General features: G+C 61.7%; 50 protein-coding genes (2 of these 50 running past the window's edge). 38 read left to right on the forward strand and 12 right to left on the reverse strand.

Annotated elements, in window-relative coordinates:
* The 5 genes in view from JF539_RS18230 to JF539_RS18250 are tightly spaced (at most 18 nt apart) and all read left to right on the forward strand, a layout consistent with a single transcriptional unit that may run on beyond the window.
* A protein-coding gene (locus tag JF539_RS18230; RefSeq protein WP_207142150.1) for a DUF2218 domain-containing protein crosses the window boundary here: on the forward strand, window positions 1–412 show its 3' portion. It extends 590 nt beyond the left edge of the window; the window shows 412 of its 1,002 coding nt (coding positions 591–1,002); its start codon lies off the left edge, out of view; the stop codon is at window positions 410–412.
* 18 nt (window positions 413–430) lie between these two features.
* On the forward strand, window positions 431–1,423 hold the full coding sequence (locus tag JF539_RS18235; protein WP_207142151.1) for an iron-siderophore ABC transporter substrate-binding protein: 993 nt from the start codon (window positions 431–433) through the stop codon (window positions 1,421–1,423).
* Window positions 1,420–2,448: a FecCD family ABC transporter permease gene (locus tag JF539_RS18240; RefSeq protein WP_207142152.1), complete on the forward strand. Its 1,029-nt coding sequence runs from the start codon at window positions 1,420–1,422 to the stop codon at window positions 2,446–2,448. The genes JF539_RS18235 and JF539_RS18240 overlap by 4 nt, the downstream gene beginning before the upstream one ends.
* A complete protein-coding gene (locus JF539_RS18245; RefSeq protein ID WP_207142153.1) occupies window positions 2,445–3,422 on the forward strand; it encodes a FecCD family ABC transporter permease in 978 nt (325 codons plus the stop codon). Before JF539_RS18240 ends, JF539_RS18245 begins: the two co-directional genes overlap by 4 nt.
* Complete coding sequence (locus JF539_RS18250; RefSeq protein WP_207142154.1) at window positions 3,419–4,219, forward strand: ABC transporter ATP-binding protein; 801 nt, start codon at window positions 3,419–3,421, stop codon at window positions 4,217–4,219. The genes JF539_RS18245 and JF539_RS18250 overlap by 4 nt, the downstream gene beginning before the upstream one ends.
* Before the next feature lie 16 nt (window positions 4,220–4,235).
* Here JF539_RS18250 and JF539_RS18255 read toward each other — a convergent pair whose 3' ends face one another.
* Both JF539_RS18255 and JF539_RS28045 read right to left on the reverse strand, forming a co-directional pair.
* Window positions 4,236–4,745: a hypothetical protein gene (locus JF539_RS18255; RefSeq protein WP_207142155.1), complete on the reverse strand. Its 510-nt coding sequence runs from the start codon at window positions 4,743–4,745 to the stop codon at window positions 4,236–4,238.
* 247 nt (window positions 4,746–4,992) lie between these two features.
* Window positions 4,993–5,799, reverse strand: coding sequence for a helix-turn-helix domain-containing protein (locus JF539_RS28045; protein WP_207142156.1), 807 nt, complete (start codon window positions 5,797–5,799; stop codon window positions 4,993–4,995).
* A 297-nt stretch (window positions 5,800–6,096) separates the two neighbouring features.
* Between JF539_RS28045 and JF539_RS18265 the strand changes: the two genes are divergently transcribed.
* Together JF539_RS18265 and JF539_RS18270 are read left to right on the forward strand one after the other, a co-directional pair.
* Window positions 6,097–8,241 (forward strand): TonB-dependent siderophore receptor, encoded by a 2,145-nt coding sequence (locus JF539_RS18265; RefSeq protein ID WP_207142157.1) that lies wholly within the window; start codon window positions 6,097–6,099, stop codon window positions 8,239–8,241.
* Window positions 8,242–8,423: 182 nt separating this feature from the next.
* A complete protein-coding gene (locus JF539_RS18270; RefSeq protein WP_207142158.1) occupies window positions 8,424–9,113 on the forward strand; it encodes a GntR family transcriptional regulator in 690 nt (229 codons plus the stop codon).
* A gap of 273 nt (window positions 9,114–9,386) precedes the next feature.
* Here JF539_RS18270 and JF539_RS18275 read toward each other — a convergent pair whose 3' ends face one another.
* Window positions 9,387–9,806 carry a nuclear transport factor 2 family protein gene (locus JF539_RS18275; protein ID WP_207142159.1) on the reverse strand — a complete coding sequence of 140 codons (420 nt, stop codon included), beginning with the start codon at window positions 9,804–9,806 and terminating at the stop codon, window positions 9,387–9,389.
* Between the two features lie 243 nt (window positions 9,807–10,049).
* Between JF539_RS18275 and JF539_RS18280 the strand changes: the two genes are divergently transcribed.
* The 5 genes from JF539_RS18280 (at window position 10,050) to JF539_RS18300 (ending at window position 17,528) form a co-directional block, all read left to right on the forward strand.
* Window positions 10,050–11,228, forward strand: a complete 1,179-nt coding sequence (locus JF539_RS18280; protein ID WP_209017441.1) for an ABC transporter substrate-binding protein — start codon at window positions 10,050–10,052, stop codon at window positions 11,226–11,228.
* 94 nt (window positions 11,229–11,322) lie between these two features.
* The gene (locus tag JF539_RS18285; protein ID WP_207142446.1) at window positions 11,323–12,192 is read left to right on the forward strand and encodes a branched-chain amino acid ABC transporter permease; all 870 of its coding nucleotides are present in this window, start codon (window positions 11,323–11,325) and stop codon (window positions 12,190–12,192) included.
* Between the two features lie 9 nt (window positions 12,193–12,201).
* Complete coding sequence (locus JF539_RS18290) at window positions 12,202–14,721, forward strand: branched-chain amino acid ABC transporter ATP-binding protein/permease (RefSeq protein WP_207142161.1); 2,520 nt, start codon at window positions 12,202–12,204, stop codon at window positions 14,719–14,721.
* Window positions 14,718–15,938 carry an amidohydrolase family protein gene (locus JF539_RS18295; RefSeq protein ID WP_207142162.1) on the forward strand — a complete coding sequence of 407 codons (1,221 nt, stop codon included), beginning with the start codon at window positions 14,718–14,720 and terminating at the stop codon, window positions 15,936–15,938. Before JF539_RS18290 ends, JF539_RS18295 begins: the two co-directional genes overlap by 4 nt.
* A 21-nt stretch (window positions 15,939–15,959) precedes the next feature.
* On the forward strand, window positions 15,960–17,528 hold the full coding sequence (locus tag JF539_RS18300; protein ID WP_207142163.1) for an amidohydrolase family protein: 1,569 nt from the start codon (window positions 15,960–15,962) through the stop codon (window positions 17,526–17,528).
* Here the strand turns inward: JF539_RS18300 and JF539_RS18305 are convergent.
* The gene (locus JF539_RS18305; protein WP_207142164.1) at window positions 17,503–18,429 is read right to left on the reverse strand and encodes a LysR family transcriptional regulator; all 927 of its coding nucleotides are present in this window, start codon (window positions 18,427–18,429) and stop codon (window positions 17,503–17,505) included. The two genes, JF539_RS18300 and JF539_RS18305, sit on opposite strands and share 26 nt — an antisense overlap.
* Window positions 18,430–18,568: 139 nt before the next feature.
* Between JF539_RS18305 and JF539_RS18310 the strand changes: the two genes are divergently transcribed.
* From JF539_RS18310 to hpxZ, 17 genes are all read left to right on the forward strand, one after another.
* Window positions 18,569–20,194, forward strand: coding sequence for an ABC transporter substrate-binding protein (locus tag JF539_RS18310; RefSeq protein ID WP_207142165.1), 1,626 nt, complete (start codon window positions 18,569–18,571; stop codon window positions 20,192–20,194).
* Window positions 20,195–20,198: 4 nt separating this feature from the next.
* Entirely contained in the window at window positions 20,199–21,224 is a 1,026-nt protein-coding gene (locus JF539_RS18315) for an ABC transporter permease (protein WP_207142166.1), read from the forward strand.
* A complete protein-coding gene (locus JF539_RS18320; RefSeq protein WP_207142167.1) occupies window positions 21,221–22,105 on the forward strand; it encodes an ABC transporter permease in 885 nt (294 codons plus the stop codon). The genes JF539_RS18315 and JF539_RS18320 overlap by 4 nt, the downstream gene beginning before the upstream one ends.
* Entirely contained in the window at window positions 22,102–23,754 is a 1,653-nt protein-coding gene (locus JF539_RS18325; RefSeq protein ID WP_207142168.1) for a dipeptide ABC transporter ATP-binding protein, read from the forward strand. Before JF539_RS18320 ends, JF539_RS18325 begins: the two co-directional genes overlap by 4 nt.
* Window positions 23,755–23,777: 23 nt before the next feature.
* Entirely contained in the window at window positions 23,778–25,601 is a 1,824-nt protein-coding gene (gene atzF, locus JF539_RS18330) for an allophanate hydrolase (RefSeq protein WP_207142169.1), read from the forward strand.
* A gap of 23 nt (window positions 25,602–25,624) precedes the next feature.
* Window positions 25,625–26,593 (forward strand): isopenicillin N synthase family dioxygenase, encoded by a 969-nt coding sequence (locus tag JF539_RS18335; protein WP_207142170.1) that lies wholly within the window; start codon window positions 25,625–25,627, stop codon window positions 26,591–26,593.
* A 257-nt stretch (window positions 26,594–26,850) separates the two neighbouring features.
* The gene (locus JF539_RS18340; RefSeq protein ID WP_207142171.1) at window positions 26,851–27,963 is read left to right on the forward strand and encodes a BMP family ABC transporter substrate-binding protein; all 1,113 of its coding nucleotides are present in this window, start codon (window positions 26,851–26,853) and stop codon (window positions 27,961–27,963) included.
* A gap of 124 nt (window positions 27,964–28,087) precedes the next feature.
* Window positions 28,088–29,200 (forward strand): ABC transporter permease, encoded by a 1,113-nt coding sequence (locus JF539_RS18345; RefSeq protein WP_207142172.1) that lies wholly within the window; start codon window positions 28,088–28,090, stop codon window positions 29,198–29,200.
* The gene (locus JF539_RS18350) at window positions 29,200–30,123 is read left to right on the forward strand and encodes an ABC transporter permease (protein WP_207142173.1); all 924 of its coding nucleotides are present in this window, start codon (window positions 29,200–29,202) and stop codon (window positions 30,121–30,123) included. Before JF539_RS18345 ends, JF539_RS18350 begins: the two co-directional genes overlap by 1 nt.
* Before the next feature lie 10 nt (window positions 30,124–30,133).
* Window positions 30,134–31,153: a formamidase gene (locus JF539_RS18355; protein ID WP_207142174.1), complete on the forward strand. Its 1,020-nt coding sequence runs from the start codon at window positions 30,134–30,136 to the stop codon at window positions 31,151–31,153.
* 4 nt (window positions 31,154–31,157) lie between these two features.
* Window positions 31,158–31,892, forward strand: a complete 735-nt coding sequence (locus JF539_RS18360; protein ID WP_236042557.1) for a cysteine hydrolase family protein — start codon at window positions 31,158–31,160, stop codon at window positions 31,890–31,892.
* Window positions 31,889–33,430 carry an ABC transporter ATP-binding protein gene (locus JF539_RS18365; RefSeq protein WP_207142175.1) on the forward strand — a complete coding sequence of 514 codons (1,542 nt, stop codon included), beginning with the start codon at window positions 31,889–31,891 and terminating at the stop codon, window positions 33,428–33,430. Before JF539_RS18360 ends, JF539_RS18365 begins: the two co-directional genes overlap by 4 nt.
* Window positions 33,430–34,101, forward strand: coding sequence for a cysteine hydrolase family protein (locus JF539_RS18370; RefSeq protein ID WP_207142176.1), 672 nt, complete (start codon window positions 33,430–33,432; stop codon window positions 34,099–34,101). The genes JF539_RS18365 and JF539_RS18370 overlap by 1 nt, the downstream gene beginning before the upstream one ends.
* A 13-nt stretch (window positions 34,102–34,114) precedes the next feature.
* Window positions 34,115–34,300, forward strand: a complete 186-nt coding sequence (locus JF539_RS18375) for a DUF4089 domain-containing protein (RefSeq protein WP_207142177.1) — start codon at window positions 34,115–34,117, stop codon at window positions 34,298–34,300.
* Window positions 34,297–35,715, forward strand: coding sequence for an AtzE family amidohydrolase (locus tag JF539_RS18380; RefSeq protein WP_207142178.1), 1,419 nt, complete (start codon window positions 34,297–34,299; stop codon window positions 35,713–35,715). Before JF539_RS18375 ends, JF539_RS18380 begins: the two co-directional genes overlap by 4 nt.
* 15 nt (window positions 35,716–35,730) lie before the next feature.
* On the forward strand, window positions 35,731–36,501 hold the full coding sequence (locus tag JF539_RS18385) for a 5-formyltetrahydrofolate cyclo-ligase (protein ID WP_207142179.1): 771 nt from the start codon (window positions 35,731–35,733) through the stop codon (window positions 36,499–36,501).
* Window positions 36,501–36,893, forward strand: a complete 393-nt coding sequence (gene hpxZ, locus JF539_RS18390; RefSeq protein ID WP_207142180.1) for an oxalurate catabolism protein HpxZ — start codon at window positions 36,501–36,503, stop codon at window positions 36,891–36,893. The genes JF539_RS18385 and hpxZ overlap by 1 nt, the downstream gene beginning before the upstream one ends.
* Here the strand turns inward: hpxZ and JF539_RS18395 are convergent.
* The 3 genes from JF539_RS18395 to JF539_RS18405 all read right to left on the reverse strand — a co-directional run bounded on the left by JF539_RS18395 (window position 36,857) and on the right by JF539_RS18405 (window position 41,757).
* Window positions 36,857–39,094, reverse strand: a complete 2,238-nt coding sequence (locus JF539_RS18395) for a putative bifunctional diguanylate cyclase/phosphodiesterase (protein ID WP_207142181.1) — start codon at window positions 39,092–39,094, stop codon at window positions 36,857–36,859. The two genes, hpxZ and JF539_RS18395, sit on opposite strands and share 37 nt — an antisense overlap.
* A gap of 358 nt (window positions 39,095–39,452) precedes the next feature.
* Window positions 39,453–41,138: a methyl-accepting chemotaxis protein gene (locus JF539_RS18400; RefSeq protein WP_207142182.1), complete on the reverse strand. Its 1,686-nt coding sequence runs from the start codon at window positions 41,136–41,138 to the stop codon at window positions 39,453–39,455.
* A 13-nt stretch (window positions 41,139–41,151) separates the two neighbouring features.
* Window positions 41,152–41,757, reverse strand: coding sequence for a hypothetical protein (locus tag JF539_RS18405; protein ID WP_209017407.1), 606 nt, complete (start codon window positions 41,755–41,757; stop codon window positions 41,152–41,154).
* 593 nt (window positions 41,758–42,350) lie between these two features.
* Between JF539_RS18405 and hypF the strand changes: the two genes are divergently transcribed.
* A complete protein-coding gene (hypF, locus tag JF539_RS18410) occupies window positions 42,351–44,675 on the forward strand; it encodes a carbamoyltransferase HypF (RefSeq protein WP_207142183.1) in 2,325 nt (774 codons plus the stop codon).
* Between the two features lie 135 nt (window positions 44,676–44,810).
* On the opposite strand, the gene JF539_RS18415 is transcribed toward hypF, so the two are convergent.
* Window positions 44,811–45,749 carry a LysR substrate-binding domain-containing protein gene (locus tag JF539_RS18415; protein WP_207142184.1) on the reverse strand — a complete coding sequence of 313 codons (939 nt, stop codon included), beginning with the start codon at window positions 45,747–45,749 and terminating at the stop codon, window positions 44,811–44,813.
* A gap of 259 nt (window positions 45,750–46,008) precedes the next feature.
* Complete coding sequence (locus JF539_RS18420) at window positions 46,009–46,812, reverse strand: creatininase family protein (protein ID WP_207142185.1); 804 nt, start codon at window positions 46,810–46,812, stop codon at window positions 46,009–46,011.
* Between the two features lie 313 nt (window positions 46,813–47,125).
* Here JF539_RS18420 and JF539_RS18425 point away from each other — a divergent pair, with 313 nt between their 5' ends.
* The 3 genes from JF539_RS18425 to JF539_RS18435 all read left to right on the forward strand — a co-directional run bounded on the left by JF539_RS18425 (window position 47,126) and on the right by JF539_RS18435 (window position 50,121).
* Entirely contained in the window at window positions 47,126–47,932 is an 807-nt protein-coding gene (locus tag JF539_RS18425; protein WP_207142186.1) for a putative metalloprotease CJM1_0395 family protein, read from the forward strand.
* Between the two features lie 194 nt (window positions 47,933–48,126).
* The gene (locus JF539_RS18430; RefSeq protein ID WP_207142187.1) at window positions 48,127–49,287 is read left to right on the forward strand and encodes an MFS transporter; all 1,161 of its coding nucleotides are present in this window, start codon (window positions 48,127–48,129) and stop codon (window positions 49,285–49,287) included.
* Between the two features lie 294 nt (window positions 49,288–49,581).
* Window positions 49,582–50,121 carry a MarR family winged helix-turn-helix transcriptional regulator gene (locus JF539_RS18435; RefSeq protein ID WP_207142188.1) on the forward strand — a complete coding sequence of 180 codons (540 nt, stop codon included), beginning with the start codon at window positions 49,582–49,584 and terminating at the stop codon, window positions 50,119–50,121.
* A gap of 12 nt (window positions 50,122–50,133) precedes the next feature.
* Here JF539_RS18435 and chrA read toward each other — a convergent pair whose 3' ends face one another.
* Complete coding sequence (chrA, locus tag JF539_RS18440; protein WP_207142189.1) at window positions 50,134–51,477, reverse strand: chromate efflux transporter; 1,344 nt, start codon at window positions 51,475–51,477, stop codon at window positions 50,134–50,136.
* A gap of 251 nt (window positions 51,478–51,728) precedes the next feature.
* Here chrA and JF539_RS18445 point away from each other — a divergent pair, with 251 nt between their 5' ends.
* Entirely contained in the window at window positions 51,729–51,962 is a 234-nt protein-coding gene (locus JF539_RS18445; protein WP_207142190.1) for a hypothetical protein, read from the forward strand.
* Here JF539_RS18445 and JF539_RS18450 read toward each other — a convergent pair.
* Window positions 51,959–52,414: a methylated-DNA--[protein]-cysteine S-methyltransferase gene (locus JF539_RS18450; RefSeq protein ID WP_207142191.1), complete on the reverse strand. Its 456-nt coding sequence runs from the start codon at window positions 52,412–52,414 to the stop codon at window positions 51,959–51,961. The two genes, JF539_RS18445 and JF539_RS18450, sit on opposite strands and share 4 nt — an antisense overlap.
* Before the next feature lie 152 nt (window positions 52,415–52,566).
* Between JF539_RS18450 and JF539_RS18455 the strand changes: the two genes are divergently transcribed.
* The 4 genes from JF539_RS18455 (at window position 52,567) to JF539_RS18470 (ending at window position 56,172) form a co-directional block, all read left to right on the forward strand.
* Window positions 52,567–53,466, forward strand: a complete 900-nt coding sequence (locus JF539_RS18455; protein ID WP_207142192.1) for a DMT family transporter — start codon at window positions 52,567–52,569, stop codon at window positions 53,464–53,466.
* A gap of 129 nt (window positions 53,467–53,595) precedes the next feature.
* The gene (locus tag JF539_RS18460; RefSeq protein WP_207142193.1) at window positions 53,596–54,240 is read left to right on the forward strand and encodes a L,D-transpeptidase family protein; all 645 of its coding nucleotides are present in this window, start codon (window positions 53,596–53,598) and stop codon (window positions 54,238–54,240) included.
* Between the two features lie 43 nt (window positions 54,241–54,283).
* The gene (locus tag JF539_RS18465; RefSeq protein WP_209017409.1) at window positions 54,284–54,820 is read left to right on the forward strand and encodes an OmpA family protein; all 537 of its coding nucleotides are present in this window, start codon (window positions 54,284–54,286) and stop codon (window positions 54,818–54,820) included.
* A gap of 266 nt (window positions 54,821–55,086) precedes the next feature.
* On the forward strand, window positions 55,087–56,172 hold the full coding sequence (locus JF539_RS18470; protein ID WP_207142195.1) for a LacI family DNA-binding transcriptional regulator: 1,086 nt from the start codon (window positions 55,087–55,089) through the stop codon (window positions 56,170–56,172).
* A 111-nt stretch (window positions 56,173–56,283) separates the two neighbouring features.
* Here JF539_RS18470 and JF539_RS18475 read toward each other — a convergent pair whose 3' ends face one another.
* Window positions 56,284–57,035, reverse strand: partial view of a BCCT family transporter gene (locus JF539_RS18475; protein WP_207142196.1) — the final stretch only. 886 nt of this gene lie beyond the right edge of the window; the window shows 752 of its 1,638 coding nt (coding positions 887–1,638); its start codon lies beyond the right edge, outside the window — the gene reads right to left on this strand; the stop codon is at window positions 56,284–56,286.

A 57,035-nucleotide genomic window follows, 5' to 3' on the forward strand; every position in this document is an offset into this window, starting at 1 on the left:
TTGGTGCAGGCGTGTGCAGTGCGGCGAGAAGATTGCCATAACGGGACCGGGCGGCGAATGGCACCCGGCGGCCGGATGGCTGGCGTTATTTGCCGACGAAACCGCCCTGCCGGCGATCGCACGCATGCTCGAAGCAGCTCCTGAGTCCACGAAAGGGCAGGCGGTGATCGTGGCGAGCCATCGAGACGATATTCAGACGCTTGCCGCGCCGGAGGGCGTATCGGTGAGATGGATTCTGCGTGGTGGCAAAGAGACGCTGCCGGACGCGCTTGCCGGCATGAACCTTCCGCAGGCCGATCGTTTTGTCTGGTTCGCGGGCGAGAAATCGGAAGTCGTGAACGCCCGCAAGAAACTGTCGGCCCTCGGTCTTGCAAAGCACGAGTGGCGGGCTGCCGCTTACTGGATGCGGTGAGGCAGCGGCGGCTGATCCATGAGACTTGCCCGGTCCCTGTGCCTTTTTGTTGTCGCGGTCCTATTTCCGGTCTGCGGGGTCTGTGCCGAGGCAGACCGCTCCGGGCCGGTGAAGCTTGAAACAATGTGGGGCGAAACCCGAATTGAAAACACGCCGCAACGCATCGTCTCGCTGAGCTACAACGGCGGGGACCATCTTCTCGCGCTCGGTATCAAACCGGTGGCGATCCGGCACTGGTATGGGGGCAATGCACAAGGGGTCTGGCCCTGGGCGGAAGAAGCGCTCGGAGGACACGAGCCGATCATCCTGCGTGGCGAGGTGGACGTCGAACGCGTCGCCCTGCTGAAGCCCGACCTGATCGAGGCGCTCTGGTCCGGCATTTCCGAGGACGAATACCGTCAGCTTTCAAAAATCGCTCCCGTGCTTGCTCCCAGAGCGGAATACGGGTCCTACGGAACACCCTGGCCGGTGATGCTGAAGACCATCGGTGTGGCGACCGGCAAGGCAGATGAAGCGGACCGTCTCGTTCGGGAACTCGAGGGTCGATTCGCCGAAACCCGCCGGCGGCACCCAGGCTGGCAGGGACGCACGGTTGCCGTCGGCTGGCCTGGCGGGCCCGGGTTTTATACGGCGGGGGACATCCGCGGCCGGCTGATGAAGGAACTCGGCTTCGAGATCCCGGACGCCCTCGAGCGTCTGTCGCCTGGAACCTACTACATCAACGTTTCGCGTGAACTCACCGAACTCTATGACACGGATGTCCTGATCTGGCTCGACAGTGGCGTAGGTGTCTCCGCGGTCAGATCGCTGCCGTTGCGCCATACCATGCGCGCCTTCAGGCAGGGGCGTGAACTGGTCGCCGATCCGCTTCTGGCGGCCGCCATGTCCTTTTCCAGCCCGCTGAGCCTTGGTTATGCGCTCGATCGGCTCGTGCCTCTCATCGAGGCCGCCGTGGACGGCGATCCGGAAACCAGGGTTCCGTCGACCGTGGCGGCGGGGCTTGCCGAATGAACGATTTGCTAACCGCCCGGAGCCGCCCCTTTGCCGCGTTTCCGCCGTTGGCTGCGGTTCTCGCAACGACCGCCGGTCTTCTGCTGGCCGCTGTCATGGCGTCCGTTCTGCTCGGCGTCAGGTCCGTCGCCGTCACCGATATCTGGCAGGCATTCACTGCCTTCGACCCGAACAATCCCGAGCAGATCGTGATCCGTCAGATCCGTCTTCCGCAAACCCTGGGCGGCCTCCTTGTCGGTGCGTCCCTGGGGATGGCGGGGGCGATCATGCAGGCCGTGACGCGCAATCCGCTTGCCGATCCGGGGCTCCTCGGCGTCAACGCCGGCGCGACCGCCGGCATCGTTCTGCCCCTGTTTCTGCTTGGAATGACGGACCCATCCGCCTTTGTCTGGCCCGCGCTGGCAGGGGCGTTTCTGGCGTCGAGCCTCATCTGGGCGCTGGGTGCGTCCGGTTTGGGCGTCCTCGGACTACTGATCGCCGGCGCGGCGCTGTCCGCCTTCTTGTTTTCGCTGGTCAACGGCCTGCTGCTGATCAGCCAGAGTGCGCTCGACATTTACCGGAAATGGGTGCTCGGGTCATTGCAGGGCATAACGCTTGACGAGATCGCCGCGCTTTTGCCCGTGTTCCTTGTGGGATTTGCCGCGGCTGCCTTCGCCGCCAGGTTTCTGAACGCGCTTGCCTTGGGCAACGACCTTGCCCGCGCGCTTGGAACGAATGTCCGCCTGGCCAGCCTGTTCAGCCTTCTCGCCATAACCTGTCTGTGCGCGGCGTCCGTCGCGCTGGCCGGACCGATCGGCTTCATCGGCCTCCTGATGCCCCATGCCGCCCGCCTGGTTTCCCGGGGCGACATGCGCCTTACCGTTCTGTTTTCCGCGCTTTTCGGAGCCATCTTCCTTCTGGTGGCCGATACGGTTGGGCGTCTGGTGTTTCCCGGTCTGCAGATCGAGGCGGGACTGACCATCGCGCTTCTTGGAGGTCCCATCATGGTGGTGCTTATCCGCCGGGGCAGGGTGGTTGCGCTATGACGGAAAGCATCCGCTCCGCTTTCGCCACGGCGCTTGCCCTGGCAGTGCTTCTGGCCGCTGTCGGGTTGACGCTGGACATGGGCAGCTGGCCGCTTGCCTGGGACGACGCCTTCTTCGCTCGAGGCATGGACGCGACCGTATTCTGGGACTTCCGGTTGCCGCGCGTGGCTGCCGCCATTCTGGTGGGGGCCTGCCTCGGCCTTTCCGGAGCCATCTTCCAGACGATGCTGCGCAATCCGCTCGCCTCGCCGGATGTGATCGGTTTCACGGCCGGCGCCAGCGCCGGCGCGGTGGCGACCATAGCGCTTTCCGGCGGTACGGCTTACGTGGTGAGCGGGTCGCTTGCCGGCGGGCTCGCCACGGCCGGTCTGGTGATGGCGCTGTCCTGGCGGCACGGCCTCGACCCTTTCCGCCTGGTTCTGACCGGCCTGGCGTTGGGGATCGCTCTGACGGCCCTGACGCATTTTTTCCTGAGCGTTTCCGGCGCGCCCCAGGCCGCTGACGCGGCGCGGTGGCTTGCCGGGAGCTTCAACGCGCGCGGTTGGGAATCCGTTGTTCTTCTGGCCGGCGTTCTGACGCTTCTGACGCCGGTGCTCTGTTATCTGCGTTTCACGCTCGACCGCCTGGATACCGGCGACGACGTGGCGCGCCTTCTGGGTCTGCCGGTCGATGGGGCGCGGGTGGGACTTGGCCTTGCGGCTGTGGTGCTCGCCGCGGCGGCGGTCAGCGTGAGTGGACCGCTGCCGTTTGTGGCCTTCATGGCCGGGCCGATCGCCCGGGGACTTGCCCGTTCCGCGACCTCCTGCCTGGTGCTCGCCGCCTTGAGCGGAGCAACGATCGCGGTTCTGGCGGACATGGCGGCGAGGGTCGGCATCCAGGGCCATCATCTCCCGGCCGGCGTTTTCATCGCTCTTATCGGCGGGCCCTATTTGCTGGGCCTTGTCATTGTCCAGACCAAACGGAACCGCCTATGACGACCTCATCCCAGGAGACACTGCCCAACGGTCTCGCCGCGGCGCACATCCATGTCGAACTTGGCGGCAAGACGATCCTGCCGGATGTCGATTTCAAGTTGATGGCCGGCAAGGTCACGGTGATCGTCGGTCCCAACGCCTGCGGAAAATCGACCCTTTTGCGCAGTCTGGCGCGGCTGTTGCCGCTCAGTGGCGGAAAGGTGGTTCTGGACGGTCACGACATTCACAAGCTGCCGGGAAAGCAGCTTGCCCGCCGGCTCGGCCTCCTGCCGCAGTCTTCGCCCGCGCCGGCCGGGCTGACCGTAAGATCGCTTGCCGCGCGCGGGCGCACCCCTCATCAGGGGCCTTTTCGTCCCTGGTCCCGCGCCGACGAAGAGGCCGTCGAAAGGGCGCTTGAGGCGACCGGTCTGGGTCATCTGGCGGATCGCCCTATCGATGCGCTTTCCGGCGGTCAGCGCCAGCGGGCCTGGCTCTCCCTCGCTCTCGCCCAGGATACCGAGCTTTTGCTTCTGGACGAGCCGACGACCTATCTGGATCTTCCGCATCAGATCGAGATCCTGGACCTGGTGCGCGCGCTCAACGTCAATGACGGCCGGACGGTTGCCATGGTTCTTCACGACATCAATCTCGCGGCCCGCGTGGCGGACCGGATCGTCGGAATGAAGGACGGCCGGATTGAGGTCGAGGGAACGCCTGAGGAAGTGGTCACGGAGGCTTGGATGAAGACACTTTTCGGATTGAACTGCGTTGTCATTCGCGATCCGAAACGGGGCGGGCCTCTGGTTGTTCCGGCGTGAAGGTCTGCGGGTGGTGCTACCAGGTCAGGAAATCGAAACCCGGCTTGAGAAACGGCTTTTTCCGTTGAATTCCTTTGAAGTATTCGCTGCCGTAGAACAGATTGTGATGATCAAGATCTTTTAGATATGTGTTGATTTCCGTGATGGTTTCGAACAGGAAAATCTCGGCGCTTCTCTGATCGGTTTTCCTGTCATGTCCGTTGAAGATTTGAACCTCCCGGAACATGTTCGGAGTCATGTGGATCTTGTACTCTGAGTAGGGGGTGAGGAATTTCTCGAACAGCCGTTCCAATTGCTGTAGCAGCTTTCGGTAACTTGCGTCCCTGACGGTTTTCCGGCTGAGAACGCCCCCTTGCGCCTCTGTCAGAAACAGAGCTTCGTTTCCGAGGTCGATGCTGGTGCAATATTCGTGAAACGGTATGCGGAGTTCCGGATGAAGCGCAATGTAACGAGGGTCAATCGGGTAACCGTTGTCGCCCCTTTTCTGAGCCGTGCGCACACAAAAGACCGAAAATTTCTCTCCCATGAAATTTTTCCTCCAATCGAATAATAGTATTTTGCTTCAGCGCGGTAATATTCCGGGCCGGCCTGAACGTCTTTCCGAGATGTCGTTGATTGAAAGGGTATTCGTTCCGCTATCCGCGCACATGTGACCTGTGACACAGAAACGTCGCGTCAATTGTGTTGTGGCGCTGGAGGTTTTCAAGATTTTACAACGCGGGAGACAGCCATTTCCCGATCGATCCGAAGGACGTCAATCCGGTCTGGCTGAATCACTCCGCGTGCACGCCGGGTGCGTGAAAACTCTTGAGCCGCCGTGGGATTTCGCCGAAGCGGTTCTTGAAGGCCGTCGAGAAGGCGGCCGGAGAAGTGTAACCGGCTACGGTGGCCGCCTCCGAGATGCTGACCTGATCGCGCATCAAGGCTTCGCGCGCGCGCTCGAGCCGGGCGTTGCGGACGAATTCAAAGACGGTTTCGCCGAAACAGTCGCGGAATTTTCTTTGAAGCGAGCGGATGCTGGTTCCCGTCTCGCGGGCGATCTCGCCGATCTGCAGGTCCTGATGCAGACGGTCCAGGAGGAACTCCCGGACACGCTCCATGTGCGCGCGCGTCGACAGGGGGACCGGGTGGGGGTCCGTAAACACCTCGGTCGTCAGGCGCCGGCAGACGGAGACCATTATGTCGAGGCCCCTTGCCGACCGGTAGAGCGGGAGCAAGTCTTCCGTGAGCCAGCGGGGTGGCAGGGAGATCTGCTCCGCGATGCCGATCACGTCCGGCCCGGGCTCCCAGACAAGGTGGTTCAGATGACCGTTCATGAAATCCACGACCTCGGAGGAGCGTTCGGACGTGGTGATTTCCATCTGGTCCATCCACTCCAGCGGCGAGGTGATGGAGACCTTGTTGAGCGGTGTGTCGGTCCCCTTGAGCAGCCGGATATCCGTGTCGCGGCCCAGGGTGAATGTCAGCGCCTTCGGACGGCGCGCGGCGCCATGTCCGGCATCGATGTGAAAGAACTTTTCGTCAAGCCAGAAACTCTGTTCGCCCTCCAGAAAAATAAAAGTCTGGAATTTACCGCGCACACGTGACGCACGGACAGTTTCGATGGAAGTTCTCGGCCAGAGGCAACTGTCGACCTGAACGACTTGTCCACCTTTAAATCTTCTAGGAGGCGGCCTGTCACCCATACCTGATCTTTCCGCGAATGGCATGCTCCATCGTTTTGGCGTTTTCGGAAAGAAACTTGGCATTTCCGCGAGGCTTGCCCGATGGACTCATTTATCGAGTCTCTCTAATACCTGAGTTATAAAGTCAAGTTTAAAGAGTTGCGCAGGGTGCTTTCGGCCCGGTCGCGACCGCCGAATAAACGCAGGTATGCAATGTCCCGCCTAGTCTCCCAACTCACCACCCTTCACCTGGTTGCCACCGTAAGCATTTTCCCGCTTTCGGCCGCCATGGCCCAGGACGCCGCCGCGGTCAAACTCGATACGATCAAGGTGGAGGACATCGTCGAGCAGGGGGACGGTCCGGTCGAGGGCTACGTCGCAAACCGCAGCCGCGCCGGCACCAAAACGGACACGCCCCTGATCAAGACGCCTCAGGCGGTCAGCGTTGTGCCCAGCCAGCAGATCGAGGATCAGGCCGCGGACAGCGTATCCGAGGCGCTGCGCTATACGGCGGGCGTTGCGACGGAATACCGGGGATCTTCGAACCTGCACGACGAAATGTACATCCGCGGGTTTGGCTACGTGCCGCGCTATGTGAACGGTCTCGAATACGGCTGGAGCTCGCTCGGGCAGATCCCGCCTTACCTCCTGGAGCGGGTCGAGGTACTCAAGGGACCGTCCTCCATTCTCTATGGTCAAAGCAGCCCGGGCGGGATCGTGAACCTGGTGACCAAGCAACCGACCGGCGAGACCCGCCGGGAAGTCGAGCTGGTGACCGGTCTGGACGCCCGGATCGGCGGCAATTTCGATTTTCAGGGTACTTTCGACAAGGAAGGGGTCTGGAGTTACCGGCTCGTCGGCACCGGGGAGCGGTCCGATCTCGAGGAAGACGGTCTGAATTTCGAAGGCTTTGCGATCGCGCCGTCGATCCGCTTCGCCCCCTCGGAGGACACGTCGATCACGGTGTTGTCTTTCTTCACGCACGATCCCAAGGGCGGCTTCCGGAATTTCAGAGAAGCGGCGGGCACGCTTTATTCGACACCGCACGGCTTCATTCCGAACGACTTCAACGTCAGCGATCCGGATTTCGAGGAATACCGGCGGACCCAGTTCCAGATCGGCTATGAATTCGAGCACCGTTTTAACGAGGTCTTTCAGGTCCGGCAGAACGCCGCCTACAACATCGTCGATACCTACCATCAGACGCTCACCTGGGGCTCGCTGGACCCTTCGACCGGTAACATCTCCCGGCGGCCAAGCGGTGGTTCCACCGATCTCAACCAGTTCGTCATCGACAACCAGCTCCAGAGCGACTTCGACACCGGCGCCTTCAGCCACACGCTGTTGAGCGGAGTGGACTTCAAACACTCGATGCGAAACTATCAGTGGGGTTTCGGGGATACCACGGGCCTCGATATCAACTGGATGAACCCGACCTACGGCAACCTCCCCGATATCAAGCTCAATCTGTGGACCAGCGACGAGGTTACCCGCGCCTGGCAGCTTGGCGCCTATCTGCAGGACCAGATCGAAGTGGGCAACCTGACTGTCAGTCTCGGCGGCCGCTACGACTGGGCCGGGACCGAGGTGGATCAGTACGCGGGCACGGATTCGTCATTCTACGACAGCGCCTTTTCCGGACGCGCCGGCGCGATCTACAATTTCGACAGCGGCATCTCTCCCTATGTCAGCTATTCGACCTCCTTCGAACCGTCTCTGGAAACCGATCACAACGATCAGCCCCTGGAGCCGGTGACCGCGCAGCAGTGGGAGGGAGGCGTCAAATACGCCACGGCTGACGGCAGGTTCCAGGCCTATGCATCGGTCTTCCATATCCTGCAGCAAAACCGGTCGACGACCGATCCGGTGACAAACGAAGTCTTCCAGACCGGAGAAATCCGGAGCCAGGGGTTCGAGCTTGAGGGGCATGCCCGGATTACCGAGAATTTCTCGCTTGTCGGGTCCTATACCTACATCGATGCGAAGATCACCGAGGACGAGGATCCGGACCAGGTCGGCCTGAGTGTGGACCGTATCCCGGAGCATCAGGCCAATATCTGGGGCCGCTATAATTTCACGCAGGGCCGGCTTGACGGCATCGGTCTCGGACTTGGGCTGCGTTATATCGGCCCGAGCACCGACTGGACGAATGACGTCAAGGTGCCGTCCGCAACCTTGCTCGACGCCATGGCGAGCTATGATTTCGGCGCGATATCCGATCAGCTCGACGGTGTGAAGCTTCAGGTCAATGCGAGCAACCTGCTCGACAAGCGTTACACGTCAAGTTGCGCCAGCCGCTGGGCCTGCTGGTACGGTCCGGGCCGTGTCGTCACCGCGAAGCTCAAATACACCTGGTGAGGCGATGGCACCTGTGCCACGGCAGGTCAGGCCGTACCCTAGGCTGCCGTGATGGTCTTGTTCATCGGACCGCTTCGAGGGAAATGGCGTTCAACAAGGTCCGGCGCTCAAAAGAGACCTAGGCAAATCAAACCGAATTTGATTTGTTAAACGGATCAGAGTCTTCAGCCGTTTCTCATTTCATGAACCGATCCGAGCAAATTTGCGCCGCTCTGCGCACCGCCATTCTCGAACGCGCCCTGCTTCCTGGCATGAAGCTGCCGGAGGATTCCCTCGGCGAGCGGTTCGGCTCGAGCCGGACCATCGTTCGCCAGGCGCTTGAGCGGCTGGCGGCGGAGGGGCTGGTCGAACTCCGGCGCAACCGGGGCGCCGTCGTGGCGACGCCGAGCCTCGAAGAGGCGCGGGATCTGTTCGACCTGCGCAGCCAGATCGAGGACCTCGTCGTCAGCCGTCTCATCGATACGTTTTCTGAAAAACACCTCGACGCGCTGAACGCGCATCTCGCCAAGGAGATCGAGGCGGAGAAAGGTCCGGAGCCGGTGTCCATCCGTCTGGCGACGGAGTTTCACATCCTGCTGGCCCGGCTCACGGAGAGCCCCGTTCTGATCCGCTATGTGGAGGATGTCGGCTACCGCTGCGGGTTGACCCTGGCGCTTTATTCCCGGCCCCATTCGACCGACTGCGGCATTCAGGAACACAGGGAGATTATCGATGCCCTGTCGAAAAAGGACGAGGCCCGCGCCCGGGAACTGATGCGCCATCACCTGGGCGCGGTCGCGGACCGGGCGCTGATCAAGCCGGAAAAGGAAGGCCAGTCGCTTTATCTGGATGCCCTGGAGCCCTACGCGCGGGCTGTGCGGGAAGAGAAGTAGCGATGCGCAGTTTTCTCTGACCGCATCTTCAATCGTTATCGGCGGGCAGATGTCCCACCACACCTTCCGATGTCATCCCGGACGCAGCGAAGCGGAGATCCGGAGCCCACTCGCAATGTCGTCTGCATAGGACGTTCAGGTGCTGCCGATCCGCGTTAGCTCTGGAAACAAGTAGGCCCCGGGCCTCACGTCGTTCGCCCGGGGTGACAGCTGGAGAAGCAAGCAGGTTGAGGTGCTTGCCAGCGCAGACGACAACAGCAGGCGCAAGACGCCTCAGGCCTCGATGCCCATCCGGGTGAGAATCCGCTCGGCGCTGTCGTTCCAGACATCCATCTTGACGATCTTGCCGTTCTCGACCTCGAAACGGTCGATGTAGCGGTTGCCTTCGAAAGGCGTACCGTCCGGCCATTCGCCGTAAAGCGTGCCGACCGAGTAGACCACGGTGCCGCCGGCGCCCGTCGCCACGTCGAACCGGTCCATCCTCTTCTTCACCCACTTGTAGCGGGCGGCGTTGAAGCCGGTCGGTCCGGAAGGGTGGTTGAACTTGCGGCCGCCGGTGAAGGTGATCTCGACGTTTTCGGCAACGAAGGTCGCGGCCAGGTCCGGATCCGGCTTCATCGACGCGTCGAGGTAATCGCGCACGATCCGGGCTTCCTCGGTAAGCTCAGGGGGTGTTTGGCTGTCGCTGGTCATTTCGGTCTCGCTGCTTGACTGTCGGCAACAGGATAGACCTGCCTCCCCACACTTGCATGCAAATTTTGTATGCAAAAATTGCATGCAATTTAGGCGAAATCGGATTTAATGGTCCTTCAGGATGAGGGGTTTATCCGGTAAGTCTATGAAATATATGGATTCATAGATTCTGGCATCCCAATTGCTCAAGGATGGCGTTCGGACGTGCCGTTCGGACGACCAGAGGAGCCAGATATGAAATCCATGAGAATTCTTCCGAAGGTGACCCGCCGCGTCCTGATGTCAGGGGTTGTCGGCTTCGCGGTCGCTTCCAGCCTGCCCGCATTCGCCGCCGACACGATCAAGATCGGCCTCGTTGCCGCTCTTAGTGGGCAGTCGGCCAAGTCGGGTCAGGCGATCACCCGCGGCCTGACCATCGCTATCGACGAAATCAATGAAAAGGGCGGCGTTCTCGGCAAGCCCCTGGAACTGGTCAGCCGCGACGACGAGAGCAACCCCGGCAAGGGTCTGGTGGCCGCGCGCGAACTCGTTCAGCGTGAAGGCGTCGCCGCCCTGATCGGCGGTCTCGACACACCGGTTTCCTTCGCCATCGTGCCTTTCGCGAACCAGGCGAAAGTACCCTTCGTCGGACCCTGGGCCGCGGGCACCGGCATCACCAAGAACGGCGCCGAGGAAAACTACATCTTCCGCGTCTCGGCCGTGGACGAATATGTTGACGAGGCGATCACCGAGTATCTGATTTCCAACTACGGCTCCAAGAAGCCGGGCATGATCCTGATCAACAATCCCTGGGGCGAGTCCAATGAAAAGGGTTTGACCAAGGCCCTTGAGAAGCGCGGCATGGAACATGCCGGCATCGAGAAGTTCGAGAGCAACGATGTCGATGTGGTGCCGCAGCTGACCCGGCTGAAGGAAAACGGCGCTGACGGTCTTTTCGTCGTGGCGAACGTCGCGCCGACCGCGCAGGTGGTCAAGTCCCTCGACCGGATGGGCTGGGACGTTCCTCTGGCCTCGCATTGGGGCCCGGCCGGTGGCCGCTTCACCGAGCTGGCCGGCAAGAGCGGCGAGAAGCTGCACTTCATCCAGACCTATCTGTTCACGGAGGGCGACGCCAAGGGCGAGGTCATGTTCGCCAAGCTTCAGGAGAAGTTTCCCGAAATCGAGACCATGGCCGACGTGACCCCGGCAACCGGTATCGCCAACGCCTATGACGCGATGCTGCTTCTGGCGGCCGCCATCGAGAAGGCCGGATCCACCGATGGTCCCGCGATCCGTCAGGCCATGTATGACATCGAGAACATAGAAGGCCTGATCAAGACCTATACCGATCCGTTCTCGCCGGAAGATCAGGACGCCATCGGCCCGGAAGATTATGTCTTCGCGCATTTTGTCGAAGGTCAGATCATCCCGATCGAGGACTGATTTTTTCAACACCGCCTCCCGCGACGTATCGCGGGAGGCCTTCTTTCCTGCCGGGCTTGAATGCCCGCTGTAATTTCCGGGATTTCCCATGACCTTGATGATCGCAGCCCTGGTGACCGGGATCGGCCTTGGCAGTATGTATGGCCTGATCGCGCTCGGTTTCCAGATCACCTATTCCGTTTCCTCCACGGTCAATTTCGCGCAAGGCAGCGTCGTGATGCTGGGGGCGGTGCTCGGCTATGTGTTCACCGAACGGCTCGGGCTTAACTGGATGATCGCCTATCCGGCGGCGATCCTCGGCTGCGGTCTGTTCGGCATGTTCGTCGAGGTGCTTCTTGTGCGCCCCTTCGTGGAGCGCAACTCGGAAGCCTGGCTGATGGCAACGGTGGCCGGGGGAATCTTCCTGGACAACGCGGTCCTCTTCACTTTCGGCAACGAACCGCGCACCCTGTCGTCGCCCCTGACCCAGACAACCTGGCAATTCGCCGGAACGGGCATATACCCGCAGCAGATCCTGATCCCGCTGGCCGCCATCGGCGTCGCCTTCGCTCTTCACTTTCTGTTCCGCAAGACGCTGCAGGGACGGGCGCTTCTGGCGGTTGTCCAGAACACCCAGGCCGCGCGGCTGATGGGGATCAACACGCGCCTGATGGTATCAGGCTCCTTTGCCATTTCCGCCATGCTCGCGGGTTGCGCGGGGCTTCTGATCGCACCGCTCTTTTCGGTCCACTCCGACATGGGAACCCTGTTCGGCCTGAAGGCCTTCGCGGTCGCCATCCTCGGCGGCATGACCTCGGCTTCGGGCGTGATGCTGGCCGGCTTCATCTACGGAATAACGGAAGCGCTGGTCACGGCCTATCTCGGCTCGTCCTCCACCTACATTGTCGTCTTCGCCCTGCTCATCCTGGCGCTGACGCTGAAACCCGACGGCCTGTTCGGCCGGCCCGCGGTCAAGAAGGTCTGAGGCAGTCGCATGACGTTTTCAAGTTTCCGGGCCGGTACAGACCTGCTCCTTTTGGCGTTGACGCTGGCCGGCATGGCGGCCGTCCTTTCGACCGGTGGGTATACGCAATTCGTCATCGGCCTGGTGGCGTTGACGACAATCCTCGGTGTCGGTCTCAACGTTCTTTACGGCCTGACCGGACTGGTTTCTCTCGGGCAGGTCGGATTTTTCGCCATCGGTGCCTATGTGGCGGGGATCGCCACGCTCGCGGGCATGAGCTTCTGGCTGGCCCTGCCGCTTGCCGGCGTTGTCGCTGGCATCGCGGGATTGCTGCTCGCCGTGCCCGCCGTCCGCATGGCCGGGCCGTTCCTGGCGATGGTGACCATCGCCTTCGCCTTCATCGTTGAGCATGGGGCGGTCGAATGGCGGTCCGTGACCGGGGGGCAGAACGGGCTGATGGGCTTTCCGATGCCGGAATTCGCTGGCTATATGTTTTCCGAAAGGGATCTCGTTCTGTTTTCGACCGCCCTGGCCGGGGTGTCGCTCTATCTGTTCCGCCGTCTTGCCGACAGTGGCTGGGGCATGGCGATGACCGGTATCCGCGACGCGGAGATCGCCGCCACGTCGCTCGGCTACAGGCCCTTTGCCGTCAAGGCCACCGCGTTCGCCATCGCGGCCGCCATGGCGGGTCTCGCCGGGGGGCTGTTCACGCCGCTGATGATGTTCATCGCACCGAGCAATTTTCCCTTCTCGCAGTCGATCCTGTTTCTGTTCGCCATTCTGATCGGCGGAGCCGGGACGGTGCTCGGGCCGCTTGCGGGGGCGCTGGTCACGGTGCTTCTGCCAGAGTTTCTCTCCGGGCTTGCCGAATACCGCCTCTTGTTCTTCGGCGGGCTTCTGGTCGGTGTGCTGCTGCTGGCGCCGCGCGGTCTTGTCGGGACGGTGTCGAAATTTCTACCAGCCGCGCAGCGTCGGATCGATCCGTCTCGTCCGGACAAGGTCGAAGCCTTTTTGCGCAGCAACGCGGAGCGGGGACAGCTTGAGATCCGGAGCCTTGGGATTTCCTTCGGCGGCGTCCGGGCCGTGGACGGTGTTTCGCTGGCTATCAAGGTGGGCGAGGTGACTTCCATCATCGGACCGAACGGCGCGGGCAAGACGACCGTCCTCAACATGATCAGCGGCTTCTACCGGCCGTCCAACGGCGAGATCCTGCTGGGCGGCAAGAACCTTGCCGGCTGGTCCGCGCAGAAGGTGGCGCGTGAAGGCGTCGCGCGGACCTATCAGACGACGAAACTCTTCGAGAACCTGACGGTCGTTGCCAACGTGGTCTCCGGACTTTCCCGGGGCAGCATGGGCAATCCCTGGTCGGACATTCAGTCGGCCGAAAACCTGTCCCTGGCGGCCGGGTTGTTGCGCTATTGCGGCTACGAGGGTGAGCTGGAAAAACGGGCAGGCGATCTGCCACATGTGGACCGGCGCCTCGTCGAGATCGCCCGCGCGCTCGCCCTGCGTCCCGATATCCTGCTGCTCGACGAACCCGCCGCCGGGCTGATGCGGGCGGACAAGGACAGTCTGGCGGGATTGCTGCGCAAGATCGCGGATCTCGGCCTGGCGGTGGTGCTGGTTGAGCATGACATGGATCTTGTCATGGGCATCTCCGACCGTATCCAGGCGGTCGATGCCGGCAAGCCGATCGCCTATGGCACGCCTGCGGAAATCCAGTCCGACAAGACCGTGATCGAAGCCTATCTGGGTGATGGCGGGTCTTCAGCCCGGCCCCGTGAAGAGGCGCTTGAGACCGAGGAAACGCCGGTTCTGTCGACATTGAACCTGACGGCTGGATATGGAGCGGCGCCGGTCCTGAAAGAGGTGACGATGAAGGTGCGTCCGGGCGAGATGGTGGCGCTTCTGGGCGCGAACGGCGCCGGCAAATCCACTTTCCTTTCCGCCCTTGCGGGACTGCACCGTCCCGTCGACGGCAGGATCATCCTGAAGGACGAGGCGGTTCAGGAGCTGATGCCCCACGAGCTGGTCCGGCGCGGACTGGTTCTGGTTCCGGAAGGACGCCAGGTGTTTCCGGAACTGACGGTTCTTGAGAATATCGAGCTCGGCGCCTACAAGCGGAAGCGGGACATGACCGGCGACGAGATCGCGTCCCATCTTGACCGGTTTCCGAGACTGAAGGATCGTCTGACCAGCCGGGCGGGTCTTCTGTCGGGCGGGGAACAGCAGATGATGGCAATCGCGCGCGGGCTGATGTCGAAACCCGATATCCTGCTTCTGGACGAGCCTTCGCTCGGCCTTGCCCCGGCCATGGTGGACGAACTTTACGCCATTCTGGGCGAGCTGCGCGACGAAGGCAAAACCATCCTGCTGGTCGATCAGATGGCAACCATGGCGCTTTCCATCGCGGACTATGCCTATGTGCTGGAGCAGGGGCGGATCGTGGTCGAGGGATCGGCGGCCGAGCTTGCGTCCGACCCGAGACTGACCGCCGCCTATCTGGGTGGTGCCGAAACGCCTGAACCGGCGTTGGAGGCGGGCGCATGAGCGATCTGATCGTCCGCAATGTCCGACTGCCGGATCATGAAACCTCCGTCGATGTGCTTGTCAGTGATGGGCTGATCGCCGCCATCGGCCCGGGGATTTCAACCGATGCCTTAGAGCTTCAAGGGCTGGGCGGACTGTTGACCCCGGGGTTCGTGGAAAGTCATATCCATCTGGACAAGGCCTGTATCCTCGACCGCTGCCACAACGAGACCGGTACGCTGGCAGGGGCCATCGCCTCGGTCGGGGCCGCGAAAAAGACGTTCACGACAGAAGACGTCTATCAGCGCGGCCGGAAGGTTCTGGAAAAGGCCATCGTCCAGGGCACCAATGCCATGCGTACCCATGTGGAGATCGATCCCGGGATCGGACTGCAGGGGTTTGACGCGGTCCTGCGCCTGAAAAAGGAGTTCGCCTGGGCGCTGGACCTGCAGATCTGCGTCTTCCCGCAGGAAGGGCTGACGAATTACCCCGGCACGTTCGAGCTGCTGGAAGAGGCCCTTGAAAAAGGCGCCGACCTGCTGGGCGGTTGCCCCTATACCGACACGGATCCGAATGCGCAGATCCGAATCCTGTTCGAGCTTGCAAGGCGGTTTGACGCGGATCTCGATTTCCACCTGGATTTCGATCTCGACACCGGCTGGCGGCATCTGGACGAAGTCGCCCGGCAGACGATTGCCTTCGATTGGCAGGGCAGGGTCGCCATCGGTCATGTCACCAAGCTCTCGGCCTTGCCGCGCGCGGATCTCATGGAAACGGTTTTCCTGATGAGGGACGCCGGTATCGCCTTGACCGTCCTGCCGGCCACCGATCTCTTCCTCATGGGACGGGAGCACAATCATCTCGTTCCGCGTGGCGTTGCACCGGCCCATCTCTTCCACGATCACGGCGTCTGCTGCACCATGGCGACCAACAATGTGCTCAATCCTTTCACGCCCTATGGCGATTGTTCGCTGACGCGGATGGCGAACCTTTACGCCAATGTGCATCAGCTCAGCACCGAGGTGGACCTGGAAGCCTGTTTCGCCATGGTTACGGCGGCACCGCGCGGTCTGATCGGGCAGGCGCGCCAAATCGCGGTCGGCGAGGAGGCGACCTTCGTGGCGCTTGCCGCCGGGAGCGGCTCCCAGGCGGTGGCGGAAATCGCCCGGCCCGCCTGGGGCATGAAACGCGGCCGCTTGAGCTTTGAGTGCCCTGAGGCGAAACTCTTCGCACCTTGAGGAGCGCGGGAAGACACGCTTATGACCGGACAAGCCGAACCGACCGAATTCCTGATCCGCTCGCGCGCCGTTATCAAGGGCGTTGACGAAACCCTCGACGGCGAGGTTCTGGAGGGAGGCGGCCTCCATGTCCGGGACGGTGTTGTCGCCGCGCTCGGACCGTTTGAGGAGCTGCGCAAGGCGCATCCCGATCTGCCGGTGGAAGGGAACGGTGACGCAATCGTCTTTCCGGGTCTCGTCAACGGTCATCACCATTCCGGCCTGACGCCGTTCCAGCTCGGAGTGCCTTACGGTCCGCTCGAAACCTGGCTGCCGCAGTTTCGCGGCATGCGCTATGTCGGCCATCGGCTGGACACGCTCTACTCCGCGATTGAAATGCTGGAATCCGGCGTGACCTCAGTGCAGCATATTCATCCAGCGCTGGTCGGTGGGCCGGAAGACTGGACCGGCCTTGCCGACAGCGTGATCGCCGCCTACCGCGAGATCGGCATGCGGGTGTCCTTCACCTTCATGATCCGGGACCGGAACCAGCTCGTGCATGAAGATGACGAGCCCTTTCTGGCGAGGCTGCCGGAAGAGGACGCCGCCTACTGGCGCCCGAGGCTCGCCGCGAGCAAGGCGCCGATTGCCGACTACATGGACTGGTTCGAGGTGCAAAAGAGAGACTGGCGGGAGAAAGATCCGGACCGGGTGTCCTGGCAGCTTGCGCCGGCGAACCTGCACTGGTGTTCCGACGACTGCCTGACCGCGATCTTCGATACGGCGGAGAGAACCGGCTCCAAGGTCCACATGCATCTGGTCGAAACCCATTTGCAGGCGGAATTCGCGCAACGCACTTACGGTAAATCAGCGGTTCGCCACCTTCACGATCTCGGCTGTCTCGGGCCTGCCTTGACTCTCGGGCACGGGATCTGGGTGGATGATGAAGACCTGGACCTCATCGGCGACTGCGGTTGCGGCATCTGCCACAACGCCAGCTCCGGCCTGAGACTGGCGAGCGGGGTCGCTCCCGTGAACGCCATGCTCAGGAAAGGTATTCCGGTTTGCCTCGGGATCGATCAGGCGGGGATCAACGACGACCGGGACATGCTGCAGGAAATGCGCCTCGTCTGGGCACTGCACCGAGAACCGGGCCTTCGCAGCTTCCGGCCGTCGGCAGGCCACGTCTTTCAGATGGCGACGGAGCACGGGGCCGCGTCGACCGGCTTCGAGGGCCGGATCGGGCGTCTGGATGTCGGCAAGGCGGCGGATGTCGTCCTGATCAACTGGAACGATATCGCCAGGCCGTTTGTTGACGGGACCGTACCGCTGCTCGATGCGCTGCTGCAGCGGTCGCGGCAGTTCGCGGCTGATACCGTCTTTGTCGGCGGCAGAAAGGTGGTCTCCAGCGGCAAGGTGGTTGCGGTCGATCGCGAGGCGGTGTTCGCAGAAATCTCTGATTTTTTGAACTCCGATCCGAACGCCGCCGAGAGCGAAGCCAGGCTTCGGACCGAGACCCTGCTCGGCCATGTCGGGCGCTGGTTCGACAAGGCCTACCCGGAGGCTTTAATGCAACGTTACCGCTTCAACCGGATCTCCGGTCAGGGCTGAAGGCCTGCCAGCTCTCCGACAAGGCCATGGCGAGCTGGTTGGCGAAGCGCGCGGATGCGACGGGCAGCGTGCGTCCCTTCATCTGCATGAGTGTCAGGTTGCCGTAGGCGACATCGGATTTCGGCAGAGCGCGGAACACGAGCCGCTCGTCCTTGTCGATGTTGAGCCCGATGGGAAACTGAAAGCCGACGGCCATCTCGTTCTGCACGTAATGCCGCATGAACTCGAAAGAATCCGCTTCGATCGTCGATTCCAGCTTCTGCGACATTCTGGCCACGGCGAGATCGAGAAGGTAGCGGATACCGATCCGTTTCGGCGGAACCACATGCGGGTAGCCGAGACAGTCGCGGAGACGAAGCTTTTCCTTGTTCGCCAGCGGATGGTTTTTCGCCATCACCGCGTAAGTCGGCTGTTCGACGGTCAAGAGCACATCGAAGTCGCCGAGATGGGCCGGCTCGAAGACCAGCGCGAGGTCGCTTTCAAAGGCGCGCAGGTCTTCTTCCGCCGCCTCGCGGTCGCGGACGCGGACGGTGAAGGAGACGCCCGGATGCTCGGCACGGTAGGCGGCGATCTGGGCAGGCATGAAATAGGGTTGCAGGGCCTGGGAGCAGGCGATGCTGACGTGCCCGCGTCTCAAGCCCGACAGATCGGCCACCTGGCCACGGACGCGCTCCAGTTCCGCGATCTGGCCGCGAATGTGCTGGATCAGCAACTCTCCGGCCGGATTGAGCCGCACGCCGCGTGGCAGCCGCTCGAAGACGGGGGCGCCGAATTCTTCCTCAAAGCCTTGTATCCGCCGGTTCAGCGCGGAGGAGGTGATGTTCATGTCCTCGGCCGCCTTGCGGATCGAACCCGCCTTGGCGACCGCTTCTATCAGTCGAAGTGTCTGAAGGTGCCGCATTTACAGTGCCTTGGAAAGAGTGCTGCAAAAAACGAAGCATGAAGATGCAAAAATAGCAATAGAAGTACGCACTAAAGCGTCGCATCGTGCCTTTCTGCGGGAAAGGCCTCCCACCCTTCCCAGGAAAAAGGGGACAGACATGACCAATGAGACTTCGAGGCGCGGCTTTCTGAAAGGCGCGGGTGCGACAGTGCTTGGAACCTCCGTATTGCCGTTTTTGAAGGTATTACCGGCCGCGGCCGCGGGGAGTGACGTCATTGTGGCCGTGACCGGTCAGACCATCAACAGCCTCGACATTCACCGGACCGGAACCAACCGCCCAAGCTATCAGGTGGCGGTGAATGTCTACGACCGCCTCGTCAGCTTCGGCACCAAGACGCTGGAGGACGGCAGTCTGTCCTACGATTATTCGGTGATCGAGCCGGAGGTCGCCGAGAGCTGGGAATTTACCGACGACGGCATGGCGATCGTTTTCAAGCTGCGTCCGGAAGGCAAGTTTCAGGACGGCTCGCCGATCACCGCGCAGGACGTCAAGTGGTCCTTCGACCGCGCCGTCAGCGTCGGCGGCTTTCCGACCGTGCAGATGAAGGCCGGCTCGCTTGAAAAACCGGAGCAGTTCGAGGCTGTCGACGACCTCACCTTCAAGATCAATCTCCTGCGCAAATCCAAGCTTACCCTGCCGGATCTCGCGGTGCCCGTGCCGATGATCATCAATTCCAAGGTCGCACTTGAACATGCGACCGAGGAAGATCCCTGGGCGATGGAATACCTCCACAAGACGCCGGCCGGGTCGGGCGCTTTCAAGGTCGCGTCCTGGAAGGCGGGCGAGCAGCTCGTCTATGAGCGCAACGACAACTGGACCTCCGGTCCCGTGCCGGAAGTCAAGCGGGTTATCCTGCGCGAGGTGCCGAGCCCCGCCACCCGCCGTGCGCTTCTGGAGCGGGGCGACGTCAACATGTCGTTCAACATGCCGAACAAGGACGCCAAGGAATTGTCCGGCACCGAAGACATCACCATTGCGACCACGCCGATCGAAAACGCGATCTACTGCCTGTGTCCCAACCTGTCCTTCGAGCCGTTCAAGGACAAGAGGGTCCGTCAGGCGATCGCATGGTCGGTGCCTTACGAGGAAGTCTTCCAGACGGCGGCTTACGGCCGGGGCGCGCCCATGTGGGGCGGGCCGAGCGCCACGCCGGCGGATATCGCCTGGCCGCAGAAGTTTCCCTATTCGACCGATCTCGACAAGGCCAAGGCCCTGCTCGAGGAAGCCGGCTACGGCGAGGGGTTCGAGGTGCCGCTCTCCATCTCGCTCAGCCAGACGGACTGGATGGAACCGGCGGCTCTCCTGATCCAGGAAAATCTCGCCAAGATCGGCATCAAGGCGACGATCGAGAAGATCCCGGGGGCGAACTGGCGGACCGCTTCGCTTGTCGAAAAGCGCTTGCCGCTGCACCTTGAGACCTTCGGCGGCTGGTTGAACTATCCGTGCTACTACTTCTTCTGGGCCTATCTGGAAGGTCATCTCTTCAACTCGTCGAACTATCGCAACGAGGAGATCGAGACCCTGACCGGGGAAACCCTGCACATGCCGGTCGACGATCCGGACTATGCGCCGAAGATCAAGCGGATGATCGAAATCGCCTGGGACGAGGTTCCGCGCATCGCGCTCTGGCAGCCGGCGCTCAATGTCGGTACCCGCGAGATCGACGGCTATGAGTACTGGTTCCACCGGCAGCTCGATGTCCGCGGTCTGAAGAAGTCGTAAGTCGATGGCCGGGCGTCTCTCCACAATCGGAACCAGGATCGCGCAGTCCATTCCCGTGATCCTGGGGGTCGTCGTGGTCAGCTTCGTGCTGACCCGCGCCCTTCCCGGCGACCCTGCGGTCTATTTCGCGGGCGCCGCGGCGGATGAGGCGTCCATTGCCGAAGTGCGGACAGCGCTTGGCCTCGACAAACCGCTTCCCGAACAGTTTCTGATCTACGCCAGGGACGTCGCGACCGGCAACCTCGGCCAGTCGCTCTCCACCGGCCAGCCGGTCCTGGAGGATCTCGCCAACCGGTTGCCGGCGTCTCTGGAACTGACGCTGACGGCGCTCATGTTATCCTGCGCCGTTGCCATTCCCCTGGGCGTGCTTGCAGCCACGCGTCCAGGGTCGGCAGTCGACCATCTGTGCCGCGTGCTCGTGACCGCAGGCGTGTCGCTGCCGACCTTCTTCACCGGCGTCGTGCTGATCTACATTTTCTACTATCTGCTCGGCATTGCCCCGTCGCCGCTCGGGCGGCTGGATTTCATCTATATCGAACCCGACCGGATCACCGGCTTCTACCTGATCGATGCAGCGCTTGCGGGCGATTGGGAAACCTGGGTCGGTGCGCTGAAGCAGCTCGTTCTGCCGGCGGTGACGCTGGCGCTCTTCACGATGGCGCCGCTGGCGCGCATGACCCGGGCGGCCATGCTGAGTGCCCTGTCCTCCGACTATATCCGCACCGCGCGCGCGGCCGGTCTGACCGAGGACAAGGTGCTGTTCACCTATGCGTTCCGAAACGCGCTGCTGCCGGTGATCACGACCCTCGGCATGGTTTTCTCCTTCACGCTGGGCGCAAACGTGCTGGTCGAAAAGGTGTTCGCCTGGCCCGGCATCGGTTCCTACGCGGTCGAGGCGCTGGTGGTCTCCGACTATGCCGCCGTCCAGGGCTTCGTGCTTGCCATGGCGCTGCTCTTCGTCGCGCTCAACCTGGTGATCGACCTCACCTATACGCTCATCGACCCCCGGATCGGATTTGAAACCAAATGAGTGACACGGCGACCCGGGCGGAAGCGCTCAAGCAGCAGGATGGCGCGCTGGCGCATATCGCCTATGTGCTGCGCTCCAATCCGGTCACTTTGTTGGCTTTCGCGATGTTCGCGGTGCTTTTGCTGGCGGCCGTGCTCGGTCCTCTGATCGCTCCGTTCGATCCGCTTCAGACCAACGCCTCGAATGCCCTGCAGCCACCCTCCTTCACCCATTGGTTCGGCACCGACAATCTCGGACGGGACGTCTTCAGCCGGGTGATCGTGGCCACAAGGCTCGATCTGGCCATCTCGATTGCCGCGGTCGCTCTGTCCTTCCTGGTGGGTTCCGTGCTCGGCAGTCTGGCGGGCTATTGGGGGGGCTGGCTCGATGCGGTCCTGAACCGGGTCTTCGACACGATCATGGCGTTTCCGCTGTTCGTGCTGGCCATGGGCATCGTGGCGGCGCTGGGCAACACGGTCGAAAACATCGTCTACGCGACGGCGGTCATCAACATTCCCTTTTACGCCCGGCTGGTGCGCGCAGAGGTCAATATCCGCCGCGATGCGGGCTTTGCCCAGGCGGCGAAGCTTGCCGGCAACTCGGACGTGCGCGTGCTCGCGCTTCATATTTTCCCGAACGCGTTGCCGCCGATGATGGTGCAGGTCTCGCTGAACCTCGGCTGGGCGATCCTGAACGCCGCGGGTCTCAGCTTCATCGGCCTCGGCGTGCGCCCGCCCACCGCGGAGTGGGGCATCATGGTCGCGGAAGGAGCGAACTTCATTGTCTCCGGCGAATGGTGGCTCGCCATCTTTCCGGGTCTCGCCCTGATGTTCGCGGTGTTCACCTTCAACCTTCTGGGAGACGGGCTGCGCGACATTGTCGACCCCCGGCAGCGCTCATGAGCCTTCTATCGATCAACGATCTTCAGGTCTCCTTCAAGACGCGCCGTGGAACCGTGAATGCCGTGCGCGGTCTCTCGCTCGAGATCGAAAAGGGCGAGACGCTCGGCATCGTCGGTGAATCCGGCTCCGGCAAGTCCGTCACCTCCTATGCGTTGATGCGGCTCCTGGAAAGCAACGGCCGAATTTCCGGAGGCGCCTTGAGCTACGGCGGGATCGATCTGAGGCACGCGAAGGAAAGCGTCATGCGCGACCTGCGCGGGCGCGAAATCTCCATGATCTTCCAGAATCCGAGGGCGGCGCTCAACCCGATCCGCAAGGTGGGTCACCAGATCGAAGACGTGCTGCGCCGCCATGCCAAGGCGACGCGGTCGACAGCCAGGGCCGAAGCCATCAAGGCACTGGAGGCAGTCAAGATCCGCGATCCGGAGGCGCGTTACAACGCCTATCCGTTCGAGCTCTCCGGGGGGATGTGCCAGCGCATCGTCATCGCGCTCGCGCTTGCCTGCGATCCGAAACTGCTGATCGCCGACGAACCGACAACAGGGCTCGACATCACGACCCAGAAGGCGGTGATGGACCTGATCGCGGACCTGATCGCGGAGCGGGGCATGAGCGCGATGGTCATCACCCACGATCTCGGTCTCGCCGCCCAGTACTGCAACCGGATCGTGGTCATGAAGGACGGCGAAATCGTCGAGCAGGGCGACCCGAAGCGCCTGTTCACTGCGCCGGAGCATCCCTACACGCGCAAGCTGGTCGATGCGACGCCGCGCTCCGGGGCGTCTGTGCGCTCACTCTTGCCGGCCGAGCAGCGCACGCCGGCACCGGAATTGCCGGTCTCCGAAACGCCGCTTCTGGAGGTCAGGGATCTGACCAAGACCTATCAGGGCAAGTCCGGCCCCGTTCACGCGGTCAAGGGCATCAGCTTCAAGGTTATGAAAGGTCAGAGTGTCGGTCTTGTCGGGGAATCCGGTTGCGGCAAATCGACGACCTCCTCCATTCTCGTGCGGCTCACCGATCCGACAAGCGGCGAGATCCTGTTCAACGGCGAGGATCTGGCAAAGACGCCGGCCGGGACCTTCGCGCGCGATCCCCGCCGGGCGGCCATCCAGATGGTCTTCCAGGATGCCACCGACAGCTTCAATCCCCGCCACACCGCCCGCCACTCCATCGCAGAACCACTGAAGCGGCTGACCGGGCTGAAGGGCAAGGCGCTCAAGGACCGGGTTGAGGAACTTGCGGATCTGGTCGGCCTGCCACGGCCCTTGCTGGACCGGTTTCCCCATCAGCTTTCCGGCGGTCAGAAGGCCCGGGTCGGTATCGCCCGCGCCATCGCGGTCGAGCCGCAGTTCCTGATCCTGGACGAGCCGACCGCGGCCCTCGACGTCTCCATTCAGGCGATCGTGCTCAATCTTCTGGTGGATCTGCGCGCCAAGCTCGGCATCAGTTTCTTGTTCGTGAGCCACGACCTGCATGTGGTGCGGCTCCTGTGCGACCATGTCATCGTGATGCGCGACGGTGAAATTCTAGAAGAAGGGCCTGCCGCGGCAGTGATGGACGCGCCGGCCCATGCCTATACGCGGGAGCTTCTCGCAGCCGCTCCCGAACCTCCGGCCCTGGCGGAAACGCTTTCGTCGGCCGCTGAATGAAATCAGAAATATCGAGGACCGAAATGTTCGATCTGCCCTTTACATTCGCATCGCTCAAAGCGGCCTATCAGGATGGGATGAGCCCGGAAGAGGTTGTCGAGGAGGTCTACCGGCGGATCGACAGCGTGGGAGATCCCGGTATTTTCCTCTGCCTGTTCGACAAGGAAGATGTGCTGGAGGCGGCCCGCGGGCTCGGGACCTACGATCCTGAAAAACCGCTCTGGGGAATTCCCTTCGTCGTCAAGGACAATATCGATGTCGGCGGCAAGCCGACCACCGCAGCCTGCCCGGCTTACGAATATCTTGCCGAAGAAGATGCCTTTGTCGTCGAGAAGTTGAAGAGCGCGGGTGCGCTTGCCATCGGCAAGACCAATCTCGACCAGTTCGCGACCGGGCTGGTCGGCGTGCGGTCTCCCTTCCAGCCGCCGAAAAATTCGGTCGACCCCGAGATCGTTCCGGGCGGTTCGTCGTCCGGATCGGCGGTCGCCGTCGGCCACGGCATCGTCAGTTTCTCGCTTGGAACGGACACGGCCGGATCCGGCCGGGTGCCGGGTGCGCTGAACAATATCGTCGGGCTGAAGCCGACCCTGGGAGCATTGTCCGCCTCCGGTGTCGTGCCGGCCTGCCGGACGCTGGACACGATCTCGATCTTCGCACTCACCGTGGATGACGCCTACACGGCCTTCCAGGCCGCTGCGGGCTTTGACGAGAAGGATGCCTACTCCCGCAAGGTCGCAGCGCCGCCGGTTTCCGGGCTTCCGCCGAAGCTGAAAATCGGTATCCCGGATGCGGCCTCGATCGAGTTCTGCGGCGACACCCTTCAGGAGCAATCCTTCAAGGATACGGTTGCCCTTCTAAAGGCGGAGGGCGCAGAGATCGTTGAAGTGGACTTCACGCCCTTCTACGATGTCGCCCACATGCTTTACGAAGGCGCCTGGGTCGCCGAACGGCACACGGTGATCGAGGATCTGATGCGCGACACGCCGGAGGCAGTTCATCCCGTCACCCGCAAGATCGTTGGCGCGGCGCTCGATCTCACGGCGACCGACGCTTTTCGCGGCATCTACAAACTGAAGGAGCTGGCGCGCAAGACGGAACCGGTCCTCGCCGCGCTCGATCTGCTGTGCGTGCCGACCATGCCGACCTTTTACAGTGTCGCGGATCTGGAAGCGGATCCGGTCGGACCCAATTCGCGCAACGGCACCTACACCAATTTCGTCAATCTGCTCGATATGTGCGGCCTTGCCGTTCCGGTGGCGCCAAGGTCCGATGGCCGGCCAGGCAGCGTCACGCTTCTGGCGAAGGCGGGCGAGGACGCATTTCTGGCGTCGCTCGGCCGTGAGCTGGAACACAAGGCGCCGCACACGCTCGGCGCCACCGGCTGGGCCTTGCCGGAAATCGACGAAGCACAGGCGGCAGCCGGTGCGGGAGAACTCGCCATCGCCGTGTGCGGGGCGCATATGTCCGGCATGGCGCTCAATCACGAACTGACGTCGAGGGGCGCGCGTTTTCTGGAGTCCACGAAAACGAGCGATGCCTACTCGTTCTATGCTCTCGCGGGCGGTCCGCCGAAGCGGCCAGGACTGGTGCGCGGGAAAGGTGGCTCGGGGGGCAACATCGATCTGGAAATCTGGGCCGTGCCGCTTGTCGAGGTCGGCGGATTCCTGGCCGGCATCCCGGCTCCCCTGGGCCTCGGCAAGGTGGAGCTGGCAGATGGGCGGTTCGTGACCGGGTTCATGTGCGAGGCGGCGGCGGTCGAGGGCGCGGACAATATCACCGGTCTTGGAAGCTGGCGCAAATACATGGCGGACAGCGCCAGCTTAAGAACCGGCACGGCCGCGGAATGAGGCAGACAAGGGAGCTTTGAACCATGTCCGATAGTGATCTTCCGATCATCGATCTTGAACCGCTGATCTCGGGACAGCCCGGCGGTCTGGAGCAGGTCGCCGACGAACTCGGCAAGGCGGCGCGAGATATCGGATTTTTCTATGTGAAGAACCACGGCGTCGATCCCGGTCTGATCGACCGCACATTTGCCGCCGCGCATACGCTGTTCGCGCAGCCCCTCGACGCCAAGATGGAACTGACCAAGGATTTTTTCAAAACCAATCGCGGTTATGTGCCGATGAAAGGAGAGAACCTGGACCCGGACCAGCCTTCGGATCTCAAGGAGGCCTTCAATATCGGGCTCGATCTGGACGCCGACGATCCGCGGATCCTCGCCGGTCAGCCGTTCAGGGCGGTGAACCAGTGGCCCGCAATCCCCGGCTGGAAGGAAACGGTGCTCTCCTATTTCAATGCCGTCTGCGATCTTGGGCGGACCATGCACAGGGCGATTGCGGTCGATCTCGGCGCGGAGGCCGGTTATTTCGCGGACAAGCTGGATCAGCCGCTCGCGACCCTGCGCCTGCTTCATTATCCGCCCCAGCCGGCCGAAGCCGAGGAGGGGCAGATCGGAGCGGGAACGCACACGGACTACGGCAATATCACCATTTTGCTGCCCGATGCGGTTGGCGGTCTCGAAGTCAGGCGCCGGGACGGCGTTTGGCTGAAGGCGCCCACGATCGAAGGCGCCTTCGTCTGCAACATCGGCGACTGCCTGATGCGCTGGACCAACGACATCTATGTTTCGACACCGCACCGCGTGGTCAATTCCAGCGGCCTGGAGCGCTATTCCATCGCCTTCTTCCTGGACCCGAATCCGGACGCGGAAGTGGCCTGCATGCCGTCGTGCAGGGACGAGGAGCATCCGGCCAAATATCCGCCGATCAGCGGTGCGGACTATCTGAAGTTCAAGCTCGACGCGAGCTATGAACCGGTGAAGACCGCGAGTGTGTGACCGGGACGAGGTTCGGAAAGGAGCAAAAAATCGCTCTGCCTATAATTTAAGCAGGTGTTTGAGCCCGCAAAGGAATACACCGGCTAAGGGAATGCCGGGGGGAAAGCGGAATAACGTAATAAATATATGTAGTTACCAGAGGAATAACCAGGGAATAGCAAACCGGATCAATTGGCACAGGCCTTGCTAAAACATCGGCAGGGCAGACGGAGCGGCCGGCTTTTGAGCGGCTTTGTCATAATATTAAGGAGGACAGCATGTCTAAATTCCAACTTTCACGCCGTAGCCTGCTTCAATCGTCCGCAGCGGGTCTTACGCTGCTCTCGTCCGCGGGGCTTTCACGGCTCGCCCATGCGGGCGATCTGACCGTCGGTATCGTTTATGTCGGCCCGAGAGACGACTTCGGCTGGAACCAGGCGCATGCCGTCGCCGCCGCTGCCTTGAAGGACGTTCCGGGCGTGACCGTGGTGGAAGAGGAAAACGTGCCGGAAACCATCGCGGTTCAGAAATCGATGGAATCCATGATCAATCTGGACGGCGCCAACCTGATTTTCGCGACCTCCTTCGGATACTACAAGCCCTTCGTTCTTGACCTTGCCGCGAAGTACCCGGACGTGGAATTCCGTCACGCCGCACCGCTTTGGACGGAAGGCGATCCGAAGAACGCAGGCAGCTATTTCGGCTATCTCGATCAGGCCCACTACGTGGACGGTGTCGCGGCCGGCCTGTCGACCACCAGCAACAAGCTCGGCTTCGTCGCGGCCAAACCGATCGGAACCGTCCTGCGCAACATCAACTCCTTCCTGCTCGGCGCGCGCAAGGTGAATCCGGACGCGACCGTCCAAGTCATTTTCACCGGTGAGTGGTCCATGCCGGTGCGCGAGGCGGAAGCGGCGAATGCGCTGGTGGATGCCGGCTGTGACGTTCTGACCTGTCACGTGGACGGCCCGAAGGTGGTGATCGAGACCGCCGAGTCCCGGGGCATCAAATGCTGCGGCCACAACGCCTCGCAGGCGCCGCTCGCGCCCAAGGGGTTCATTACCGGCGCCGAATACAAGTGGGAAACCATCTACAAGATGTTTGCCGCCGACCTCGCCGAAGGCAAGGCACTGCCGAACTTCACCGGAGGCGGCTTCGACAAGGATTTCGTCCGCAATACGCCTTACGGCGCGGGCGCGACCGAGAAAGCGATTGCGGCCGCCGACGCGGCGCGCGCGGACGTCAAGGCCGGAAAGCCGATCTTTGTCGGTCCGATCAACAAGCAGGACGGTACGCCGCTGCTGGCCGCGGGCGAAAGCTTCGACAATTACGAGCCGTCGCTCGATCAGACCGATTATCTGATCGAAGGCGTTTCCGGGTCGATCACCTAAGCGGGAAACGCAACCGTAACCGCCCCGAACCCCGAGCCCGGGTCCTGAACCCGGCTTGTGGGGCGGTTGCCTCTTCGTGTGGCCGCGCGGCTTTCAAGGCCTACTTCAACCACAGGGAACCGGCATGGCAGATACAACGGACACTCCAGGGCTTGGCGTGCAGGGCGGCACGCTGGCGGAGCTCCGGGACAGGTTCCGGCGATCGGCTGAGTATGTCGTGATCCCGATCCTCGCGCTGATCGTTTCAGGCGTTTTGTTCTCTGTGTTCCTGCTGGCGCTCGGCAAATCGCCCGCGGACTTCTTCTCGCTGGTCTGGCGCGGCGGTTTCGGCACCAGCTTTTCCTGGCAGAACACCCTGGTCAGGTCCGCGCCGCTGATCTTCACCGCGCTTTGCGTCGCCATTCCGGCCCGTCTCGGGCTGGTGATCATCGGCGGCGAAGGCGCCCTGGTGCTGGGCGGTTTCGCAGCTGCGTCGGTTGCCATCCCGATGGTCGGCTGGGCTCCGTCCTTCCTGATGCTGGGCGTCATGGCGCTTGCCGCGATTGTGGCTGGCGGTGTCTGGATCGGCGCGGTGGGCGCGCTGCGCCACTATCGCGGTGTCAACGAGACCATCGCCTCGCTGCTGATGTTCTATATCGCCGTTTCCATCCTGAATTTTTTCGTCGAAGGCGCGCTGCGCGATCCTTCGGATCCGAACAAGCCGTCCACCAAGCCGATCGGCGCGGAAAACATGATCGGAGCCATTCCGGGCACGGACGTCCACTGGGGCCTTGTGGTCGGGGTCGTTCTGTGCGTGCTGCTCTTCGTCCTGATGAACCGTACCACCTTCGGCTTTGCGGCCCAGATCGCCGGCGGCAACCTGAGAGCGGCGCAGGCGCAGGGCCTGCCGGTCGGCAAACTCATGGTTGTCTCCTGCGCGATTGCCGGGGCTTGCGCGGGCCTCGCCGGCTTTTTCGAGGTGGCCGCGATTCACGGCAAGGCCAATGCCTCGCTGATCGCGGGCTATGGCTTCACCGGTATCCTGGTGTCCTTCCTTGCCCGGCATAATCCGCTCGTCATCGTGCCGGTGGCGATCTTTCTCGGCGGCCTCGCCGCGTCCGGTGGCCTGGTCCAACGTCGCATGGACTTGCCTGACGCAACGGTGCTGGTGCTGCAGGGGCTGCTCTTCATCGTCATCCTCGTGTCGGAAACCTTCTATGGCCGGCTGCCGTTTTTCAAGCCGAAAGGAGACCGCTGATGACCGGTGATCCGGGTCTCATGACCGTGCTCCTGGCCATGTTCGCGGGTGCTATCCGCGTCTCGACGCCGTTCCTCTTCGTCAGTCTCGGAGAGATGCTGACGGAGAAGTCCGGCCGCATCAATCTCGGCCTGGAGGGCACGCTGGTGTTCGGCGCCATGTCCGCCTACGCCATTTCCTATCACACCGGGTCGCCCTGGCTCGGGGTGCTCGTCGCCGGCATCTGCGGCTCGGCCTTCGGCGCGCTGCACGGCTATCTCTGCAAGCTTCCGAAGGTCAACGATATCGCCATCGGCATCTCCCTGATGCTGTTCGGCACCGGCCTCGCCTTCTTCTTCGGCAAGGCCTACATCCAGCCATCGGCGCCGCGGCTGCCGTCGATCTCCTTCGGTGGGTGGAGCGATCATCCGGGCATCCGCCAGGCGCTCGAGATCAATCCCCTGTTTCTTCTGGGCATCGCGCTCGCGATCTTCCTGTGGTGGGGGCTCAAGAACACCCGCTACGGGCTGATCGTGCGCACGACCGGCGACAGCGCGCCTGCGGCGCTCGCGCTCGGGATCAACGTCAACCGGGTCCGTCTTCTGGCCACCATGGCGGGCGGGTTCTTCGCCGGCATCGGCGGCTCCTTCCTGTCGCTCTATTATCCGGGAAGCTGGACGGAGGGACTGTCCTCGGGGCAGGGGCTGATGGCGGTGGCGCTGGTGATCTTCGCGCGCTGGCATCCGATCCACTGTTTCTGGGCAGCGCTCCTTTTCGGCGCGGCGGGAGCGCTTGGACCGGCCCTGCAATCCATCGGAATTTCGCGCGGCTACCACTTCTTCAATGCCGCGCCCTACATCCTCACCCTTTTCATCATGATCGTGAGCACCTCGCCGAGACGGTCGCTGAAAGGCGCGCCGGGCGAACTGTCGATCACCAAATAGGAGCGACACCATGAGTGGACTTGGAGGCTTGAACAAATCCCCGAACGGCGTGGTTCTGGGAATGGTGCAGTTGCAGCTGCCGACCGTGGAAACGGAGATCGATCTGGCCAACCAGACCCGGGTGATCGTCGACATGGTCGCCAAGGCAAGGCGGAACATGCCTTCGATGGATCTGGTCGTCTTTCCCGAATACGCCTTGCACGGGCTTTCCATGGACACCAATCCGGAAATCATGTGCACCCTCGACGGACCGGAAGTCGCGGCCTTCAAACAGGCCTGTGTCGACAACGATATCTGGGGCTGCTTCTCCATCATGGAGCTCAACCCGGGCGGCATGCCGTATAATTCCGGACTGATCATCGACAACACCGGCGAACTGAAGCTCTATTACCGCAAGATGCATCCCTGGGTACCGGTGGAGCCCTGGGAGCCCGGCGATCAGGGCATCCCGGTCATCGACGGGCCGAAGGGCTGCAAGCTGGCTCTGATCATCTGTCATGACGGGATGTTCCCGGAAATGGCGCGCGAATGCGCCTACAAGGGCGCGGAGATCATGATCCGCACGGCCGGCTACACGGCGCCGATCCGGGAAAGCTGGAGATTCACCAACCAGTCCAATGCCTTCTGCAACCTGATGGTGACCGCCAATGTCTGCATGTGCGGCACGGACGGCACGTTCGACAGCATGGGCGAGGGCATGATCGTCAATTTCGACGGCACGATCATGGCCCACGGTACCAGCGGACGCGCCAACGAGATCATCACGGCGGAGGTGCGCCCGGATCTGGTGCGCGAGGCGCGGATCAACTGGGGCGTGGAAAACAACATCTACCAGTTCGGCCACCGCGGTTATGTTGCGGTGAAGGGGGGCGCGCAAGATTGCCCCTACACCTACATGACGGATCTGGCGGCCGGTAAATACCGGCTTCCGTGGGAAGAACAGGTCGTTCACACCGATGGCACGTCCTGTGGCTTCGAGGAACCTACGCGGACCTACGGCGAAAAGTCGCTGAGCGATGCGGCGGAGTAAGGCCATGAGCTTCGCGGAAGACATGTCCGGCGCAGCCGAAGGCCCCGTTGCCGCCGATCCCTATCCCTGGCCCTACAACGGCGATCTGAGACCGGACAATACGGCGCTGATCGTCATCGACATGCAGACCGACTTCTGCGGTCCCGGTGGCTATGTCGACAGCATGGGCTATGACATCTCCCTGACACGGGCACCGATCGAGCCGATCACCGGGGTTCTGGCGGTCATGCGCACCGCCGGGTACCACATCATTCACACCCGCGAGGGACACCGCCCGGATCTCGCGGACCTTCCGGCCAACAAGCGCTGGCGCTCGCGCCGGATCGGCGCGGGGATCGGCGATGCCGGCCCATGCGGCAAGATCCTGGTGCGCGGCGAGCCCGGGTGGGAAATCATACCCGAACTTGCGCCGCTGCCCGGAGAGCCGATCATCGACAAGCCGGGCAAGGGGTCTTTCTGCGCGACGGATCTGGAGCTGCTCCTGAGGACGCGCGGGATCGAAAACCTGGTGCTCACCGGCATCACGACGGATGTCTGTGTGCACACCACCATGCGGGAAGCCAACGACCGCGGCTTCGAATGTCTGATCCTCTCTGACTGCTGCGCGGCGACGGACAAGGGCAATCACGATGCGGCGCTGAAGATGGTGACCATGCAGGGCGGCGTTTTCGGCGCGGTGGCCGACAGCGTGACGTTTCGGGACGGACTGAAACGGGTTGCCGCCGGAGAGCCGTCATGAGCGATGCCGGCAAGGCCGTGACCGGCAAACGCGCCATCGGTGTCGAGACCGTCGGCATGACCAAGATCTTCGGTGGCCTGACGGCGCTGGACGATGTCTCCATCCGGGTTGCGCCCGGCTCGTTCCACGCGCTTTTGGGCGAAAACGGCGCGGGCAAGTCAACGCTGGTCAAATGCATGATGGGCTTCTATCAGCCGACCCGCGGCGAGATGCTGGTCGATGACACGATGGTGGAGGTTCACAATCCGAGGGCCGCTCATGCCATCGGCATCGGCATGGTCTATCAGCATTTCACGCTCGTGCCGTCCCTGACCGCCGCCGAGAACCTGGTGATCGCCCGGGCCGATACCCCGTCGGTGATCGACTGGGCAAAGGAACGGACGGCGCTGAATGCCTTTCTGGAGACAACGCCCTTCAAGGTGCCGCTGGACGTGCCGGTCTCGGGCCTTTCGGCGGGCGAGAAGCAGAAACTCGAAATCCTCAAGCAGCTTTATCTCGATCAGCGTTTCCTGATCCTGGACGAGCCGACCTCGGTGCTGACCCCGGACGAGGCCGACGAGGTGCTGGGTCTTTTGCGCGGCATGACGGAAGCCGGAGAACTGACCATCCTGATGATCTCTCACAAGTTCCGGGAGGTCACCGCCTATGCCGATGATGTCACCGTGCTCCGTCGCGGCCGTGTGGTCGGCGGCGGCAGCGTCAAGGACCTGAGCGTCCAGGACATGAGCCGGATGATGATCGGCGAGACGGAGATCCGCGAAAGCGCGGCTCGGGCCGATCAGCCGGAGAAAAAGCTGAAACTGGAACTCGCCGGTCTCTTCGCCGATGACGACGAGGAGCTTTCCGCCATCGAGGCGATCAGTCTCAAGATCCACAAGGGCGAGATCCTCGGCATTGCCGGCGTGTCCGGCAACGGACAGTCGGAACTGATCGAGGTTCTCTCCGGTCAAAGGCCGCTCAAGGACGGCCGGATATTTATCGACACCAAACCCTACGAACCGGCGCGCGATCAGATGGACGCGTTCAAGGTGTTCGGTTTTTCCGAGGAACCCTTGCGCAATGTTGCCGTGCCGCGCATGAGCGTGGCGGAGAACATGGCCTTCCGCACCTTCGACAAGGCACCGATCTCTCCCTTCAAGGGCTGGCTGTCGCCGTTTCCGATGCGCAAGCGCGCCAAGGAACTGATCGCCGCCTACCGGGTCAAGACGCCTTCGACGGAAGAGCCGATCGAAAATCTTTCCGGCGGCAACGTGCAGCGGGCGATCCTGGCGCGCGAGCTGTCGGGCGACGTCGATGTTCTGATCGTCGCCAATCCCTGCTTCGGGCTTGATTTCGCCTCCGTCGCCGAAATTCGGGCGCAGATCATGGACCAGCGCAACAAGGGGGCGGCGATCCTGCTCGTCTCCGAGGACCTCGACGAAATCCTAGAGCTCGCGGACACGGTTGCGGTGATGTCGGAAGGAAAAATCACCTATCAGTCGCCGATGGCGGAGACGGACAGAGCGACGATCGGACATGCCATGGCGGGGCACCACTGATGATCCCGGTCAACGCACAACCGTTCGAGTTCCGCTTCGACCCGGACTCTGTAGTCCTGATCGTGATCGACATGCAGCGGGACTTCATCGAGCCGGGCGGCTTCGGCGAGACGCTCGGCAACGATATCTCCCACATGCAGCGGGCGATCGGGCCGACCGCGGAACTTCTCAAGTTGTTCCGCGAAAGGGGGTGGCCGGTCGTTCACACCCGCGAGAACCATGCGGGCGACCTGAGCGATTGTCCGCCGGCCAAGCGCGAACGCGGCAATCCCACGCTCCGGATCGGGGATGACGGTCCGATGGGACGCATCCTGATCCGCGGAGAGCCGGGAGCGGAAATCATCGCGGATTGCGCGGCAATAGAGGGCGAAACCGTTATCGACAAACCCGGCAAGGGCGCGTTTTATGCAACACCGCTCGGTGACCTGCTGGCCGAGCGGGGCACGAAAAGTCTCGTATTTGCCGGCGTGACGACGGAGGTCTGCGTGCAGACCACGATACGGGAGGCCAACGATCGCGGTTTCGAATGCCTTTTGATCGAAGAGGCGACGGAAAGTTATTTTCCGGAGTTCAAGGCGGCGACGCTGGACATGATCCGCGCTCAGGGCGGCATCGTCGGCTGGACGGCGCCGCTTGCCTCTTTCCGCGCGGCATTGGAAAACGAGACATGATAAGGGAGAAACGATGAGCGAGGGGTTCGACGCGGAGGCTCATGTGGCCCATATGGAAAAGCTCATGGGGCTGACCATCGAAGACGCGTGGCGTCCGGTCGTGGTCGCCCATGTGGCGGCGACACAGAAAGCGGCGGATCTGCTGCTTGGTTTTCCCCTTGATGACGAGGTCGAGGCCGCGCCGGTGTTCGTTCCATGACGGAGGCCGCGGATCTGACGAGATTGACGGCGGCCGAGACAGCGGCGGCAGTCAAGAGCGGTTCGGCGCGCGCGCTTGATGTCGCACAGGCTTCGTTGGAACGGATCGAGAGCCTCAATCCGCTGTTGCGGGCGTTTACGGACGTAACCGCCGAACGCGCGCTCCAGCAGGCGGCAGAGGTCGACGAAGCGATCGCGCGCGGCGACGACCTGCCGCTGGCCGGCGTGCCTTTCGCGGTCAAGAACCTCTTCGACATGGAAGGGGTCGTGACCCGGTCGGGATCGAAGATCAATCTCGACAATGCCCCCGCGCAAGGCGACGCGACCCTGGTCCGCAAGCTGAGCCAGGCCGGTGCGGTTCTCATGGGCGGCCTGAATATGGGAGAATACGCCTATGACTTTACCGGCGAGAACGTTCACGACGGCAACTGTCTGAACCCCCATGACACAGGCCGGATGACGGGCGGATCTTCTTCCGGATCGGGTGCCGCCGCCGCGAGCGGCATGGTGCCGGTCACGCTTGGCTCCGACACGAACGGTTCGATCCGCGTGCCGTCGTCCTTTTGCGGTCTGTTCGGCCTGAAGCCGACATACGGCCGGCTGTCGCGGCACGGGACCTATCCCTTCGTCGGCAGTCTGGACCATCTCGGACCGCTGACAAGGTCGGCGGAAGATCTCTCCCTGGTCTTCGATGTTCTGCAGGGACCGGACGTTCGGGATCCGGCCCAGGCGGACATGCCGGTTCTGAAGACGCTCAGCGAACTGGAAAAAGGGGCGGGCGGTCTGCGCGTCGCGGTTGCCGGCGGTTACTTCAGGGAGAAGGCGGAAACAGAAGCGCTGGCGGCGGTGGACAAGGTGGCCGCAGCCCTCGGAGCGTCGGCGGAGATCGATATCCCGGAGGCCGCCCGAGCCCGGGCAGCGGCTTACGTGATCACCACATCCGAAGGCTCCAATCTGCACTTCGACCGGATCAGGACCCGTCCGCAGGATTTCGACCCGGATACGCGCGACCGGTTCTTGTCCGGAACCATGGTGCCTGCCATGTGGGTGCTCCAGGCGCAGCGTTTTCGGAGCTGGTTCAGGACGATGATGCGCGGCATCTTCCAGCATGTGGACGTCATTCTGGCACCCGCGACACCGTTTTCGGCTCTCCCTTCAGGCACAAAGACAATCACCCTCGGAGGTGAAACAATGCCCGCGCGGCCCAATATCGGTCTGTTTACCCAGCCGATTTCCTTTATCGGGCTGCCGGTTGTTGCCGTTCCGGTCTGGCTGGACGGTGCGGCGCTTCCCATCGGCGTACAGGTGATCGCTCCGGCCTGGCGGGAGGATCTCGCCCTGCGGGTGGCCCATCAGCTTGGCATGGATGGGGTTGCCGCGGCGCCGGTGGCCGATCCCGCGATCGATAACATCTAACAGGGAACAAGAGACATGGCAGATGCGCGCTGGGCCGGCCGCAATACGGACAAGGACGTCTTGAGACATCAGATCTGGTCAGGCCTTGAGGATAACGGGATCAGCGTCGGGCCGGCCGGCAGCCGAATTCCGAATTTTGTCGGCGCGGATATGGCGGCGTTTAACCTGTCGAAACTGCCGCAATGGCAAGCGGCGCGGACTGTGAAATGCAATCCGGACCCGCCCCAGATCCCGGTACGCCTGCGGGCGCTTTATGACGGCAAGATCGTTTATGCGCCGGTACCGGAACTCCTCAAGCCGTTTCCGTTTGTGCGGCTCGATCCGGAGGACCTGGAAAGGAAAGGCGTCCAGTTCGAACTCGCCGCGACTTCCCAGGGTTTCGTCGAGTACGGGGAGCCGGTGGAATTCGAGGACATGGAGCTGCTCGATTTCGTCGTCGTGGGTTGCGTCGGGGTCAGCCGCGCGGGCGGTCGCACCGGCAAGGGCGGCGGGTTCGCCGATCTTGAACTCGGCATTTTCCGGGAGTTGGGCAAGCTCAAGCCCGAGACACCGATTACCACCACGGTCCATTCCTCTCAGGTCGTTGAAGCGGAACACCTGGTGATGATGGCGCATGACAGCGCGCTCGACGCAATCGCCACGGAAAGGGAACTGATTGAGACCCGAACCACCCACCCACAGCCGGGGGGCGTGGCCTGGGAGGAAGTCCAGGCGGATCAGTACCGGGACATTCCGTTTCTGGCGACCTTGCGCGAACGGATTGAGACAGCGAAGGAGAACGGCTGATGGAGATCAATATTCCAGCCGTGAAGGCGGAAGTCGAAACAGTCTTTCGGGAGTACGAGACGGCGCTGGTCAGCAACGACGTTGCCACACTGGACAGGCTGTTTTTCGATGCTCCGACAACCATCCGCTATGGCGGGGGCGAGAATCTCTATGGCTACGGGGAGATCGCGCGTTTCCGTTCGCAAAGACCGGGAAGCAACCTGGAGCGGAGTCTGGAAAAGACGGTCGTCACCACCTACGGGACGGATATGGCGACGGCATCGACGCTGTTCTACCGGGGGAATGCGCCGGGCAAAGTCGGGCGTCAGATGCAGACCTGGCTCAGAACTCCGTCAGGCTGGAAGGTTGTCGCCGCTCATGTGAGCGTGATCGATGACCCGGCCGCCGACTGAAACCAGGTGACCTTCTCGGAAAACTGAAACTCCGTGATCGGGCGCGGTCTGGAAAAATAAAATCCCTGCACGTAGCGGCAGCCGATTCCGGTGAGGAAATCGAGTTGCTGACCGGTTTCCACACCTTCCACCACGACAGACATGCCAAGGATCTTTCCGAGGTCGATCATGGTTGCGAGAAGTTTTCTGGAGTTCTCGCTGTTGTCGATCTCCTGAACAAATCTTTTGTCGACCTTCAGGGTGTTGAAGTCGTATCTGTGGAGGTAGCTAAGGCTTGAATATCCGGTTCCGAAATCGTCCATGGCGCAATTGACGCCGATTTCCTGCAATTGGGTCAGCACCTTCTGAGTCTTTTCGACTTCGTCCAGAATTTGCGATTCCGTGATCTCAAGCGTGAGGCTTCCGGCCGGGAAACCATGGGCGTCAAGCAGGTTCGACAGGTTGCGGGCAAAGCCTTCCTGCATGAGCTGGCTCGTGCAGATATTGACGGAGACACCCATGTCTTTCCACCGGCAGGCGTCGGCGACCGCCTGCCGCAATACCCAATCCCCGATCTTGGGCATAAGGTTTTCGTCTTCGGCGATGGGAATGAACCGGTCGGGTGGAACCAGACCCTTTTCCGGATGCCGCCAGCGTAACAGGGCTTCCGCGTAGACAGGCCTGCCGGTCTGAATATCGATGACCGGCTGATAGTGGAGCTCGAATTCGCCGTTTTGCAGGGCAAGGGCCAGTTTTTCCTGCAGTTCCCGTCTTTCCTTCAGGGAATTGTCCATGGCCGGATCGAAAATACGGTAAGTGTTTCGGCCTCCCGTTTTGCTGCGCTGGAGCGCGATGTCGCCCGCCCTCGTAAGCTCGGTCAAATCGCGGCCGTGCTCGGGATAAAAGGCAATGCCGACGCTGCAGGAGATCTGAAGACTCAGGTCTTCGAATTCAACCGGGTGGCGGAGCGTTCGCAAGAGTTCGCGGACGGTGTTGACGATAACGTCCGGGTTTGACCTGCCGCGCGCGAAAATCAGAAACTCATCGCCGCCGACCCGTCCGAATATATCGTTTTTGCGGAAAACGTCTTTTGTTCTGTCGGCAACCGTCTTGATCAGCTTGTCGCCGGCTGCGTGGCTGTGTGTGTCGTTTATCTGTTTCAAACGATCGACGTCGAGATAGATAAGCGCGCAATGTCCGATATCGTTCTTTCTGAGATCGGCTTTGACGAGATCGCTGAAATGCTGGCGTTGCGCGAAGCCTGTCATGCCGTCATGGTCGGCGGCATAGCGCGCCTGCTGCTCACGCTGGGCGAGATGCTGCTTGACGCGCGCGTTCTGATGGATCGTCAAGAACGTGATCACGAGAATAATGCCGATCGCCGTCAGCAGCACCGGAGCGGAGGAGAGCAGGATCGATGAGCCGTTGCTCATCGGATGCCAGGCCAGATAGCCTCTGGGCGCCTCCGGGGCGCTCAATATCTCGATGCTGTTCATGTCCGCCGGGACATCCCTGACGAAGATCAGGTTGCTCAACGACAGGTTCTTGAGAATTCTGTTGAGATGGGCTTCGTTGAGCGTGTGCAGCGTGACCAGCAGGTGAGGCGGGCGTTTGGCAACCTCGATGTTTCCCGGATCGGGAACGATGGCGAAAACCGAAGCCAGGACGGCATGATCTCCAAGGTCCGCGGTAACGGTGCCGGAAAGTTCGGAAAACAGTCCGGCAAAATTGACGGTCTGCGGAGACATTGCGCTGACAGCTTCGAGAAACCTGTCTCTGATCCTGTCGATTTCGGATCGTAGCGCGGGAATGCTCAGCGGATTGAAAGACGCTCCATAGTCGGCGGCGTCGATGTCGCTGAAAACGATGGTGTGATCGGGGTCGATCACATAGACGGCGTCATAGGTGAAATCGCTTGCCATATCCACAGCGAACCGGCGGTGTATCCAGTCGGGGGAAGGCGCTGTATCGACATTGATATAGGCGGCGTTGGAGGCCGCGTACCGTTCCATTTCATTCAAAAGGAAACTTTTGTGCGCCTCGAATACCCGGGCAACCGAGGCGATCTCCCTCTGCGCCGCAGCGTTGTCGGATGTCCAGATCTTGAAGAAGACGATGCTGAACGCGGCGATAATCGCGGCGATCATGATGACGATCACCGTTCCTGTCGACAGCTTCAGGGCGCGCAGGATTTTCTGTAGCAGGGGATTAGGCAAATCCATTCTGCCAGTCTGTTCCACGGAGTCCACCGGACGTTGAACAGAAGAAAACCGGTCACCAAACATTTGAGTGCTGTCTCGCTCCTGGCTGTTCTTGAAATCCGAAATTCAGTCTAGCTTGTAAACGTAATAAATACTTATTTCCGCTGCGTAAATGAAGAAGTTCGACTTGCGTGAAGCCCGGGCACCTCTTTCGTTTCATGTCATCGTCAAAGTAGCGTGAGCGATTCCACCCGAAAGCAGGTCGGGCGCGCTTCGCGACCGCATTGTCGCGAGGCGCGCCCGTTGAAAGTGTCTCGAAACGTTTCCTGCAAGTCTGCGCTCCAGTCTTTCGGGACAGGCTTCGGATACTGGAGAGGGCCTAGGCGGCCCTGACCTTTGCCAGGAAGTCCTGCATGGCGGTCTGCAGATTGTTGGACTGGTCGTGCAGTTCGCCGACCGCCGAGTTCATGTTTGAACTCAGTTCCGCGGTTTTGCTGGCTCCGCCACTGACTTCCGTGATCGACCTCGACACGCCTTCGGTGCCCTGAGCCGCCTCGGAAACGCTGCTGGCGATTTCGGTGGTCGCCAGGTTCTGTTCTTCTGCGGCGCCCGACATTGCAGTCGTGTTTTCCGCGATCTTCTGCACAAGATCCGCCACGGTTGCAGTCGCAGCCGTCGAAGCATCCGCGGCCTGACGCATTTCCGTGATCTGACGGTCGATCTCCTCGGTCGCCTTGGAGGTCTGTTCGGCCAGCGCCTTGACCTCGGAGGCAACCACGGCGAAGCCTTTTCCGGCCTCTCCTGCCCGGGCGGCCTCGATGGTCGCGTTCAGCGCCAGGAGGTTGGTTTGCTCGGCGATATCGGTGATCAGCTTGGTGACGTCGCCGATGCGGGCGACAACCTGCTGCACGGTTGCGACCGCCTGGTTGGACCGCTCGACTTCCGTTGCCGCTGATTGGGAAATGTCGGAAGACGACCGGACCTGTTCGGTGATTGCACGGATCGAGGCGGACAATTCTTCCGTCGCACTGGCGACCGTGTTGACGTTCGACGTCGCCTGTTCCGCGGCAGCGGACACCGAAATCGCCTGGTCAGTTGTCGTGTTGGCGATGGTTTGAAGAGACCCGGCGCTGCCGGTCAGTTCATCGAGTTTGGCGATCATGCCGTTGCAGATCTCAAGCACCGTGCTTTCGAAGTCGTTGGCGACTTTTTCCATCTCGGCGCGTTTTTGCTGCTCGGCATTTTCCTTTTCGACCGCGGCGGCTTCTTCGAGCTCCCGCGTACGGATCAGGTTCTCGCGGAAGACGCCCAGGGCCCGACCGAGAAGACCGATTTCGTCCTTTCTGTCGCCGACAGAAATGTCCTGGGAAGTGTCGCCGGTCGCAAGTTTTTCCGTGATTTTAGAAAGACGTGTCAGCGGGCTGGAAACCAGGACGTGGCTGACAAAGGCGAGGCCTATGGCGAGAAGGGCAAGAACCACCGCACTGGCGAGCGCAACCGCCTCGACCGTTCCCATTGCGCTGTTCTGACTGATGACGGACTGCTGGCGGGCATCGTGGACGGCGGAGGCAAACTGGTTGCTTTGCTGCTGCACCGCATTCAACAGACCCGCGCTTTCCGGCGTGAGGTCGATGGCGCGCGCGAGGTCCACGGTTTCGGGTGAGCGCATCAGTTCAATCTGACGGGTGGCGATCTTGTCGTACCAGGATTTCCAGTCCGACTTGACGTCCTCAAGGTGCTTTTGAAACGCTGGGTCGGTCGCCCCACTCAGTGAGGCCACCTTCGAGATCTGAGCTGAAATGGTACCGTTGAGCGTTTCCGTCCGCTGCAACAAGTCCCGGTTGCCCGTCAGGAGGAAGGACTTCAGGGACAGGGCCTGATTGTTGATTTGCTCATTGAGCTTTCCGGCCTCTGTTGCCAGATCGGACAGGCGGTTTGCGGTCTCGACTTCCTTGAGCGCGTAAGCGGTCTTGTACATGCTTACGCCACCTGCGACTGCGCCGATAAGCGCAAGCGTCAGGAAGCCTGCGGCGATTTTCTTGCTGACTGAGAGATTCTTGAGCATCGGTCAAATTCGCTTATGAGTTGGGTGCCTGGCGGCGCTGCAGTTCACTGAGGTTGAATTCCACGGTGGCGGCACCGATCTTCTCACCTGTGTCCGGATCCGTAACGGTCAGGTTGAGCTGAGCGCGCCAGATCATCAGATCTTCGTCCCATTCGGGTTCATCAATGAAGACGGCGTCGGGGCCGACCGGGAACGTCTTTTGGAACTTCGCCTCGTCGCCCTGCCAGTAGTCGCCGGTGATCGCGCTCTGGCCGACATTCAAGCCGTTCGCGTCCATGACGAAGATTTCCGGATAGAGCCCGAGCGAGCCGGCCTGTATCCGGAGCAGGTAGATCGACAGCGGCGCGGACAAGGTTGCGGAAATGAGCGGTTTGTCGCTTGCCTCGCGCTCCTGGCGCCATTGCTGATCCAGTGCGTCGATATTGTCCTGGGTCAACGCGCCGCGAAGTTCGTTCTGGGCATTGATCGACAATGCGACGATCGGGTTCGAAAGCCACTCCGTCACGCCTTCAATCACCGCAGGGGTGATCAGACTCGTCGGGTCCGGCGGTGTCTCTGCCGCGACCGGTGAAGACAGTGCCAGGAGTATGGCTGGCAATGGGGTGTGCCACTTAAGCATGACGTTGCTCCGGTTTTTCAATTTCTCGCAGAGTGCCGACCCTTTCTTAAGATGAAATGAATTTTATAAGAATTGTGAAAGTAATATTCTGACTGCTGCATTGCAAAAACTATCGATTTGATGAACTGAAGAGTGTAACTCAGGTTGTATTCGGATCTCATCTTCGGATAGGTCTGATTATCAATTGCAATTTTCAAGATATGAGTGAATCTGACAATGTTTTTTGTTCGTGAGGTCGTTTTGTGGTTGGTTGGCTGGCTGACGGCAGTGAATAGTGATTTTGTCTCGGAGAAATCAGTATTTTTGACACGATTCTAGGCCTGACTTAACGGAATTCTCTGGTTTGAGGTCCTTTCAGAATTATTCTAGTGAGCTGGAATACCTGTCTTCGCGCTGAAACCATTTTCGAATTGCTGTCTGGAAACGGTGCCGTCTGAGCAGCTTGTGGGCCGGAGTGACCGTCTGTCTGCTGATCTGAAACAACCTTTCGTTGATCCGGAAATCTGTAGGCGTCGTTTTCAGGCGCCTCTGCGGTTCGTGTGTTTTTGCAGGCGCGAATACCAAGGCTCAACGATCCTTGCTAATAAGACGGCATGGCAGGAACGCGCGTTCGAATAAAAGGTCTTGTGCAAGGGGTTGGTTTCCGGCCTTTTGTGTGGCGCCTTGCCCTGGAGGAAGGGGTGAAGGGGAGGGTGCTTAACGACGCCGAAGGCGTGCTTGTTCTGACTTGGGGACGGGACGAGGCGATCCGGCGGTTCCTGGAGCGTCTGGAAGCGGAGGCGCCGCCCCTGGCGCGCATCGACAGGGTGTCGATCGAGCCCGCAACCGATTTGCCGGAACCGCACACGGATGCGTTTCGGATCGTCGAAAGCGCTCCGGGTCCGGCGGCGACCGGCATTGTGCCGGACGCCGCGACTTGTCCCCAGTGCCTGAAGGAGGTCTTCGATCCTGCAAGCAGGCGTTACGGCTATGCCTTCACCAATTGCACCCATTGCGGTCCGAGATTTTCAATTGTCCGGGCAATCCCTTACGACCGCGAAAACACGGCCATGGCGTGCTTCCGGATGTGCGAGCAGTGTCAGGCCGAATATGACGCTCCGGAGAACCGGCGATTTCATGCGCAGCCGAATGCCTGTCCGCAGTGCGGGCCGGGTGTCTGGTATGAGGAGAACGGCCGGGCGATCGGCGAGGGCGACCCGATAGAGCAGGCGGCGTTGCGCCTTCGCCAGGGAGAGGTCGTTGCGGTGAAGGGGCTTGGCGGTTTTCATCTCGCCGCAAGCGCATGGTTGCCCGAAGCCGTTCGTCGGTTGCGCGCGCGCAAGAGGCGGCCGGACAAGCCTCTGGCCCTGATGGCACGCGATCTTGAGCAGGCGCGGACATTCTGTGAGTTTGGCGCGCTTGAAGCGTCCCTTCTCGAAAGCTCAGCGGCCCCGGTGGTGCTTTTGAAGCAATTGGCGGATCCGGGTCTTGCCGGAGAAATCGCGCCGGGCCAGGACCGGTACGGGGTGATGCTGCCCTACACGCCCTTGCACCATCTTCTGATGGCGCAGTTGCCGGGGCCCATCGTCCTGACTTCCGGCAACCTGTCCGAAGAACCTCAAGCCATCGACAACATGGACGCCAGAAACCGGCTCGGCGGTATCGCCGACGGCTTTCTGATGCACGACAGGGCGATCGTGAACCGGCTTGACGACAGCGTTGCCGGCATCCGGATAGGCAAACCGGCCGTTTTCCGCCGTGCGCGGGGCTATGCGCCAGCCCCCTTCAGGCTTCACGGGGCCTTTACTGCCGCGCCTCGTATTCTTGCGATGGGAGGCGATCTGAAGGCAGCATTCTGCCTGTTGCGCGACGGCGAGGCGGTAATGTCGCAGCACATGGGCGACCTGGAAAACCGGCGCGCGCTGCGGGACTTTGAAGACAACCTGAGCCTTTACCGCGAGATCCACGATTTCGAACCGGAGCGGATCGCCGTGGACTGTCATCCGGATTACCTGTCGGCGCGGTTGGGCCGAAATCTGGCGGAGGAAACAGGAATCGGGCTGGTCGAAGTGCAGCACCATCATGCCCACCTGGGGGCCTGTCTTGCGGAAGCGCGTGTGGAGCCGGGCGCCGATGAGACGCTCGCAATCGTCCTGGATGGTTCCGGTTACGGACGGGACGGTACCGTCTGGGGGGGCGAGTTGCTGACCGGCGGCTATCGCGGCTTTGAGCGGACAGGACACTTCCTGCCGGTGGCTCTGCCGGGAGGAGGGGCAGCCGTGCGCGAGCCCTGGCGGAACCTGACCGCTCATCTGATCGCCGCCTTCGGGCCGGGTTACCGGTCGAAACTTGCCGGAACCGGGCTTGAGGAATTGCTGTCCGAGAAGAACCTGCCGGTTATGGAGCGGATGATCGAGAAGCGGTTGAATTCGCCCCTGTCGTCGTCGGCGGGGCGGCTGTTCGATGCCGTGGCCGCCGCGCTGGGGGTCTGTTTCGACCGGCAGAGCTACGAAGGCCAAACCGGGGCGGCACTGGAGGCTTTGGCGGGGCCGTATCTGGAACGGGAGAGCGGATATCCGGTCGCGGTTTCGTCTGGCCGACCCGTGGTTCTGTCCTGGGCGCCGTTCTGGGAAGCGTTGCTGAGCGACCTGAAAAAAGGGGTCTGTGCGGGCCGGATATCGGCTCGGGCTCATCTTGGCCTCCTCGATAGCTTGAGCAGTGTCAGCGCGCAATTGGCCGGCGAGCGGGAGGTGAACCGGATCGTTCTGTCGGGTGGCGCGATGCAGAACAGGATACTGGCGGAAGGGCTGCACCGGCGGCTCATCGCATGTGGGTTCAGCGTTCTTGTTCCCCGTGAGTTTCCCGTCAATGATGGCGGTCTTTCCCTCGGCCAGGCGGCTGTGGCGGGTATGCTCTCCTGCCAGGATGGCGATCCATGAATTCGGCCAGGAGGCGACAATCCGGTGACGGAGCGCGAGGAGGTGGGGTTTCCCGCGTTGCGAAATCCTGAAAAGTTCCCGGGATTCAAGCCGCAAACGCCGGTGCCGCAAAACAGGGACAATACGCGCCGTTCGTCAGGTGCCCCGTTTGATCATGGCCGAGCGAATTGTCGCCACTTCGGCGGACAGGAAATCGCAGAAATCCTGCGCCACGATCGAGATCGGCCGGTGCGTGGGCGTCAGAATGGAAAAGCTGCTTTGAATGCGCGGACGGAAAGGCCTGAAGACGATCATCGGCGGCCCCATGCCGAGCCGACTGCTTTCCTGTGCCTCATAGGCTGTGATCATGTCACAGATGAGGGCGCAGAGACCGGCCTTGACGAATTGCAGCCCGGGCTGCGCCGCCTGCAACTCGAAACGCTGATTGAAGCGGGAACCGGCGTCGCGAAAGCGGGACAGGATCTGCTTATGGCTGCGATGCTCGGACTGGAGCAGAGCCAGCGGATAGTCATCCAGGTCTGCGGGGGTGATGGTTTCTTTCGAGGCAAGCGGGTCGGTGGCCGGAAGGGCGCACATGCATTCCATGTCGAAGTCGATCTGATCGAAGGAGTTGCGCGCCCGCGGCGTCTCCGCGAACCCGATATCGAATTGCTGGGCCGCGATAAGCTCTTCGATTTCCGCCGAGGAGCGGCTGGCCAGCGCTACCTTCACGCTGGGCTTGTCTTCCACGAATTGCGACAGGCATTTCGGCAGGAAATCCGTGGATGCTTCCGGAACGCCGGCGACCCGCAACTGCCCGTGTTCCCTGTTCGCCAGTCCGCGCAGGGTTCGCTTGGAGGTTTCCAGCCGTTTGAGAATTGCTTCCGCTTCTTCGAGAAAGAACTCGGCTTCCGGCGTTGGAACAAGCCTTCCCTGTTCCCGCATGAAGAGTTTCAACTCAAGTTCGGTTTCGAGCCCCGCGATGGTGGAGCTTACCGCAGGTTGTGTTCTGCCAAGCGTTCGAGCGGCTTCGGAAATTGAACCGCTGCGCATGACTTCGCGAAACGTCGCCAGTTGTCGAATAGACAGATTCATCGTTTCGCGCAAACCGCTCCCTCAGACTCTGCGTCCAGCACTGTGTATCTTAAACTGGCTAAGGTCAACTACGCGACAAATAAACCAAAAAGATAGTGTGACTTGTGAATTGCGGCTTCTTTAGTTGGCTGTTTTTTCCGATTTCAGGTATTCGAAATACATCTTCTGATGAAACTCTAAGTTGTTTATTTTTTCGATGGGCCGAGCCGCTGGCCGCGGTTACGAGGGAGGCCCGGCCGAATGAGCGGAGGCGCCGGCTTCAAGCGCCCGGGTTCCAGAGACGGTCGAGATCGTAGGCCTCAATGTCCTGCAGCAATTCGATGAAGCCCCTCGCCGCGTGGTCGAGCGATCGCCTGCCTTTTTCGGCGGTTGCCAATGCGGCGTTCCCGAGCGCGCCAGCGGTGTTGAGGTCCTGAGCCTTCCAGCCAAACTGGGCTTTGCCGTGCCCGCGCAGATGCTTGAACTCCTGAAGAAAGCGCTGCTGTTCCGAGCCAAAGTCCGTGGCTGCCTCCATCCGGACAAGGTCCGGGTGCAAGTGAAGCATCAGCGAGGTTTCGATATCGCCACCGTGTATGCCGTAGGTAAATTCCTCTTCCCTGTAGAGCCCTTCCGGTTGACCGAACCGCAGCCAGTTCGTTGCCGTCACGAACATGTCGTGCTTCACCCGCAACTCCCGGGCGACGATATCGAGAACGGGGACGTTGCCGCCATGCGAGTTGATCAGAACCAGTTTGCGAAGTCCGGCACGCGCGACGCTTTCACCGATTTCGAACCAGGCGCGCGTCAACGTGTCCCAGGAAAGGGTCAGTGTGCCGGGAGAGGAAATGTGTTCGTCCGACTTGCCGACGGTCTGGACCGGCAGGAAAGTGACGGGAAGGCCTGTCGGCAGGAGATCCAGGACACGACCGATCTGCCCCTCCGCGATTGCCGTGTCGGTGCTGAGCGGTAGATGGGGGCCGTGCTGTTCGACAGCGGCGACCGGAAGCACCGCGATCCAGTTCTCGCGGTTTGGGTCCTGAAAGTCTTCGGCGGTCATCTCCTGCCAGAAGCGCTTGGGAAGCATGTCATTTCCTGTGTTTTTCCAGCGATGATGTTCGAAGCTTCTTGGCTCAAACGGCGAGCGCATCTGCTTTTGCACAGTCGCGCCGGACAGGCAAGCGGGGCCAGGGGGCAGTTTCGTTCAGCGTGCATCACGAAGAAATGATGCCGTTGGGGAACTCGGTTTAACAATTTGCTGATTTCTTGCGCCGACACTTCCCGTCATGATTGGTACGCTCTTGTCCAATGCACCCGCAAGTCCGACAAAAGTCGGCGCTGCGGCCGGTCTCCCTGTCTCCGGAGCGGAAGATGCTTCTTCCGGCCGGACGGAAGACGTTGTGGCTGGTCTTCCTTCTGAAGAAGAGGCGATACGGACCGGTGGCGTTGCTGTGCTCACGCCGGAGGCCGTGATCGCGCTGCAAAAGACAGAGACCGGGAACGAGACCGGAGCGCGGAGCCAGCCGGACGACGGTGCCGACGCCGGATCGCAGGAGGGGCAGAGCTCCGGGGCGGTGGCGCAAACGCAGGACGACCCCGAAGAGGAGGAGGATGCGGACGGCGACGGTCTCAACGAGGCTGAGGAAAAGCAGGTCGAAAAACTGGCTCAGCGGGACCGGGAGGTGCGGGCCCACGAACAGGCGCATGCGCGCGTCGGCGGGGCCTATGCCAGCGCGCCGTCCTACACCTTCCAGCAGGGCCCCGACGGCAAACGCTACGCGATCGGCGGCGAAGTCCAGATCGACACCGCCAAGGAACGAACTCCGGAGGCGACCGTCCGGAAGATGCAGATCGTCATCCGTGCCGCCACGGCACCGGCCGAACCTTCGTCCCAGGATCTCAAAGTGGCCCAGCAGGCGCGCTCGCAATTGTCCGAGGCCCAGGCGGAACTGCGTCAGCAGAAGGCAGAGGAACTCAACGGGGATGAAGAGGGCGAGGCCGGGGCTCCAGGGTCAGGCGAGGCGGCGGAGGCCGGCGCGGATCAGCAGTCCGAGAACCCAGCCGGCGCGCCGGCCGATGAGAAGGCGGACGCGGGGGCCAGCGAAACGCAGCGCGGCAAAGATGCTGAAAAAGCCGCGGCTGCCTATCAGTCCGCGCTGCAGCGGATCGACGACGCCCAGTCCCTGTTCAACACCCTGGTCTCGTAGAGTTTCCCTTTGTCGCGGATCTTTCTGTCCATACCCTGAAGACCGCCAGGCCGACTTTCCCGGAAATCTTCTTGTGAGTTTGCTCAAGGCATGACACAAGGGCGCTGGCTTTCCAGTTTGGCCAGTTCTTTCAAGCTGGCTCCGAAGCCCCCCTTCTTTCCCGACGAGATCCGTCCTGTCCTCGCGCGTGACGTATGAAAAACACCCGACAAGATCACGCGCCCGCCGCGCGCTGGATTGTATCAGCCGTCTTCTTCATGTGCGGGTCCTTTGTCGGCTTGTGGGCGTCAAGAATTCCGGACATCAAGGCGGCTGCCGGCCTGGACGAAAGCGGTTTCGGAATGCTGCTTCTGGTGATGGCCTGCGGAGCGTTTGCTGCCTTTCCTCTCACGGGAAAGCTGGTTGACCGAAAAGGCGCGGCGCCGGTAACGAAGGTGTTCACGGCCGCGACCGCCGGCAGCTTCCTGTTGATCGGACTGACTCCGTCAACCCCTCTGCTAGCACCGGCTCTTTTCCTTGGCGGATTTTCCTTCGGTGCTCTCGACGTGGCCATGAACGGCTGGGGCTCCGAAATAGAGGCCCGGCTCGGGAGGCCCTTGATGAATTCGTTTCACGGTCTCTTCAGTCTGGGCGCGGGGGCCGCCGCCGCGGCCGGCGGTTTCGCGATCGAGGCTGGTTTGAGCATTCCCGTTCATTTCGGTCTCTGGTTCGCTCTCTCCGTGCCGCTCCTCGCGCGCACCGCCCTTCAGCGCTGGCACAGCGAAATTTCGGCTGCCGGCGAAAAAACCAGGGCCCCGCTGTTCGCGGTGCCCAAAGGCGCTCTGGTGTTCGTGGGCCTTATCGCCCTTGTGGCCGCACTGGGGGAAGGAGCGGTCACCGACTGGGCCGCGCTTTACCAGATCGTCGACCTCGGTTACGCCGGGTCGATCGCGCCGACGGCGTTCACGGTCTTCTCCGTTGCCATGGTCATCATGCGTCTTTCCGGCGACCGGATCATTGCCCGGTTCGGGCCGGTGCCTGTGGCACGGGTGAGCGGTGTCGTCGCGTTTCTCGGTTGCCTTCTGTTCGTCTCCGGTGTGAACATCTGGATCGTCTGGGCGGGGGCCTTCGTGATGGGGCTCGGCTACGCGGTGTTGTTTCCCATCGCCATGTCCAGGGCTGCGAGTGACCCTGTCATGTCGAAGGGCGCGGCCCTCGCTGCCGTTGCGACGCTCGGCTATGGAGCTTTTTTGTTCGGTCCGCCCCTTCTAGGCTTTGTCGGTGACCTGATTTCGCTGCGGGCCTCCTTCCTTGCCGTTGCGCTTCTAACCGTCAGTCTGCCGTTCCTGGCCGGCGCACTCAAAGTGAAGCCGTAACCGCCAAAGTAACGGGAGCCACTTGGTTTGCCGGATGCGCGATAATGTTGCGGCTGCTCAGTTTTTTACGGAAAAAGACCCTGTTTGCGGCGGTGCGGCTTTAGCGTTTGGAAGCCGGTTTTCCGCATGAAACGGCGCTTCTTTTTAGAGGGTAAAGGACAATCGGACTTCGCCCATGCCACCCAAATCCTTCACCCGGTCAGTTGTGTCATTTGACGGTTAAATACTCTGGTTAGGGTGCGCTCGCAGAAGGTGAACGTGATTCGAGTTGATTTGAGCGCAGGTGTCAGGGCTATGGCTTTCAATTACAAGAAGAGTATTACTTTTCGATTGGTTCAGGCCGCCAAGGCGCAGCGGGCGCGCTCCGGCGCCCATCTGATGCGCATCGGTCTGCATCCCGGCCAGGAACTCGTTTTGAAAGTCCTGGCGGATACCGACGGACGCACGATGAGCCAACTGGCGCTGGCGCTTGGCGTGCAGCCGCCAACGGTTACGAAAATGGTCACGCGCTTGTCCAGCCAGGGCTATGTCAGGCGCCAGGTGTCCGACACGGACGGCCGGCTGGCGCGGGTCTATCTGACGGAGACCGGCCGGGAGCTGGTGCTTTCCGTCGACAAGGCCTGGAAACGTCTGGAGCGGGAGGCCATGTCCGGCCTGGACGACAAGGACCGAAAGAAGCTGCGCAAACTGCTGCGCCAGGTGGAAAAGAACCTGTCCATCGCCATTGACGACGATCCGGATCACGAAGACGACCTGGAACCGGAAGCGGACGAGAACGCCGAGGCCGAGGCCAAGGATAAGGCCGACAAGGACAAGGAACTCTCGGCCGCCTGAGCGTTCTTTCAGTCAAAGCATTTTTGCAACAAAACCGAGCGCTGCGGTCGCGATCAGGACCGTGGCCATGCCGCGCCGGGCGGCGAAGACCAGTATTGCCGCCACCAGAGCAATTCCCAAAAGAACCGGATCCAGGCTGAATACATCCGGCCACAGCAGCTGGAACGCTCCGAACGTGAGTGTGTCGGTCTTTGCAAAGAGCACGTGAAGCGCGAACCAGATCGCCAGGTTCAAGACCGTTCCCGCGACGGCGGCCGTGATCGCCGAAAGGGCCCTGGCCAGTTTCGCGTTTCCCCGAAGCTTTTCCATCCACGGTGCACCGGCGAGAATGAACAGAAAACTCGGGGCGAAGGTGACCCAGGTCGTCATGGCTGCCGCAAGCAAAGCACCGGTCAGGGGTTGAAACGGCGCCGGTTCGCGCCACCCACCCAGGAAACCGACAAACTGGGTGACCAGGATCAGGGGGCCAGGCGTCGTCTCGGCAAGGCCGAGGCCGTCGAGCATTTCCCCGGCGCTCAGCCAGGCTTTGCTCTCGACCGCGACCTGGGCCATGTAGCTGAGCAACGCATAAGCGCCGCCGAAACTGACAACGGCCAGGAGCGAGAAGAACTCCGCGATCTCCGCGAAGACATTTCCCGGAGCGAGAAACAGAACCGCGGCCAGGGGAGGCAGGGCCCAGACGGTCACGCCGATGACAAGGGTTCGGGCGGTTGCCGCGAGCGAGGCTTTCTTGCCGGTGGCATCATCCCGCTCATTTCTCAGCGTGCCGGATGCGTCGCCAAAAAACAGGCCGGCGAGCGCTGCGCCGAAAATCACGATCGGGAAGGGAACCGAGAAGAAGAACAGGGCGCAAAACGACAGGCCGCAGATCATACAGGCAAGCTGCGTTGTCAGAGCTTTTTTGCCGATCTTCAAGAGGGCTTGCACAACGATCGCCAGAACGCCCGCCTTCACGCCGTAGAAAATGGAAGCGATGATCGTGGTGTCGCCGTGGGCGGCGTAGACGTAGCTGACAAGCGCCATCGCGAAAGCGCCGGGGAGAATGAACAGGAGACCCGCGACAAGGCCGCCCAGGGCCCGCGCGCTGAGCCAGCCGCAGTAGGTCGCAAGCTGCTGGGCTTCAGGCCCCGGCAGCAGCATGCAGTAGTTGAGCGCATGCAGGAACCGGTCCTCGGTGAGCCATTTCCTGTTCTCGACGAACTCCTGGTGCATCACGGAGATCTGTGCTGCCGGTCCGCCGAACGAAAGCAGACCGACCTTGAGCGACACGCGTGTGACCTCGCCCAGGGAGGGGCGCGGGGAATGCGACGTACCGTCCTGACGGACTGTTTCCGATGGGGGGGAAGGTGCCTGCATGGACGGACCGCATCTGTGGACGTGCTCGTTTCCTACGTGGTCTTCGTGAAAGCCGCAAGACAGTCAGGTGAGCGGCAGCCAGTGCCGCTGGTCAATTGGATCTGAAGTTCGCTGCCGACTTTGCGGTGGACATCAGACGCAACTGGATCCTACCCGCCGGTCCGAACATTACAAATCGCTCATTTGAAATCGTCCGGCTCGAAAACCACCTCATTGCATCATGTTCCAGAGTGAGGCGATTGAGGCAGCAGATGAAAGTCCGCACGATCAATGAAGACCGAGGCGCGCGCAAGGCAGCCGACCTGCGCCGGCGTTTTCGCGAGGTTTCCAGTGCGTCCGTGAAGCGTTCGCAATTCGGCCTGCGGTCCCTTCCGCAAATGCGTGGCTGGCAGGAGACCGGGTCACGTCAATCGCGCCTGAATGACTTTCTCATCTGGTCCGCGCTCGGCGCCGCGATGGTGGTCGCCGGGTTCGTCATCTTCTAAACGAGAAACGGATATCCGCCCTCGAGTTTCAAAAGGGCTATTTTCGTATCGAGCCCTCCGGCTCCGGAATAGCCGCCGAGACCGTTGGCCGACAGGATGCGGTGACACGGGATGACGATCGGGATCGGATTGGCGCCGCACGCCTGGCCGATCGGTTGTCCATAGGTGTTCAGGTCTTTTGCCAGGTCGCCGTAGGTTCTGGTCTCGCCATAGGGAATGTCCAGCATCGCCTGGAATACGGCCTGATGCAGCGCGCCGCCTTTCGGGCGCAACGGCAGATCGAAAGTAAGCAAGCTTCCCTCCAGATAAGCCTTGAGCTGATCGCAGGCCTCCTCAAGCAGGGGCGTTTTGTCTTGGCTCCCGGCCTCATTCCAGTGTATTCGGGTAATCGCGCCGTCCGTTTCCTCGATGGACAGGCGTCCCAGCCATGTCTCAATTCCTGCAACTGGCATGTCGTCCCCGTCTGTCCGGCCCGCGTTTCGCTCAGGATCGTGGGCTCTCGAAATGTCCTTTCTTCCGGTGCCGGAGCATTGTGGAGAAGGAGCATTGCCGGAATTGAGTCGCGATCCGTGACGGACCGATTGTAACCAAAAGGCCTTTTAACATGGTGCAAGAAACTCAGGGACAGCCGGCCCGCGCGCAGACAGCGGCACCCCTAGCCGGGATCGCCCTTATTGCCATGGCCAGCCTGAGTTTCTCGGCGCTCGATACCACGGTCAAGTATCTCTCCGCGGATCTGCCGACCCTGCAGATCGTGTGGATGCGCTTCGTCAGCCATGTGGTGATCGCGGGCCTTTTGTTCCAGGTCTGGAAAAAGCCGTCGCTGCTCAAGACCCGGCGGCCGGTTCTCCAGATCGTGCGCGCGTTCTGCCTGCTTGGGACCACCGTGTGCAATTTCGTGGCCCTGCGCTACCTGCAACTTGCCGAAACGACCGCGATCATGTTTGCGGCTCCGTTTGTGATCACCGCGCTGGCGGGCCCCTTTCTCGGCGAGTGGGCCGGTTTGCGGAGGTGGATCGCGATCATTATCGGGTTCATCGGCGTTTTGGTCGTGACCCGTCCTGGCCTTGGCGGCATGCACTGGGCCGCGTTCTTTTCCGTCGGAGCAATGCTTTTTTACGCGTTTTATTCGCTTCTCACGCGTCAGTTGACCGCGACGGACGGGTCGGCCGGCATGCTGATCATCTCCGGCATCGTCGCCGCAGTGGCAATGGCGCCGGCGGGACTGTCCGTCTGGGAAACCCCGCCGGACCTGTGGACCTGGGGGCTGTTGCTGACGACCGGAGCCTTCGGCGGCGGCGGGCATTTCCTGTTCATCTTGGCGCACAGGATTGCTCCAGCGCCCGTTCTGGCGCCCTTCATGTACATGCAGATCGTGTGGATGATCGCCCTCGGCTATCTGGTCTTCCTGGACATTCCCACCGCGACGACCCTCATCGGAGCGGCGATCGTCGTATCCTCAGGCCTCTACATCCTTTACCGCGAACGGGTTCGTGGACTTTGAATTCAAACAAGGCCTTGCGGCGGGTGCCGGCATTCACGAAGGTTGACGGGATCGCGGAATTCCCGGTTTAATACGGTCTGACAAGGAAGCGTGAGACACTCACGGACACCAGCCTGTAGGGGGTATAGGATGGAAGTCGACCGCAGAACTTTTCTGGGAGGGGCGGCCGCCGTTGCCGGAACGCTTGCGATGCCGTGCATCGCGCGCGCCAACACCGCGGCGAATGCCTACTTCAACGGGTATCAGGACGACAACGGGTTTCGCTACCGGCGCACCAACTTCAACCGCATTCACAAGGGCTGGCAGCGCCAGATGGTGAAATACTTCAGCCCGGAACCGCCCGGAACCGTGGTTGTCGATACGAAGCATCACTTCCTTTACTGGATCTGGGAAAACAACACCGCTCTCAGATACGGCGTCGGTGTCGGCAGGGAGGGGTTCAAGTGGTATGGCCGCGCGCGCATCGACCGAAAGGCGCTTTGGCCGCGCTGGGTTCCGCCACCGGAAATGCTCCAGCGCCAGCCGGACCTGCCGCGACTGGTAGAAGGCGGGGCCGCCAACAATCCTCTGGGGCCGCGCGCGTTGTATCTTTATCGCGACGGCCGCGATCTCGGATACAGGCTGCACGGAACCCTGGAGCCCTGGAGCATCGGCAGCGACGTGTCGAGCGGCTGTATCCGGATGTTCCCGGAAGACATTATCGATCTGTACCAACGCTGCCCGAAAGGAACGGCTGTTTTGGTGCTTGAACACCTGGGAGCGGATGCCGGTTGAAGGCGGCGCTCCAAATTTCAGACGCAGCGGGTTGGGGGACTCCTTGAACAATTGGTTGGGCTCGAAGGGCCGAGGCATTGCGATTGCCGTCTTGTGCGGGACTGCACTGGCGTCCTGTAACAGCGCAGGCAGCCTGTCGTCGCCGGATATCACAAACGCACCGGCGGCCGGTTTCGCCAGTATCAAGAGTGGTTCCGAGGAGGAATTCATCATCAATGTCGGCCGGCGGATCTATTTCTCGGAAGGATCCGCGACGGTGAGCGACGAAGCGATGATGACGATCCGGAATCAGGCAACCTGGCTCAAGACCAACAGGAAATGGCTGGTGAAGGTGCAGGGGCACGCCGACGATCCGGGCAGCGAGGCGGCGCAGAAAACGCTGTCCACGCAACGGGCGAACGCGGTTATGGCGGAACTGGTCAAGCTCGGGGTTCCACAGAAGCGCATGTGGGTCAAAGGCTATGGCGTCGAACGTCCCGTGACCGACTGCGACAAACTGACCTGCCAGGCGCAAAACCGCCGTGTCGTCGTCAATCTGCGCGAGGAATTCGACGAGTCGGCACCGCAGTACAAGAAATAGTCGCCATGAAAACCTGGCTGCTGGCGGAGGTTTCGCATTCGCGCGGAAAGGTTTTCTTTTCCCGGGAGAGGTCCGGCACTTGTCGTCGCGTGTCCGCTGCAATGCGACGGTCTTCCCTGCCTTCGGAGCGAGAGATGGCTTTTCTGCCGTCAAATGGTCCCAATCCGGAGGCAAAGGGTCGCCGGTCGGTTTATTGCCTGTTTACCAGGGCAAAGGAGGGCTATAACGGTCCCGAGCAAGCGCGCCGCGGTGAATGAGAACAATGAATGTCTGAAGACAACGGACCCACGTCCCCTGAACTTCCTGCAAAACCCGGTAAACGGCTGACGCTCGGACATATCGCCGATCAACTCGGCATTTCCACTGCGACCGTTTCCCTGGCATTGCGGGACAGTCCGCTGGTTGCGGAGGAAACGCGGGCGAAAGTCAAGCAGACGGCTCAGGAGATCGGTTACATCTATAACCGGTCGGCGGCGTCGCTCAGGACCGCGCGCAGCCAGATTGTCGGTGTGGCGGTTCACGACATCCAGAACCCCTATTTCGCCGAAGTCTTTTCCGCTCTCGAAGATGTTCTGGAAGAGCAGGGGCAGATGATCTTCATCTGCAATCACCGCGACGACGTGAAGAGGCAACGGGCCTTCGTCAACACGCTTCTGCAGCACAGGGCCGACGGCCTGATCCTCTGCCCATCGGTTGGAACCTCCGCGGAAGAGATCAACCGGTTGGTGGGGCAGGGTATCCCGGTGACCCTCGTCGCGCGCGAAGTTCCGGGCGTCTGGGCGCCCTGTGTGCGCGGGGACGACACTGCGGGAACCTATCAGATTACCCGGCACTTGATCGAACAGGGCCACAGAAGAATCGCCATGGCCGGGGGGCGGCGGGAAAGCTCCACGGGCCGGCAGCGCAACGCCGGCTGGCGCAAGGCATTGGATGAGGTTGGCATCGATCCCGGCGAACAGATCGATCTGCCGGAACTCATGACGCAGGCCGACGGCCGCGCCGCCGTCGCGAAAATCCTTCAGGAGGAGAACCGGCCGACGGCGATTGTCGGGTTCAACGACCTGGTCGCCTTCGGGATGATGACGACCTTGCGCCGGATGGGGGTCGAGCCCGGGCCCGACATGGCGATTACCGGCTACGACGACATCGACGGTGCCGATGCGAGGACCCCGGCGCTGACGACGGTATCCAACCAGCCGGACAAGATCGGACGGCTGGCAGCACTGACACTGCTCAGGCAGATCGCCGGCGAACGGGTTCCCAATACACCCATCGTCATCGAACCGCGCTTGCAGGTTCGGGAAAGTTCTCCGCCACCTGGGGTGCGGCTCGCGCCAAGGCTGGCCGAGTAGCGGTTCCGACTGGACGTCAAACGCGTCCGGCCGGACAAACTGCGGACCGGCAGCGGGAGGTTCGGCAGCGGTCGGACGGGCGGCGGAGCCGCCCGCTTTTTCTGCTCTTTCCTATCTCGGCTCGTCCCGCAAGCCCTTGATGATGGCGTAGCAGGCCATCAGAAGGACGATGGTGAAGGGGAAGCCGGTCGACACCGCCATCGCCTGGAGCGCCCCAAGTCCTCCGCCCAGCAACAGCGCGATGGCGACGAGGCCTTCGAATGTGCACCAGAAGACACGCTGGGAGACGGGTGCGTCGACCTTGCCGCCAGCCGTAATCGTGTCGATCACCAGCGATCCGGAGTCGGAGGAGGTGACGAAGAAGACGATCACCAGAACGATCCCGATGAACGATGTGATCGACGCCATGGGCAGATCCGCCAGCATGCCGAACAGGGACAGTTCCGGACTGTAGCTCGCGATCACATACTCATGCACCTGGCTTGCCTCGTTGGTGAGCACCTGTTCGATCGCGGTGCCGCCGAAGGCCGTCATCCACATGACGGAGACAATCGACGGAATGATCAGCACGCAGATCACGAACTCGCGAACCGTGCGCCCGCGGCTGACCCTGGCGATAAACATGCCGACAAAGGGCGACCAGGAGATCCACCAGGCCCAGTAGAAGGAGGTCCAGCCCTGGCGGAAGCCGTCGTCCTCCCTGCCGAAGGGCATGGAGAGGGGGATGATTTCCCGGGCATAGGACCAGATGTTCGCGCCGAAATCGGAGACCAGTGTACCGGTGGGGCCCGCTATAATGACAAAGAGCAGCAGCAGCGCGGCAATCAGCATATTGACTTCGGAGAGCACCTTCACGCCGCCGT

Origin of the sequence: Roseibium aggregatum, from assembly GCF_017309185.1 — a bacterium.
Classification (GTDB): Bacteria; Pseudomonadota; Alphaproteobacteria; order Rhizobiales; family Stappiaceae; genus Roseibium; species Roseibium aggregatum_B.

What these genes read in the sequence shown, in the direction of transcription:
- JF539_RS18235 (WP_207142151.1), top strand. Translation starts at nt 431, where the DNA reads ATGAGACTTGCCCGGTCCCTGTGCCTTTTTGTTGTCGCGGTCCTATTT.
- JF539_RS18240 (WP_207142152.1), top strand. Translation starts at nt 1,420, where the DNA reads ATGAACGATTTGCTAACCGCCCGGAGCCGCCCCTTTGCCGCGTTTCCG.
- JF539_RS18245 (WP_207142153.1), top strand. Translation starts at nt 2,445, where the DNA reads ATGACGGAAAGCATCCGCTCCGCTTTCGCCACGGCGCTTGCCCTGGCA.
- JF539_RS18250 (WP_207142154.1), top strand. Translation starts at nt 3,419, where the DNA reads ATGACGACCTCATCCCAGGAGACACTGCCCAACGGTCTCGCCGCGGCG.
- JF539_RS18255 (WP_207142155.1), bottom strand. Translation starts at nt 4,745, where the DNA reads ATGGGAGAGAAATTTTCGGTCTTTTGTGTGCGCACGGCTCAGAAAAGG.
- JF539_RS18265 (WP_207142157.1), top strand. Translation starts at nt 6,097, where the DNA reads ATGTCCCGCCTAGTCTCCCAACTCACCACCCTTCACCTGGTTGCCACC.
- JF539_RS18270 (WP_207142158.1), top strand. Translation starts at nt 8,424, where the DNA reads ATGAACCGATCCGAGCAAATTTGCGCCGCTCTGCGCACCGCCATTCTC.
- JF539_RS18275 (WP_207142159.1), bottom strand. Translation starts at nt 9,806, where the DNA reads ATGACCAGCGACAGCCAAACACCCCCTGAGCTTACCGAGGAAGCCCGG.
- JF539_RS18280 (WP_209017441.1), top strand. Translation starts at nt 10,050, where the DNA reads ATGAGAATTCTTCCGAAGGTGACCCGCCGCGTCCTGATGTCAGGGGTT.
- JF539_RS18290 (WP_207142161.1), top strand. Translation starts at nt 12,202, where the DNA reads ATGACGTTTTCAAGTTTCCGGGCCGGTACAGACCTGCTCCTTTTGGCG.
- JF539_RS18295 (WP_207142162.1), top strand. Translation starts at nt 14,718, where the DNA reads ATGAGCGATCTGATCGTCCGCAATGTCCGACTGCCGGATCATGAAACC.
- JF539_RS18300 (WP_207142163.1), top strand. Translation starts at nt 15,960, where the DNA reads ATGACCGGACAAGCCGAACCGACCGAATTCCTGATCCGCTCGCGCGCC.
- JF539_RS18305 (WP_207142164.1), bottom strand. Translation starts at nt 18,429, where the DNA reads ATGCGGCACCTTCAGACACTTCGACTGATAGAAGCGGTCGCCAAGGCG.
- JF539_RS18310 (WP_207142165.1), top strand. Translation starts at nt 18,569, where the DNA reads ATGACCAATGAGACTTCGAGGCGCGGCTTTCTGAAAGGCGCGGGTGCG.
- JF539_RS18315 (WP_207142166.1), top strand. Translation starts at nt 20,199, where the DNA reads ATGGCCGGGCGTCTCTCCACAATCGGAACCAGGATCGCGCAGTCCATT.
- JF539_RS18320 (WP_207142167.1), top strand. Translation starts at nt 21,221, where the DNA reads ATGAGTGACACGGCGACCCGGGCGGAAGCGCTCAAGCAGCAGGATGGC.
- JF539_RS18325 (WP_207142168.1), top strand. Translation starts at nt 22,102, where the DNA reads ATGAGCCTTCTATCGATCAACGATCTTCAGGTCTCCTTCAAGACGCGC.
- atzF (WP_207142169.1), top strand. Translation starts at nt 23,778, where the DNA reads ATGTTCGATCTGCCCTTTACATTCGCATCGCTCAAAGCGGCCTATCAG.
- JF539_RS18335 (WP_207142170.1), top strand. Translation starts at nt 25,625, where the DNA reads ATGTCCGATAGTGATCTTCCGATCATCGATCTTGAACCGCTGATCTCG.
- JF539_RS18340 (WP_207142171.1), top strand. Translation starts at nt 26,851, where the DNA reads ATGTCTAAATTCCAACTTTCACGCCGTAGCCTGCTTCAATCGTCCGCA.
- JF539_RS18345 (WP_207142172.1), top strand. Translation starts at nt 28,088, where the DNA reads ATGGCAGATACAACGGACACTCCAGGGCTTGGCGTGCAGGGCGGCACG.
- JF539_RS18350 (WP_207142173.1), top strand. Translation starts at nt 29,200, where the DNA reads ATGACCGGTGATCCGGGTCTCATGACCGTGCTCCTGGCCATGTTCGCG.
- JF539_RS18355 (WP_207142174.1), top strand. Translation starts at nt 30,134, where the DNA reads ATGAGTGGACTTGGAGGCTTGAACAAATCCCCGAACGGCGTGGTTCTG.
- JF539_RS18360 (WP_236042557.1), top strand. Translation starts at nt 31,158, where the DNA reads ATGAGCTTCGCGGAAGACATGTCCGGCGCAGCCGAAGGCCCCGTTGCC.
- JF539_RS18365 (WP_207142175.1), top strand. Translation starts at nt 31,889, where the DNA reads ATGAGCGATGCCGGCAAGGCCGTGACCGGCAAACGCGCCATCGGTGTC.
- JF539_RS18370 (WP_207142176.1), top strand. Translation starts at nt 33,430, where the DNA reads ATGATCCCGGTCAACGCACAACCGTTCGAGTTCCGCTTCGACCCGGAC.
- JF539_RS18375 (WP_207142177.1), top strand. Translation starts at nt 34,115, where the DNA reads ATGAGCGAGGGGTTCGACGCGGAGGCTCATGTGGCCCATATGGAAAAG.
- JF539_RS18380 (WP_207142178.1), top strand. Translation starts at nt 34,297, where the DNA reads ATGACGGAGGCCGCGGATCTGACGAGATTGACGGCGGCCGAGACAGCG.
- JF539_RS18385 (WP_207142179.1), top strand. Translation starts at nt 35,731, where the DNA reads ATGGCAGATGCGCGCTGGGCCGGCCGCAATACGGACAAGGACGTCTTG.
- hpxZ (WP_207142180.1), top strand. Translation starts at nt 36,501, where the DNA reads ATGGAGATCAATATTCCAGCCGTGAAGGCGGAAGTCGAAACAGTCTTT.
- JF539_RS18395 (WP_207142181.1), bottom strand. Translation starts at nt 39,094, where the DNA reads ATGGATTTGCCTAATCCCCTGCTACAGAAAATCCTGCGCGCCCTGAAG.
- JF539_RS18400 (WP_207142182.1), bottom strand. Translation starts at nt 41,138, where the DNA reads ATGCTCAAGAATCTCTCAGTCAGCAAGAAAATCGCCGCAGGCTTCCTG.
- JF539_RS18405 (WP_209017407.1), bottom strand. Translation starts at nt 41,757, where the DNA reads ATGCTTAAGTGGCACACCCCATTGCCAGCCATACTCCTGGCACTGTCT.
- hypF (WP_207142183.1), top strand. Translation starts at nt 42,351, where the DNA reads ATGGCAGGAACGCGCGTTCGAATAAAAGGTCTTGTGCAAGGGGTTGGT.
- JF539_RS18415 (WP_207142184.1), bottom strand. Translation starts at nt 45,749, where the DNA reads ATGAATCTGTCTATTCGACAACTGGCGACGTTTCGCGAAGTCATGCGC.
- JF539_RS18420 (WP_207142185.1), bottom strand. Translation starts at nt 46,812, where the DNA reads ATGCTTCCCAAGCGCTTCTGGCAGGAGATGACCGCCGAAGACTTTCAG.
- JF539_RS18430 (WP_207142187.1), top strand. Translation starts at nt 48,127, where the DNA reads ATGAAAAACACCCGACAAGATCACGCGCCCGCCGCGCGCTGGATTGTA.
- JF539_RS18435 (WP_207142188.1), top strand. Translation starts at nt 49,582, where the DNA reads ATGGCTTTCAATTACAAGAAGAGTATTACTTTTCGATTGGTTCAGGCC.
- chrA (WP_207142189.1), bottom strand. Translation starts at nt 51,477, where the DNA reads ATGCAGGCACCTTCCCCCCCATCGGAAACAGTCCGTCAGGACGGTACG.
- JF539_RS18445 (WP_207142190.1), top strand. Translation starts at nt 51,729, where the DNA reads ATGAAAGTCCGCACGATCAATGAAGACCGAGGCGCGCGCAAGGCAGCC.
- JF539_RS18450 (WP_207142191.1), bottom strand. Translation starts at nt 52,414, where the DNA reads ATGCCAGTTGCAGGAATTGAGACATGGCTGGGACGCCTGTCCATCGAG.
- JF539_RS18455 (WP_207142192.1), top strand. Translation starts at nt 52,567, where the DNA reads ATGGTGCAAGAAACTCAGGGACAGCCGGCCCGCGCGCAGACAGCGGCA.
- JF539_RS18460 (WP_207142193.1), top strand. Translation starts at nt 53,596, where the DNA reads ATGGAAGTCGACCGCAGAACTTTTCTGGGAGGGGCGGCCGCCGTTGCC.
- JF539_RS18470 (WP_207142195.1), top strand. Translation starts at nt 55,087, where the DNA reads ATGTCTGAAGACAACGGACCCACGTCCCCTGAACTTCCTGCAAAACCC.